This is a genomic window from Achromobacter sp. Bel, assembly GCF_012928505.1.
Taxonomy (GTDB): Bacteria; Pseudomonadota; Gammaproteobacteria; order Burkholderiales; family Burkholderiaceae_B; genus Achromobacter.
Window position 1 is genome coordinate 1 of record NZ_JABBJN010000043.1, and the last position, 49020, is coordinate 49020.

The window sequence follows — 49020 nt, forward strand, 5'->3', positions numbered from 1 at the left end:
GCCGGCCACCGCCGCGGGGGGCTGCGGCGCGCGCAGGGCGGTGTGCCAGGCGGCGCGCCCTTCCGTCCAGTTGGCATTGCCGCCATCGAACAGCTCGGCGCGGGCGGCGTCAAAGCCCTGTTGCGCCAGCAACGCCGCCGACGCTTCCTGCAGGGCGGGGGAGTGGGCTTGCGCGCTTAGGTCCAGGCGCAGCCCCGGGGCGTTGATCAGCCGCAATTGTTCGCCGCGTCGCGACGCGGCGTTCGCTGCTGCGGTGAATTGGTGCCAGGCCGGACTGTTGGGAAGGGACATGGGGGTCAGAAAGGCAGTTTGGCTTCCGGCGCGAGCTTGCCCAGCTCGCGGCGGAAGTCGGCTTGGATGCGTTGCAGCGCCTCGGTGGTCTGCGCTTCGAAGCGCAGCACGACGACCGGCGTGGTGTTGGACGGACGCGCCAGGCCGAAGCCGTCCGCGTATTCCGCGCGAACGCCGTCGATGGTGATCACGCGGCGGGCGTCGGGAAATTGGCCTTGGTCCTGCAATGCCTGGACCAGGGTGAAGGGCTGGCCTTCTTCCATCTCCAGCTTCAGTTCGGGCGTGGACACGTCTTGCGGCAGGGCTTCCAGCGGCGCGCACGCATCGGCGAAATGCGACACGATCTCGAGCAGGCGCGCACCGGTGTACAGGCCGTCGTCGAAGCCGTACCAGCGTTCCTTGAAGAATATGTGGCCGCTCATTTCACCCGCCAGCGGCGCGCCGGTTTCAGCCAGCTTGGCCTTGACCAGCGAATGGCCGGTCTTCCACATCAGCGGCACGCCGCCTGCGGCTTCGACCGACAGCCCCACGTGGCGGCTGCACTTCACGTCATAGATGATGGTGGCGCCGGGGTTGCGTTCCAGCACGTCGCGCGCGAAGAGCACCAGTTGGCGGTCCGGCCAGATGATCTGGCCCGATTTCGTAACCACGCCCAGGCGGTCGCCGTCGCCGTCGAAGGCCAGTCCCAGTTCGCAGTCGGTTTGCGCCACGCACTGGATCAGGTCTTGCAGGTTCTTGGGTTCGGCGGGGTCGGGGTGGTGATTGGGAAAGGTGCCGTCGACGTCGCAGAACAGTTCGGTGACCTCGCAGCCCAACGCGCGGAACAATTGGGGCGCGACCGCGCCGGCGACGCCGTTGCCGCAGTCGATCGCGATCTTCATGGGGCGGGCCAGCTTGACTCCGGACGCCACGCGCGCGATGTAGGTGGCCACCAGATCCAGTTGGCGGCGGACGCCGGCGCGCTCGGCCGGGGCGGCAGCGCCGCCGTTCATCGTGGCGCTCAGGGCTTGCACGTCGTCGCCGTACAGCGCGCGACCGCCCATCATCATCTTGAAACCGTTGTACTTGGGCGGGTTGTGGCTGCCCGTGATGGCCACGCCTGAGCCGCATTGCATGATATGCGTGGCGAAATAGACGAGGGGGGTGGGGACCATCCCGATGTCCACGGTGTCCACCCCGCCTTCCAGCATGCCCTCTTGCAGCGCCGTCGACAGCATCTCGCTGCTCAGACGGCCGTCGCGGCCCACCACCAGCGTCTGGACGCCTTGCGCGCGGGCACGGGCGGCCAGCGCCCCGCCCAGGGCGCGGGCGAACGCGGCGTCGATCAGGTCCGGGACGGTGCCGCGGATGTCATAGGCCTTGAAGACAGAGGCGGGAAACTGCGTGTTGTGATTGCCCACGACGATTCCTTGAGAAGGGTGTTACAGCACGGGTTCTGACGGGGTGACATGGTAAACCCGCGCATCAAAACCCGCCTGGCAAGGGGGTCAAGGTCGAATTATCCTCCATTGGAGGGTAGCCCCTCATCCGGCGGGCGGAGTAGGGCGTCTTAAGGGTTGGCGCGCGCCCTGATTTGGTGCATGCAGGGGGCGGGCCGCCTTGATCCGGTGCGGGGCTGGAGGCCACCTGAAGGGCCTTTGCCAGGGCGCTTGGCGTGGCATGGAAATTGCTCGTCATCCGAAGGTGATACGCTTGCTATGCAAGCAGAAAGACCGGGAGGGGCCATGGGTGCCAAAGTTTCTACTGTCATGTCGTCGAGGGGAGCCACCAGCAGGCGCGGCCCCCCCACGGACTATGCCGGGCCGGCCGCCGGCCGCGAGCGCCGGCTTGATATCCATGTATTCGTATCGGAAACCGGCGAACTGGCCACGGGCCGCGCCTGGGAACGCTGTGTTTGGCGCGAGGCGCGGGTGCTGATCGCCGAATGCCCGGCGCCGCACCTGCCATCTTCCGTTGAGGCCGCGTTGCGGACCATCGCCGCCGATGTCGCCCGCGACCGCGGATGGCAGGGGATGGGTACGGTGGCCTTTTCGCTGGACGACCGCAGCGGCGTGTTCCGGGTGTCGGACGCCCAAGCGCAGCCGAACGCCGCCGGCTCCCCCGTCGCCGGTCCAGACCCGGACGCCGCCCATGCGCTGGAGATGCGCATCGACGGCTGCGTCGACCGCCGCTTGCCCTGCACGCGCCTGCTGGTGTGTGGCGCGACGCGCGGCGAGGCGTTGCGCCGCGCCTACCGCGCGCTGTCGGAAATGCCGGGACCCGCGGGCGTCGACCGGGCTTTTCTCATGAACCGCATCGCATCCCGGGCCTACTGCTCCGGGCTGACCGGCACGCGGCTGGATCAGGCGGTCGGTTAGGGGCCGGGCTTTGGCCGCCCCTACGGCGGGGCGATTCCGCCCCTACAATAGTCCGCATATCCCTTGACCTGCGCCTGGGCGACACCAGGCCACTCTTGTGCGGCGCCTATGACTTTGCTGAGCGATCTACAGTCCCTGCTGGGGTTTTCCCATGTGCTGACCGGCGCGGACGCCGAACCCTATGTGCAGGATTGGCGCCGGCGCTACCGGGGCGCGGCGCTGGCGGTCATCCGGCCGGGCTCGACGCAAGAGGTCGCCGCCGCCGTGAAGCTGTGCCTGCACCATGGCGTGCCGGTGGTGCCGCAAGGCGGCAATACCGGCCTATGCGGCGGCGCCACGCCGGACGACACCGGCCGCGCCGTGGTGCTGTCCACGGCTCGCCTGACCGCCGTGCGTAATCTGGATACCGCCAACGACACGATCACGGTCGAGGCGGGCTGCATCCTGCAATCCGTCCAGGAAGCCGCCGCGGCGGCCGACCGGCTGTTCCCGCTCAGCCTGGCTGCCGAAGGCAGTTGCACGATTGGCGGCAACCTGGCCACCAACGCCGGCGGCACGCAGGTGCTGCGCTACGGCAACACGCGCGACCTGACGTTGGGCCTGGAGGTCGTGACAGCGGAAGGCGACATCTGGAATGGCCTGCGCGGTTTGCGCAAGGACAACACCGGCTATGACCTGCGCGACCTGTACATCGGCAGTGAAGGCACGCTGGGCATCATCACCGCCGCTACGCTGAAGCTGTTTCCCCGGCCCGTGGCGTCGTGCACGGCGCTATTGACGCTGGACACGGTCGACCACGCGGTGGACGTGCTGTCGCGCGCGCGTTCGGGCTTTGGCGCGGCGCTGACCGGGTTCGAGCTTATGAGCGGCGCCTGCCTGCAAGCCGTGGTGCGCCTGTTCCCGCAGCAGCGTCTGCCTTTCGAAGGCGCTTCGGCCGAATCGCCCTGGTTCGCGCTGCTGGAACTGTCCGACAGCGAAAGCGAGGCGCACGCTCGCGACCGCTTCGAGGCGGTGCTGGGCGACGCCATCGACGCCGGCCTGATCAACGATGCGGCCATCGCCGCCAATGTGGCGCAGAGCAAGGCGTTATGGCACTTGCGCGAAAGCATCCCGCTGGCAGAAGCCGAGCTGGGCAAATCGGTCAAGCACGACGTGTCCATCCCCATTTCGTCCATCGCCGGCTTCGTGCACAAGACCAATGCCTTGTTGCAAGCGCGCTTTCCGGGCGTGCGCCACGTGATCTTCGGCCACCTGGGCGATGGCAACCTGCATTACAACGTGGCCAACGCGCCCGGCCAGACCGAGAGCGAACTGCTGGCGCTGCAAAGCGAGATCTACGGCGTGGTGCATGACAGCGTGCATGCGCACAGCGGCTCGATCAGCGCCGAACACGGCGTCGGGCAGCTCAAGCGCGATGAACTGCCGCGCTACAAGAGCCCCGTCGAACTGGCGCTGATGCGGCGGATCAAGCGTGCGCTGGACCCGCAGGGGTTGATGAACCCGGGCAAGGTGCTGCAAGCCTGAGCCGCCCGGAACACGCGTTGGTCCTGACTTCCAACAAGGAACTTCAACTATGGCTGCCAGCCCCGCGGCGGGTGCGAACAACCGGATCCTGATCGTCGAAGACGACGCCATCATCGCCGGCAATCTATTCACCTTCCTGGAGGCGCGGGGTTTCCTGCCGGACGTGGCCTACACCGGCCATGCGGCGCTGGAGCGCGTGAAAGAACAGCGCTTCGATGCCGTGATCCTGGACATCGGCTTGCCCGGCATGGACGGCAACGCGGTGCTGCACGTCCTGCGCAACGACATGCGGGCGTCGGTGCCGGTGCTGATGCTGACCGCGCGCGACAGCCTTGAGGATAAGCTGGCGGGGTTTTCGCACGGCGCGGACGACTACCTGACCAAACCCTTTGCCCTGCTGGAAGTCGAGGCCCGCCTGCTGGCCCTGATCCAGCGCGCGAAAGGCGCCACGGTGGATTCGGTACGCCAGTTCGGCCCGCTGCAGTACGACACGCGCAGCCGCGGTGTATCGGTCAATGGCACGCCTGTGCACCTGACGCGCAAGGCCGGCCTGATCATGGAGGCGCTGATGCGCGATCCGGGCAGGGTGGTGGCGCGCGAAGAGTTGGAGTCCGTGCTGTGGGGCAACGAGCCCCCTTCTTCCGATGCGCTACGGAGCCAGGTTCACCTGCTGCGGCGCGCCTTGGCGGACGCCGGCTTCGACGGCATCGAGACCCTGCACGGCACCGGCTGGCGGCTGGTCGCGGCCGGAGACGCGCCATGACACGCGTACCCAGCGGCACATTGACCCAGCGGGTGGTGTGGGCGCTGACGGGCACGGTGGCGCTGTTCGTGACGGCGCTGGCCTTGCTGGCCTATCTGACCTTCGACCAGATGGAAGACGACCTGGTCAACGACATCCTCAATACGGAAATGGACCGGCTGGTGCAGCACGCGCGCGCCAGCGACGAGTTCATGCCGCGTCAGGGCGCGCGCGAGCTGGGCGGATCCATGCGGGCATGGATGAGCGTCGACGGCCAGCGCCCCGCCGGCATTCCCGACGAAGTCCTGGGGCTGGAGAGCGGGCTGCACCTGATCGAACCCGGCGCCTATACCTGGCACGTGATGGTGGCCGACACGGGGCGGGGCAAGGTCTACCTGCTGTACGACGCCACCGACAACGAAGAGCGGGTGCACGACTTCGGCCTGATCGTGCTGGGGGTCGGCGCCATCTGCGTGATCGGCGCCTATGCCCTGTCGCGCCGGGTGGCGGCGGTGGCGGTAGGGCCATTGCTGGACTTGACGGACCGGCTGGCGACCTGGGCGCCGGGATCGCCCGACCTGGCCGTCACGCGCGACGACGAGGCCGGCCGGCTGATCGAGGCCTTCAACCGGGTGCAGAACCAGGTTGACCGATCGATCGCCCGCGAACGCGAATTCGCGGGCAACCTGAGCCACGAGGTGCGCACGCCGCTGGCCGCGATCCGGTCGGACAGCGAACTGATGCTGCTGACCCAGGCGCTGACGCCGGACCAGCGCCAGCGCCTGACCCGCGTGGTGGATAACGTGGATGATGTGATCGTATGCCTGGAAAGCGCCCGGGCGATGGCGCGCGACCAGTTGCTGCCACCGGCGCCCGTGGACGTCGCAGCGTGCATGGAAGACGCCTGGCGCGGCTACGAGGCCCAGGCCGGGCAGGCCGAGTTGCGCTGGGACAACCAGATCGCGCCCGGCCATGTCCTGACGCTGGACCGCTATGCGCTGCTGACCGTGCTGCGCAACCTGGTGCGCAACGCGGTGGAGCACGCCGCCCCGGCGACGCTGACCACCCGTTTCACCGCCCAGGGCGTGCTGGAACTCAGCGACGATGGTAAAGGGATCGCCGTGGATGATTTGCCGTTTCTGTTCCGCCGTTACTACAGCGGACGGATGCGCGATTCCAACGCCGGCGACCGTGACGAGACCGCGCGGGGCCTGGGGCTGGCGATCGCCAAGCGTGTCTGCGACATGCAGGGGTGGTCGCTGACCGTCGAGTCCTCGCGCGAGGCGGGATCCCGGGGAACGCGGTTCTCCCTCCGGTTCGACGCCGGCGTCGCCGATGCGTCCGGTGCGGCTTCCGGGGGTGTCGCGCCGGCGGCACAGGGTCGAATTTGACGAAATTTCGACTCTCGGCGAACTAAGCTCTTCGCTTGTCCGATGCGTCCCAGGTCTATTGACCCATGTCGTCCCCCTTGTTGCCTGCGGCGCGCGCGCCGTCACCTGTCTGGTACCTCTGCAGTCAGCTGATCGGCGTGACGCTGGCGCTTGCCTGCCTGGCCTGGTGGGCCAACGCCTCGGGCCTGGACCTGCGCATCGCGCGGGCGCTGTTCGATCCTGTCCTGGACGACTTCCCGCTGCATGTGAACCGCTGGCTGGATCTGGTGGGGCACCGCATGGTGCTGGCCTTGCCGATCGGCGTGGCGCTGGCGGCCGTGGGCGTGGCGGCGGCCAGTTTCCGCATCCCGGCCTGGCGGCCATGGCGCGGACCTGCCCTGGCGCTGGCGGCGACCTGCCTCATGGGCCAACTGGTGGTCAATCAGCTCAAGCACTACACGACGCTGCCACGGCCGTACGACCTGGAATCCTTGGGCGGCTATACGCCGTATCCGCTGCATTGGTGGACCTGGGTGCGTGCGCGCGCCGGGGGCGCCATGCCCAGCGGCCACGCGGGCGCCGGCTATTCGATGCTGACCTTGTATTTCGCCGGGTGGGCCCTGGGGCGGCCTGCCTGGCGCTGGTGGGGGCTGGCCGTGGGCGTGGTGGCGGGCGCCGGGTTTTCCGTGGTGCGTATCCTGCAGGGCGCCCACTTCCTTAGCCAGACGCTCTGGTCGGCCGCCTTGCTGTGGTTCCTGGCCGCGTTGTTCTTCTATCCGGTGGTCGCGGGGCGGGGCAGCTTGCGCGGCCCGTCCCAAGATCATTCCGGTCAGTTGAGCAGCACCCCGGGCAGCCACAGCGAAAAGGCCGGCACGTAGGTCACCAGCGCCAGCGCCGCCAGCAAGGCGCCGTAGAACGGCCAGATCGTGCGCATCACGGTGCCCACCGATACGCCGCCGATCGCGCAGCCGACGAACTGTGTCGTCCCGACTGGCGGCGTGTTCAGGCCCAACGCGCAGTTCAGCAGCATCACGATCCCGAACTGCACCGGCCCCATGCCGTACTGCATGCAGATCGGCAGGAAGATCGGCGTGCAGATCAGGATGGTGGCGGCCATGTCCAGGAACGTGCCCAGCACGAACAGGATGATGTTGACCATCAGGAAGATGGCCCACGGGCTGGTTGATACCGATGCCATCAGTTCGCCCGTTTTCTCCGCCACGCCGTAGAAGCTGATCAGGTAGCCGAAGGTGGCTGAAATGCCGATCAAGAGCAGCACGACGCCCGTCGTCTTGACCGCCTTGCTGGCCGCCCGCACGAACTGGTCCCAACTCAGTGACCGGTACACGAAGATCGTCAACGCCAGCGCATACAGCACCGCCACCGCCGCGGATTCCGTCGCGGTGAAGACGCCGCTCAGGATGCCCGTGATGATCAGCACCACCACGAACAGGCCTGGCGCCGCCGCGACCAGCGAACGCAGCACGATCCGCCAGCCTGGGAACGTGCCCGCCGGATATCCCCGGCTGCGCGCCACGAAATATGCAGCCGCCAGATTGCACAGGGTCAGGATCACCGCCGGCACGACGCCCGCCGCGATCAGCGCCGCGATCGACACCTTGCCGCCCGCCGCCAGCGTGTAGATGATGATGTTGTGGCTGGTGGGCATCAGCGCGCCGACCAGCGCGGCGTGTGTGGTGACATTCACCGCATAGTCCGCGTGATAGCCCTCGCGCTTCATCATCGGGATCATCACGGACCCCATCGCCGACACATCCGCCACGGGCGATCCCGACACGCCGCCGAAAAGCGTGCAGGCCACCACGTTGGACATGCCGAGCCCCCCGCGTACGTGCCCCACCAGCGACTTGGCGAACGCCACGATGCGGTCGGCGATGCCGCCATACAGCATGAGCTCGCCCGTGAAGATGAAGAAGGGGATGGCCAGGAACGAGAACGCGTTCATGCCGGAGGTCATCTGCTGGAAGGCCACCGCCAGCGGAAGGTCCTCGACCATGATGGCAGTAATGGACGACAGGCCGATGGCGAAGGCGACCGGCACGCCGATCACCAGGAACCCCATGAACGTAAACGAAAGCAGTGTCAGCGCCATGCCGGTACCACCTTATGGTTGCGCAGGATGGCGATGATGTGCTCGATGGAGAAGAGCGCGATCAAGGTGCCAGACAGGGTTGCGGGGATGTACTTCCAGGCGTTCGAAATCCCCAGGTTGGGGATCTTGTAGGCCGCGACGGATTCAGCCAGCACGCCACAGTTCCAGGCCATCAGCACGCCGAACAGCAGCACCAGCAGATGGATGAAGATCCGCAGCCGGCGCTGGCCGGCTTTGGGCAGCGCATCCAGCAGCGATTCGAAACCGATGTGGCCCGCGTCGCGCACGCCGACGGCCGCGCCCAGCATGGTTACGTACAGCACCAGCAGCAGCGCCAGGCTTTCCGCCCAGGTCGGCGTGCTGTTGAGCACGTGGCGGCCGACAATCTGCAGGGTCACGGCGACGATCAGGCAGACCAGCCCGAATACGCTGGTCCACATGCAGAACCGCGCCAGTGCCGCGCAGCCTCGGGTATAGGCATCCAGCGGGGCAGCCAGGGCTTGCGCCCGGCCCCCCGCGACGACATCGGTTTCATTCGTGGGTGTGGCCAACATGGTGCCCTCACTGGACGGCCTGGATCTTCGCGACCAGGTCTTTCATTTCGGGCGTGGTCACGAAGCGTTCGTACACGGGCTTCATCGCGTTCTGGAACGAGGCTTTGTCCACGTCCACGATTTGCGAACCGGCGCGCTCGACCACGGACCGCGACTTCTGTTCCCGCTCGTCCCACAGCTTGCGCATGTAGGGCACGGATTCGCGCGCCGCTTCCCGCAGGATCTTCTGGTCGTCCGGCGGCAGCTTGTCCCATTGGCGCTTGGAGAAGATCAGGATCTCCGGCGTCATCGTGTGCTCGGTCATCGCGTAGTACTTCGCGACCTCGTAGTGGTGCGCGCTTTCGTAGCTGGGGAAATTGTTTTCGGCCGCATCCACCAGCCCTGTCTTCAGAGACGTGTAGACCTCGCCCATTGGCATCGGCGTGGCGTTCCCGCCCATCGCCTCGACCATGGCGACGGACAGATCGGATTGCTGGACGCGGATCTTCAGGCCTTTCGCATCGGCCAGCGTCTTGATCGGCTTGTTGCGCGTGTACATCGACCGCGCGCCGCTGTCATACCAGGCCAGGCCGACAAAACCCGCGCCCTCGCACGAGCGCAGGATCTGGTCGCCGATCTCGCTGTCCAGCACTTTGTGCAGATGCTCCTTGGAGCGGAACAGGAAGGGCAGCGAGGGCACGCGGGTGGTCTGGCAGATGTTGTGCATCGCGGCGCTTGAAACGCGGGCCATGGCCAGGGCGCCCAGCTTCACTTGCTCGATCGAATCGTCTTCGTTGCCCAGCGCGCCGCCGGCGTACACCTTGACCGTGATGCGGCCGTTGGTGCGTTGCTTGACCAGTTCGCCGAAGTGGCGCACGGCCAGCACGGTGGGATAGTCGTCGGGGTGGATGTCGGCCGAGCGCAGCTCGGCGGCGTGGGTGGCGGGAATCAGCGTCAGCAAGGCAGCCGCCGCCAAAATGGCGCGGGTCAGGGTGGGGCGCAGCATGTCTACCTCCGGTTGGAGTACGGCGTTTCGTCAGTGGCCAGGACGGCCTCGAAGCTCTTTGATATAGATGGGCTTGCTTACTTCGCTTTGGGGCGCGCGACGGCCGCCCCGGTCGGGTGCTAACCGGCGCTTGCGGTTTCCTCCAGGCCCTGCGCGCCGGGGCGCAGGGCGAACACGGCGCCTTCAAGGGTGCCGGGGGCAGCCGATGGCGGGCGGATCGACGTAATGAACAGCGTATCCATGCCGGCGCCGCCAAATGCGCACATCGCGATGCGCGCGGCGGGGACGTCCAGGGTCCGGTCCAGCCGGCCGTCGGGCGTGTAGCGGTAGACGCGGCCGGCCTCGTTGCCGCAGATCCAGTAGCCGCCGTCGGTGTCCACCGCCGCGCCATCCGGACGGCCGGCGGGCAAGGCGGCGATGAATGGGCGGCGGTTGTGCGGCGTGCCCGTTTCGACGTCGTAGTCGAAGGCCCAGACCATGGCGCGCGAAGGGTGGGAGTCCGACAGGTACATCGTCCTGCCGTCCGGGCTGAACGCCATGCCGTTGGGCACGATCAGGCCGTCCAGCAGGACGGCAAGGCCTCGGGCGTCGTAGCGGTACAGCCGGCCGGCAGGTTGCGCCAGCCCCATGTCCATGACCATCGTGCCCGCCAGGAAACGGCCTTGCCGGTCGCAGCGCCCGTCGTTAAAGCGCATGCCGGGCGCCGTGTGCGCGACGGGGGCCAGTGGCCGCGGCTCGCACGGCAGGCCGGCTTGCAGCGGGCCGCAGGCATACAGGCCGTCTTCCATCGCCAATAGCCAGCCGGGGCCGCGCATCGCGATGCAGCCGGCCATCTGGGGCAGCGCCCATTGCGCGATGTCGCCGCTTGCCGGCGTCCAGCGCCACAAGGTCTTGCCCGGAATGTCGGTCCAGGTGAACGCCTGGTCGGCGGCGCGCCAGACCGGGCTTTCTCCTACGCCGCACAGCATGTTCCCGATACGTTCGGCGGTTGCGGGCATGGCGCGGCTACTCGGCCGGTGAAGGCGTAGGGAAGGGGAAGGGGCCGGCCTTGACGAAAGCGCCGCCCTGGTAGCGGGCGGCGGGATCGTCGGCGGGCAGCGGGGGCTGTGCTTCGACCTGCGCGCGGAAGCGTTCGGATGAGTCCTTGGGGACGAACCCCAATACGCGCGCGGCGTCGTCGTTCCACCAACTGTCGCGGTTGGCCGATGCGCCGTACACGATCAGGTGGCCGACCTCCGGCGCGAAGAGCGCGCGCGTGACCAGGTCGGTCAGGTCGTCGTAGCTGAGCCACGTGACCATCATGCGGCGGTCCTTGGGTTCGGGGAACGACGAGCCGATGCGCAGGCATACGGTTTCGATGCCGTAGCGGTCGAAATAAAAGCGCGACAGGTGCTCGCCGTACGCCTTGCTCAAGCCGTAGTAGCCGTCCGGGCGCAGCGGCACGTCCGGGTCCAGCTGTTTGCCCTGCTCATAGAAGCCGATGACGTGGTTCGAACTGGCGAACACCACGCGCCGTACGCCATGGATGCGGGCCGCTTCGAACAGGTTGTAGACGCCCTGGATGTTGGCGGGCAGGATCTCTTCGAACGGCCGTTCCACCGAGACGCCGCCCAGGTGCACGATGGCGTCGACGCCCTGCACCAGCCGGGACACCGCGGCGGCGTCGGCCAGGTCACAGGGAATGGCCTCTTCCCCGGGGGCGGCGGGGGCGGGGGCGGCCAGGTCGGACACGCGCAGCACCTCCGCATGGGCCTTCAACCGGGGACGCAGCACTTGGCCCAGGTTGCCGGCGGCGCCGGTCAATAACAGGCGATGGCAGCGTAACGAGGCGGGTACGTCGGTGACAGTTCGGCTCATGGCGCAATGCTCGGTGGGAGGCGCTGGGGAGTGGACTTATCTGGTACGTTATCGTACAACTTGAGCAAAGTATAATGAGCGCCAAAATTCAGCGTCAAGCTTTGCGCAACCGCCTTCGGATAATCCCTGATGAACGCTCCTGTCGATACCCCCGTCTTGCCGCAGCGTCGTCCCCGTAACCTGGCCCAAGGCCTGGTCGAGAACATTTCCGAACGCATCCGGGGCGGCAACATCCGTCCGGGCGACAAGCTGCCCACCGAATCCGAGATCATGCGCCAGTTCGGCGTCAGCCGCACCGTCGTGCGCGAGGCGCTGTCACGCCTGCAGGCGTCGGGGCTGGTCGAGACGCATCATGGCGTAGGCACCTATGCGCTGGAACCCAGCGGCGGCGGCGATTTCCGAGTGGACCCTGCCGACATCGCCACGGTGCGCGACGTGCTGGTGCTGCTGGAATTGCGCATCTGCCTGGAAAGCGAGGCCGCGGGCCTGGCCGCCATCCGCCGCAGCGATGTGCAGCTGCAAGAGATGCGCCGCGCGCTGGACCTCTTTCGCAGCGCACTGGAAAGCGGGGGCGACACGATCACCCCGGATTTCCAGTTCCATCTGCTGGTGGCGCAATCCACCGACAACCGCTACTTCGCGGATCTGATGTCGCACCTGGGTTCGGCCATCATCCCGCGCACCCGCATCAATTCCGCCAAGTTCGCGCACGAAGACCGCGCGGCCTATCTGGCGCGCGTGAACCTGGAACATGAAGACATCTACAACGCGATCATGCGTCAGGATGCGGAAAGCGCTCGTGCGGCCATGCGCACGCATTTGAGCAATAGCCGCGAACGACTGCGCCGCGCACAATAGGCGGCCGGCGAGGCGCGCAGGCGCGCTCGTGCATCGATGCTAGTGTGTCTCCGTGCATTCCCGCGCTTGAAATATGATGTCGTACAACAAGTAAAGCCAGCGATGTCGCTGCCAACGCCTGCGAAACCGCGTTAACCTTGGCCCGTTTTGATTTCAGGACAACGAGGCGGCATGGCTTTGCTCGGCATATTCAGCAGGACCCTTTCATCCGAACCGGCGGATTCGCGCCACCCTTGGGGGGCCGCCGCATGCGACGCCTGACACTTCGGTTTGTCATCGCCGTCCTGGTGATGTTGACGCTGTCGCGTCTGGCCCTGTCATTCTGGATGTGGGACCGCGTTGAGGCCGCGGGCGGCCTGTGGCCCGTGCTGTTCGGCGGACTGCGCATCGACGTCTGCCTGCTGTCGATGGTGATCGCGCTGCCCGCCGTGCTGTCGCCGTGGTTCGGGCACCGGCCGCTGGCCGCGTGCATCACCGCGTGTTGGTTCCGCGTGTGGTGGATGCTGTATGTGCTGCTGGAAGTCTCCACGCCGCAATTCATCGCCGAATACGACACGCGGCCCAACCGCCTGTACTTCATCTATCTGCTGAATCCGAAAGAAGTGGGCTCGATGCTGTGGCAGGGCTACAAGGGCGTGCTGCTGGCCGCCTTCGTGGTGCTGGTGCTGGCGGCCTGGCTGGCGGTCAAGCTGTTCCCGGTGCGCTCGCGCGATCCGTTCATGGCGTGGTGGAAACGGCCGGTCGCGTCCTTCGTGATCCTGGCGCTGGTCGTGCTGGGCGCGCGCGGCACGCTGGAGCATCGCCCGATCAACCCGGCCAAGGTGGCCTTCAGTTCGGACGCCATGGTCAATGCGCTGGCGCTGAATTCGCTGTACAGCGTGTTCGACGCCGCCTACCGGATGCGCGACGAGCGCTCGTCCGCGGCGATGTACCCGAAGATGCCGGTGGACCAGATGAACGCCATCGTGCGCGAGAAGGCCGGCCTGACAGGCGCGCCGCTGGACCCGCGCTATCCCAGCCTGCATGAGCAGAAAGCCACCGTGCGCCGCGACAAGCCGTTGAACGTGGTGATCATCCTGCAGGAAAGCCTGGGCGCGCAATACGTGGGCAGCCTGGGCGGCCGCGACTTGACCCCCAACATCGACCGCCTGTCCAAGGAAGGCTGGATGTTCCACCGCGCCTACGCCACCGGCACACGCTCGGTGCGTGGCATCGAAGCGGTGACGGCGGGCTTTTTGCCCAGCGTGGCCGACGCGGTGGTCAAGCTGCCCCGCTCGCAGACCGGTTTCTTCACGTTGGCCCAGGTGTTGGGCCGCCACGGCTATCACTCGCGCTTCGTCTACGGCGGCGAATCGCACTTCGACAACATGCGCGCATTCTTCCTGGGCAACGGTTTCGACGAGGTCGTCGACCGTCCGAAGTTCGTGAACCCGGTCTTCGAAGGATCGTGGGGCGCGTCGGACGAAGATATGTTCAATCAGGTCGACCGCCTGCTGCGCGCCGACGGCGACAAGCCGGTCTTCACCCTGGCGTTTTCGGTCACGAACCACTCGCCATGGGAATATCCGGAAGGCCGCATCCAACCGGTGGGCGATCCGGCCACGGTGGACAACACGGTGCGCTATGCGGATTGGGCGTTGGGCCAGTTCTTCGAGAAGGCCAAAAAGGCGCCGTATTGGGACAACACCGTGTTCCTGGTCATCGCGGATCATGATTCACGGGTCTACGGGTCCATCCCCGTGCCGGTACGCCATTTCCAGATCCCGGCGCTGTTCCTGGGCGCAGGCGTCGCACCGCGCCAGGACGAACGGCTGGTCAGCCAGATCGATATGGCGCCGACGCTGTTGTCTTTGATCGGTCTGGACAACGTGAATCCGATGCTGGGCGCGGACCTGACGCAACGCGATCCGAACCGGGCGATCATGCAATACGCGGACAACTTCGGGTATTTGCAAGGCGACAAGTTGTTGGTGCTGGAACCGGCCAAGGCACCCAGGGAGTTCCAGTACAAGGCGGCCCCGGTGGGAAGCGATGAGGTCTATGCGCCGGTGGAGCCTGCGGATCCCGGATTGACGGAAGAAGCGCTGGCCCATGCCTTGTGGGCATCGTGGGTGTACCGTGAAGAGAAATATCGGCTGCCATGATGGCGTTTCTTCGGCGGAATTCGCGAATGCGGGGCTTGATCTTGCGCAAGCGGATTTCCGCCAACGGCCAGCAAACTGGCGGCCATGACTGTTCCAGACCTTCCCACCGGCGCAAGCCGGGCCGTCTCCGAGGCTCAAATGAGCAAGCATGAATCTGATCGGCCCGCACCGCGCCAACGCCCGTTTCCTGTGTTGCGCGGCCGCCTTGCGTGGCTGACTGGCGTATTCAGCGTCACGCTGTTGGTTGTCAGCACGGTGTTTTGGTGCCTGCTGCTGCTTCCGATTGCGCTGTTGAAGCTTGTGCTGCCCTTCGCTGCGGTCAGGCGGCGCGTCGATCCCGTTCTCAACGGCATTGCGACGGCGTGGGTTTCCGGGAACGCCGGCTGGTTCGCGCGTATCCAGGCGGAGCCATGGGACGTGCAGGGTCATACGGGGTTGCGTTATGCGGACTGGTATCTGGTCAACTGCAATCACCAGTCGTGGGTGGACATCTTCGTGCTGCAGCGCGCGTTGAACCGGCGGATTCCACTGCTGAAATTCTTCCTCAAGCAGCAGTTGATTTATGTGCCGGTGATTGGTCTGGCGTGGTGGGCGCTGGACTTTCCTTTCATGAAGCGTCACGGCAAGGCGGCGTTGCGCCGTAATCCCGCCCTGGGCCGTCAGGACCAGGAAGCCGCGCGCCGCGCCTGCGAGAAATTCTCGCTGGTGCCCACAAGCGTGATGGTCTTTGCCGAAGGCACGCGCTTCACCCAGGCCAAGCGTGCCGCGCAGGCCTCGCCGTACCGCCATCTTCTCAAGCCCAGAGCGGGCGGGCTGGCGGTTGCGCTGAACGCGATGGGGGCGCGCTTCCGATCAATGGTTGACGTCACCATCGCCTATCCGGAAGGCGCGCCCAGCTTCTGGGACATGGCTTGCGGCCGCATGGGCCCTGTGCTGGTACGGATGCGGCAGTTGCCGGTGCCGCCGGCCTTCTGCGTTGCGGATTACACCCGCGACAAAGCCTTCCGCGCCACGTTCCACCATTGGCTGGGAGAGCAGTGGCAGGCCAAGGACGACGAGATCGAAGCGTTGACCGCGCGCGGCGCGGACTGACCGCCAGCATGCCGTGCGCGCCGGGTTGCGGGACGCGCGTCCTTCTCAAGCAATCAAACGCGGGCCGGCAGCACGGTGCCCGAGCTTTCTCCAAATCCGATCCGCGGGTACCCTTCCTTCACGCACGCGGCGCGCATGATCACCTGATCCCCATCCTGCAGGAACGTCCGCTTCTCGCCCCACGGCAGGTCGATTGCCGTCTTGCCGCCATTGCTCAACTCCAGCAACGAACCGGCTTCCGACGGCTGGGGGCCCGACAGCGTGCCCGTGCCCAGCATGTCGCCCGGTTGCAGATTGCAGCCGTTGACGGTGTGGTGCGCGATCAGTTGGGCCACGTTCCAGTAGGCATCGCGGAAATTGCTGCGCGACAGCGTCACGGCGGGCTGCTTGGCTTCGCGCGATTGCTGCGTCGTCATCAACACTTCCAGCTGCACGTCGTACGCGCCTTTCGCGCGGTTCGCGTCAGAGGCCAGGTATGGCATCGGTTGCGGCTCGGACGGGCCGCGGTTCCACTGCGTGCGGAACGGCTCCAGCGCTTCCATGGTGACGATCCACGGCGAAATCGTCGACGCGAAATTCTTCGACAGGAAAGGGCCCAGCGGCTGGTATTCCCAGGCCTGGATATCGCGCGCCGACCAGTCGTTCAGAATGCACAGGCCGAACACGTGCGCGTCTGCGTCGGCCAGGCCGATGCGCTCGCCTTGCTCGTTGCCGGTGCCCACGAAAATGCCCAGCTCCAGTTCATAGTCCAGGCGCGCGCAAGGCCCGAATTGCGGCGTCTCGCCTTCATTGGCCGGGCGCGTCTGGCCGATGGGGCGCGGGAACTTCTGGTCCACGCCGATGCTGGAGGCACGGCCGTGGTAGCCGATCGGCACCCACTTGTAGTTCGGCAGCAAAGGGTTGTCGGGACGGAACTGCTTGCCCACCGCGGTCGCGTGATGCACCGAGATATAGAAGTCCGTGTAGTCGCCGATGCGGGCCGGCGTGGTGTATTCGGCGTCGGCCTGCGCCACCAGCAGCGGCTCGACCGTGCTGCGCAGTGCGGCGCCTTCGCGCAGCGCGCGCGACAGCGCCAGGCGCAGGGCGCTCCAGTGCGGCTGGCCCAGTGCCATCAGCGCGTTCAGGCTGTCGCCGGCGCACGCGGCCAGCGCTTCGGCGGCCAGGCCTTCAAATGGCTGCTTGCCGGCCAATGCGGCCAGGTCCAGGATCTGGTCGCCGATCGCCACGCCGGGGCGGAACGACGCCTGCGTGCCCTTGCGGCGGAATGCGCCATACGGCAGGTTCTGCACCGGGAAATCCGACGTGCCGGTGTTGGCGCTGGCGATCCAGCTCTTCAAGGACGGATCGTGGGTTTCGTTGATCGTGGTGGTCATGGCTCGCGTGTCTCTTTAATGTGGAATGGGTGGCCGGCAGGTCTGACGGGGCAGCGGCGCCGGAAAACTCAAAAGCCAAACGGCGATGCGTTTGCACGCATCGCCGTGGGCGTGGATCAGCGGGGGGCTGCCGTCACGCCTTCTTGGGGTCGAAGTGCTTCACGATGCCCTGCCAGCACCGGTAATAGTCGCCTTGCAATTCTACCGACGCCAGGGCCTGCGCGGTCGGGCGGATGACGCGGCGCGTTTCGAACATGAAGGCCATCGTGTCGCGGATGTAATGCGCGGCGTGCGTATCGGCGTGCGAGGCCTTTTCGAAGGTCTCGGCGTCGGGGCCGTGGCCGCTCATGCAATTGTGCAGGCTGGCGCCGCCCGGGGCGAAGCCATCGGCCTTGGCGTCGTACACGCCTTGGATCAGGCCCATGAATTCGCTGGCGATGTTGCGGTGGAACCAGGGCGGGCGGAACGTGTCTTCCATTGCCAGGATGCGGGGCGGGAAGATCGCGAAGTCCATGTTGGCCGTGCCCGGGGTGTCGGACGGCGCCGTCAGCACCGTGAAGATCGACGGGTCCGGATGGTCGAAGCTGATCGAGCCGATGGTGTTGAAGTGGCGCAGGTCGTACTTGTACGGGGCATGCGTGCCATGCCAGGCCACGACGTCCAGGGGAGAATGGTCGATCGAGGCTCGCCAGAACCCGCCCGTGAACTTGGCGATCAGTTCGAAATCGCCTTCCACGTCTTCGTACCAGGCCACCGGCGTCTGGAAGTCGCGCGCATTGGCCAGGCAGTTCGAGCCGATCGGGCCCAGTTCGGGCAAGCGCAGGGCGGCGCCGAAGTTCTCCAGCATGTAGCCGCGCGCGGCGCCATCCAGCAGTTCGACTCGGAAACGCACGCCGCGCGGGATCACGGCGATTTCCAGGGGTTCCAGGTCGATCAGGCCCAGCTCGGTGGCCAGGCGCAGCCGGCCTTGCTGCGGCACCAGCAGCAGTTCGCCGTCGGCGTTGTAGAAATAGCGGCCCTGCATCGATTGGTTGGCCGCATACATGTGGATGGCCACGCCGCCCTGTTCGTCGGGGCCGCCATTGCCGCCCCAGGTCTTCACGCCTTCCAGGAAGTCGGTGGGGGCGTCAGGAATGGGCATCGGGCTCCAGCGCAGCTGGTTGGGCGTGACCGGGCCATGGCCGAAGGTGCTTTCCCAGCCTGCCGCGCCGGCAAAGGGCTCGAACGGCTTGTGTTGTGCGCCCGGGCGGATGCGGTACAGCCAGGACCGGCGATTTTCGCTGCGCGGGGCGGTGAAGGCGGTGCCGGACAGCTGCTCGGCGTACAGGCCGTACGGGCATTGCTGCGGCGAATTGCGGCCCACCGGCAGCGCGCCGGGCAGCGCCTCGGTCGCGCAGTCGTTGCCGAAGCCGGTTTGGTATTTCAGTTCCATGGAATCCTCCTGGGTGGCGGCGCGGTGCTTGGCCGCGCGGTCGGTATGGGGGGGCGGTCTGGGAAAACCCGGGGCCGATGCGATATTGTCGGGAAAAACGCCCATTACGGCTACGGGAATGCAAAAATAGAGACTATAAATTTTGTGAATAGTAGGGGGCCGCATGGCCGAATTGCGCGACGTCGACCTGAACCTGTTGATCCTGTTCCAGCACCTGCTGGAAGACCGCAACCTGTCGGCCGTGGCGCGGCGGATGGATCTGACGCAGCCCGCGGTCAGCAATGCCCTGCGCCGTTTGCGCGAGGCCTTTGGGGATGAACTCTTCGTGCGTACCGCGCAAGGCATGCTGCCCACGCCGCGGGCGCAGCGGCTGGCCGGTCCCGTCAGCGAAGCGCTGACGATGCTGGGCCAGGCCTTGAAGGACCAAGACGTGTTCGACGCGACCACCAGCAACCGCCGCTTCCGGGTCGCCATGACGGACGTGGGCGAAATCCACTTCATGCCGCGGCTGATGGAGGTTTGCGTGCAGGTGGCGCCGCACGTGCGCATCGATTCGGTGCGCGTGCAGGGCCCGGACCTGCCGCGGGAAATGGAGTCGGGCCGGGTGGACCTGGCCATTGGCGCGTTCGACGAAATGGGGGCGGGCACGCTGCAGCGCATGCTGTTCCGGCAGGGCTACGCGACCTTGTTCCGCCAGGCGCATCCCACCGCGCATGCGGGCATGGGTATCAAGGCGTTCCGCGCCGAGCGGCATCTGATCGTGTCGCGGGCCGCGCCCTACGGGCAGGTCAACCAGTCCATGGAGCGGGCGGGCGTGGAGTTGGCCGAACATTTCAGCGTGCCGCACTTTTCGGCCGTGCCCTACATCGTCAGCGCGACGGACTTGCTGGCGACCGTGCCCGAAAAGCTGGCCGCCAGCGCCGCGCCACCGTTCGGTCTGCGCTTCATGACGCCACCGGTGAAAGTGCCCGCGCTGCAGACGAACATGTACTGGCAGCGCAGGGTGGATCGCGATGGCGGCAACCAATGGTTGCGCGCCTTGATCGTGAATACGTTCGCAGTGGGGTTGTAAATGCCCGCGCTCGCCCTTCCTACGCTTGCATGACCGACGCGCGGGCCTGTTGCAGGGCTTCGCGCAGCAGGGCCACGTCGCCCAGGTGGTTGGCCAGCAGCAGGATCAGCGCCGCGTTCAGTTCCTGGCTTTGCTCGTTCGTCAGGTCGCGGTGCGTTTCGATCAGCGCTTCGTAGAAATCGTCCGGCGAGCTCAGGTTGGTTTCGGTAATCAGCATGATGGGTTGACCTCTGGATTCAGGCGTGGCCCGTGGCGCGGCGGACGGCGCGGGCGACGGCATCGGCGTCGAATGCGCGCCAGCGCGCGGCGATGTGCTGGTCCGGCCGGATCAGGTAGGCCGTGCCGGGCTGCGCGTCGTAGCGTTTGGCCAGGCAGCCTTCGGTGTCGGCCACCACCGGCAAGCCGGCGGGCAGAACTGAACCGTCGCACCCGGCGCTGGCGACCAGGACGGCCTTGACGGGCACGGGCGCCATGCGGAGGGCCTGCAAGGCCTGGAGCGTGTCGGCGCCAGGCAGCGTGTCGCCACAGAACAGTGCCAACACAAAACCGCCGTCCAACTGCGCCAGCCACCAGTCTTGCTCGCCACGGCACGCCACGGGCGCATCCAGCGCGACCGCCCCGGGCACCATGCGTCCCGTGAAGGTGTCGGCGTCCGGCGTATTCAGCGGCGAACCGCCGTACGTGGCCGGCAGCGAGAGCCGCCCGCTGTTGACGAGCGAGCGGGCGAACGGATGCGTCTTGGCCAGGTTCAGCACCGCATTGCGGAAGCTCTTGCTGATATCGCTTTTGGGCGTGATGAAGTCGGTGGCGCGCGACGAGTTCAGGATGTTCTCGTCGGCGGCATACTCGCGCTCGGCGCTGTAGCTGTCGATCAGCGTGTCGGGCGCCAGGCCGGCCAGCACCAGCTTCAGCTTCCAGGCCAGGTTTTCGGCGTCCTGCACGCCGCTGTTGGCGCCGCGCGCGCCGAACGGCGAGACGCGGTGCGCGGAGTCTCCGGCGAACACGACGCGGCCATGGCGGAACTTGTCCATGCGTTCGCATGCGAAGGTATAGACGCTGACCCATTCCAGGTCGAACTGCGCGTCGGGGCCGAGCAGGGCGCGGATGCGCGGCAGCACGTTCTCGGGTTTGACGGCTTCGACGGGGTCGGCGTTCCAGCCCAGCTGGAAGTCGATGCGCCAGACATTGTCGGGCTGGCGGTGCAGCAGCACGGACTGGTTGGGATGGAAGGGCGGGTCGAACCAGAACCAGCGCTCGGTCGGGAAGTCGGCCTTCATCTTCACGTCGGCGATCAGGAAGCGGTCGCGGAAAATGCGGCCATGGCTTTCCTGGCCGATCAGCTTGCGCACCGGCGACCGCGCGCCGTCGCAGGCCACCAGCCAATCGGCATGCAGGGTGTACGGGCCTTCGGGGGTTTCGATCGTCAGGTCGACGCCGTCGCTGGCTTGCGCCACGCCGGCGACCTTGTTCTTCCAGCGCAGGTCGATGTTGGGTTCCTGGCGCGCCTGTTCATACAGGTAGCCTTCGGCGTAGTACTGCTGAAGGTTGATGAACGCGGGGCGGCGGTGGCCGGGTTCGGGCAGCAGGTCGAAGCGCCAGACTTCCTGTTCGCGGAAGAACACCTTGCCGACGTTCCACGACACGCCCTTGTCGATCATGCGCTGGCCCACGCCCAGGCGGTCCCAGATTTCCAGCGTGCGCTTGGAAAAGCAGATGGCGCGTGAGCCGGTGGACAGGCGGTAGTCGTCGTCCAGGACCACGACACGCACGCCCTGGCGGGCAAGGTCCAGCGCGGTGGTCAGGCCGACCGGGCCGGCGCCCACGACCACGACCTGGTGCCGCGGCGGTGCGCCGGCGCTCTGGTCGGCGTGCTTTTCATAGGCGAACTCCATCGCCTGAAAGTCGATGTCTCCCACGGTTGTCTCCTGTGTGGGTCATTTTGTTTTTATGTCGCGAAGCCGCGTGCCGTCCGGCGGCGCGCGGTTCCGGTTCTTGCAACGTTCGGTCTGGGCCGCTTCCGGTCTGCGCCGGACTCGGCCCGTCGGCCTCAGCCTTCCAGCTGCGCCCACATTTCCAGATCGCGCTTGTCGGTCCAGATGCGGGGATGGGTGTGGCCGGTGGCTTCGTCATAGGCGCGCGACACGTCGAACGGCATGCAGTGGTCGAAGATCACCCAGTCGCTGTAGCGCGGCTTCATGAAGTCGTAGACCTCGCGGTAGATCGTCTTCAGGTCGCGGCCTTCGGCCACGCCGCGGTTCACGGCGCCGTACAGGTCGGTCAGGAACGCGCGGGTGCCGGCCAGGCCTTGGCGGACCTCGGTGGCGTTCTTCAACGCCGGGCCGCGGCCCGGAACCATCTTTTCGGCTTCGAAGCCCGACAGCGCGTCCAGCGTGCTGGGCCAGTCGCGGAAGTAGGCGTCGCCGCAGTACGGGGTGGACTGGTATTCGACCAGGTCGCCGGCGAACAGGATCTTCTGTTCGGGCAGCCAGGCGATGGTGTCGCCCTTGGTGTGACCGCGGCCCACTTGCAGCAGCTTGACTTCCAGGTTGCCCAGGTTGACGGTCATTTCGCCCTTGAACGTCATCGTCGGCCAGACCAGGCCCGGCGGAATCGATTCGGCGTTGCGGAACAGGCGGGGGAAGCGGCCGATCTCGCTGGCCTTGTCCTGTTCGCCGCGTTCGGCGATCAGGTCGTAGGTGTCGCGGCTGGCCAGGATCTCTTGGGCGTTGTAGGCAGAGGCGCCGAACACACGCACGGCATGGTAGTGCGACAGCAGGATGTACTTGATCGGCTTGTCCGTGACTTCGCGGATGCGGCGGATCACGTCCTGGGCCATGGCCGGGGTGGCCTGGGTGTCGATCACCATGACGGCCTCGTCGCCGATGATCACGCCCGTGTTGGGGTCGCCTTCCGCCGTGTAGGCATAGGCGTTGTCGGACAGTTTTTCGAACGAGACGACCTTGTCGTCCAGGTCGGCGTGCGAGGCGAATTGCTTGCTCATGGAGGCTCCTTCCACTGTTCTAGGAATAGGTGTGTGAAAGGAATATAGCTTGGCGTTAGTGTTTGTGCAATACGTTCGCTATAAACAAATGGCCTTGTTTTTGCAGGGATTTCCCGGGGCTTTTCAGGGGCGCGGGGCTAGTTTCGTTGGCATTTCGGGCAGTAGTACGTGGCGCGCTGGCCCTGGACGAAACGCCGGATTGGCGTGGCGCAGACCCGGCACGGCAGGCCCTCTCGTTCATAGACCGCGGCATGGATCTCAAAGTAGGCCCCGGGTTCGCCGGTGGCGCCCACGTAATCCCGCAGGGTGCTGCCCCCGGATGTCAGGGCGTCGGCCAACGTGGCGCGGACCATGTCCGCCAGCCGGTCGCAGCGGGCGGGCGACAGCTTGTTGGCCGGCGTCTTTGGGTTGATGCGCGCCCGGAACAGGCATTCCGATGCGTAGATATTGCCCACCCCGACGACGGCCAGGCCGGCCAGCAGCACCTGTTTGACGGCGGCGCCGTGGTTTTTGAAGTGCCGGTGCAGCCAGGCGCCGTCAAAGCGCGGGTCGAAGGGCTCGATGCCCAGCTTGGCCAGCAGCGGGTGGGTCTCGATGGGGCCGTCGGCGCCGGAGTGCCACAGCACCGCGCCAAAGCGGCGGGGGTCATGCAGGCGCAGCACGGCCTCGTCGAAGATCCATTCGACGTGGTCATGCTTGCGCAGGAATTCACCCGGCGCGACGCTGCGCAGCGACCCGGACATGCCCAGATGCACGATCTGGGTGCCATGTTCAAAGCGCAGCAATAGATATTTGCCGCGGCGGGCGCATTCCAGGACCGCGCGGCCGCCGATCAGCGAGGGCAGGTCGGGCGGAATGGGCCAGCGCATGCGGGCTTCGTGGACGACCAGGCGCTTGAGCGTCCGGCCAGTGATGACGGCGTCAATTCCCCGACGCGTGGTTTCGACTTCAGGCAGTTCCGGCATGAGCCAGTGTAAGATCATCAATTGCGTGTACGAAGATTGTGCCATCAACCGGACGGGCCGCGTGAAGTCGTCTTTCAAACAAATGAATATCGGGATCGCCACGCTTGCGCTTGCGCTGGCAACAGGTTTTGCGCTGCCGGCCCAGGCGGCCGACAGCCGGACGCGTGATGCGACCGGGCCCCGCATGGCGCCCCAGAACCATCAGCCCGAAACCGAGGTGATCCGCCTGCGTCCGGGCCAATTGCCCTACGTATCGCTCACCGCCGACATCTTCTATCGCGTCCTCGCGTCGGAGATCGCCGCCCAGCGCGGCATGTATGGCACGGCGGCAACCACCATGATCGGCCTGGCCCGGGACACGGGCGACCCCCGTCTGGCCCGCCGCGCCCTGGAATTCCAGTTGGCCGGGGGTAATCTGCCCGGCGCGCTGGAGGCAGCCCGGGTCTGGGCGCGCCTGTCGCCCAACGATGTCGAAGCCAGCTCCACCGAGCTGGCGCTGGCCGCCGCCAACGGGCAGACCAAGGGCCTGGCCCAGGCGCTGCGCAACCGAATCGACGCTTCCCGCGACAAACCGGCCGCCATCGGCCAGGCGCTGGCAGTGTTAAGCCGCCTGAACGATCGCCGCCTGGCCCTGCGCATCCTTGACGAATCCCTGAGCGACAGCGTGCGCAAGCTGCCGGCCGCCCATCTGGCGCTGGCCGACGTGGCCTCGGCCTCGGGCGACTACGAGCGCGCCGCCCAGGAGTCCCGCGCCGCGCTGGCCGCCGATCCCAAGTCCGAAGCCGCCGCCCAGCGCGTGCTGGAATACGGTTCGAAGGTGGATCCGCAACGCGCCATGACCGAGGCGCGCGCCTATATCAACCGCAATCCGGGCGCCCGCAAGGTCCGCCTGATGCTGGCCGGGCAACTGGCCGACAGCGGCGACTACAACGGTGCGCTGTCTGAACTGCAAGCCATGTCGCGCCGTTCCCCGGAAGACTTCGACCTGCTGTTCATGCAAGCCCAGCTGGCCTACAAGGCGGGCCACTTGCCGCAAGCCAAGACGCTGCTTCAGCAGTACCTGGACGTGCAGCAGCAGCGCCAGCGGGCCACCGTGCCCGGTGCCACGGATGCCGGCGCCGCCGCGGCGGACGCCCACGTCCTGCTGTCGCGCATCGCCGAAGACCAGGGTCAATACGACGAAGCCATCCGCGAACTCGGCCGCATCGACGACCCCACGTTGCGCTATTCGGTCGCCATGCGCCAGGCCGCCCTGCGCGCCAAGAGCGGCCGGGTGGACGAGGCCCTGGCCATGATCGACGCCGCCGGCCCGCAAGACGACGAAGAGCGCACGCTGGGCGTGCTGACCAAGGCGCAGATCCTGCGCGACGCCGACCGCGTCCAGCAAGCCGTGACCACGCTGGAAGCCGCCGACCAGGCGCTGCCGGACACCGTCGAGATCAAGTACGAACTGGCGATGCTGTACGAACGCCAGAATCGCCTGGCCGACCTGGAGCGCATGCTGCGCCAGGTCATCGCTCTGGATCCGGACCACGCCCACGCCTACAACGCGCTGGGCTATACGCTGGCGGACCACAACCAGCGCCTGCCCGAAGCGCTGGACCTGATCACGCAAGCACTGGAACTGTCGCCGAACGACCCCTTCATCCTGGATAGCATGGGCTGGGTCAAGTACCGCATGGGCGAATCCGAGTCCGCCGCGCAATACCTGCGCCGCGCCTATAGCGTGCGCCCGGAAGCCGACATTGCCGCCCACCTGGCTGAAGTCCTGTGGTCTCAGGGCAAGCGCGATCAGGCCACCGAACTGCTGCGTGCCGCGCTGATGAAGGATCCCAAGAACAAGACCGTCCAGGACGTCGTCAAGCGTCTGGGAGTGGGGCTGTGACGGCAGCAGTGCAACGCTTGGCTGACGTGTCGGAATGGCTGCGCTGGGCGCTGATGGCCATGCTGGCGTTCATGCTGGCCGCCTGCACCACCACGCCCAAGCCGATCGAAGGCGCCAGCCCCGATGCGTTCTCGCGCATCGGCCGCTTCGCCATCACCGTGAACGAAGAAAGCGGCAAGCAGAATGCCGTGCAAGGCGGCTTCTCGTGGTCGGACGATGGCCGGCGCTACGTGCTGGACCTGACCAATCCGCTGGGATCCACCGAAGCCCGCGTGGAAGGCCAGCCCGGCGCCGCCAGCCTGACCAAGGCCGACGGCACCCGCCTGGTTGCCGACAATCCCGACGCCCTGGCCGAAGATGCCCTGGGCAGCAGCGTGCCGGTGTCGGGCTTGCGCGATTGGCTGCGCGGCAAGCTGCCGGCGCAACCCGAGGCCTCCGACGTCGTGCGCGATGAGCTGGGTCGTCCAGCCTCCTTCGAGCAAGGCGGCTGGCGTGCAAGGCTGTCGCGCTACGACACGCTGGGGCCGCAGTTGCTGGTCCTGGAACGCCAGGAGCCAGGCCGCCGCGTCATGGTGCGGCTGGTCGTCAACCAGCCTTGATTCCGACGGGGCCGTCCGCGCCCCGCCGCCTTTCCCGCGTCGCTTTCCCAAGTACCGCCTTCCCGTCGCGTGGCTAGAATATGGGCATGTCCCGCACCGGTTGTCTTCTGTGACTTTGTACGACGTTCCCGCTCCCGCCAAACTGAACCTGTTCCTGCATGTGGTGGGCCGCCGCGCCGACGGCTACCACCTGCTGCAGACGGTCTTCCGTTTCATCGATCTGTGCGACACGCTGCATTTCGAGGTGCGCGCCGACGGCGTCATCAGCCGGGCCTCGGAGCTGCCCGGCGTCTCCAAAGCCGATGACCTGACCTTGCGTGCGGCCCATGCGCTGCAGCGCGCCACGGGCACGCGCCAGGGCGCGCAGATCGCACTGGAAAAGCGCATTCCGCAGGGCGGTGGCCTGGGCGGTGGTTCCAGCGACGCCGCGACCGTGCTGATCGCATTGAACAAGTTGTGGGGCACGGGGCTGACGCGCCGCGAGCTCATGGCGCTGGCCTTGCCGCTAGGCGCGGATGTGCCCGTGTTTGTTTTCGGGCAATCGGCATTTGCCGAAGGCGTGGGCGAAGACCTGACCGCCGTGGCCCTGCCCGAGCGCGCGTATCTGGTGGCGCAACCGGACACCAGTGTGCCGACTGCTGGGATATTTTCCGCACCCGATTTGACAAGGGATTCTTCTTACATCACAATAGCGGACTTTCTTGCTTCGCCAACTTTTTCCTTCGGGAAAAATGATTTGGAGCCGGTGGTTCACCGCCTTTATCCTGAGGTTCTCAGGGCAACGCGGTGGCTTAGTGAACAGGGCATACCTGTTCGCATGTCGGGATCAGGCGCATGTTTATTCGCCGAGTTTTCCGAACTGTCCGAAGCCGTTTTGGCAAAAGCAGAAATATCCGCTATAATGCGCGGCGCTGTTGAAACAAACAACGCAACGCATCCAGGGTTTCGGTTAGTTCAGGCTTGTACTGGTTTAACTGAACATCCACTGCGGAATTGGATTGCAAGATAGTTGGGGAGTCGCCAAGCTGGTTAAGGCACCGGATTTTGATTCCGGCATGCGAAGGTTCGAATCCTTCCTCCCCAGCCAACCGAATACATAAAAAAGCTGTTGAACACGCCTGTAAGACACTGGCCCGGGTTCAGCAGCTTTTTTATTTTCCGGGTCCGCTGGTGTTTCGTATTGCGCTGTTATTGCGCCGTATTACCCCCGCATCACCTCGTTAGTGTCTTAAAACGACCATCGCATCATCCATCATGGCAAACGATAGCTTCATGATCTTCACGGGCACGGCCAACACTCGGCTGGCCGTGGACGTAGTCAACCACCTCGATATGTCCCTGGGCAAGATGACCGTCGGTCGCTTCTCGGACGGCGAGGTGATGGTCGAAATCAACGAGAACGTGCGCGGCAAGGACGTCTTCGTCCTGCAGCCCACCTGTGCCCCTACCAATGACAACCTGATGGAAATCATGGTTATGGTCGATGCCTTGCGCCGCGCTTCCGCTGGCCGCATCACCGCCGCGATTCCCTATTTCGGCTATGCCCGCCAAGACCGCCGTCCGCGTTCGGCGCGCGTCGCGATCTCGGCCAAGGTCGTGGCCAACATGCTGCAAGTGGCTGGCGTCGACCGCGTCCTGACGATGGACCTGCACGCCGACCAGATCCAGGGTTTCTTCGATATCCCCGTGGACAACATCTACGCCGGTCCGATCTTGCTGGGCGACATCTGGCGCCGCAATTTCTCGAACCTGGTCGTGGTGTCCCCGGACATCGGCGGCGTGGTTCGCGCGCGCGCCCTGGCCAAGCAACTGGAAGCCGACCTGGCCATCATCGACAAGCGCCGTCCGCGCGCCAACGTGTCGGAAGTGATGAACATCATCGGTGAAGTCGACGGCCGCACCTGCATCATCATGGACGACATGGTCGACACCGCCGGCACGCTGTGCAAGGCGGCCCAGGCCCTGAAAGACCGCGGCGCCGGCGCCGTTTACGCCTATTGCACGCACCCCGTGCTGTCGGGCGGCGCCATCGACCGCATCGAAGCGTCGGAACTGGACGAACTGGTCGTCACCGACACCATCCCGCTCTCCGAGCAAGGCCAGGCCAGCGGCAAGATCCGCCAGCTGTCGTGCGCCGCGCTGCTGGGCGAGACCATCCTGCGTATCTCGAACGCGGAATCGGTCAGCTCGCTGTTTGTCGACTGACGCCCAGGCGTCGGTCCGGCAACCGCCCACCTTCGTTTTTGCACCTTGCTGGTCGCGGCAAGGCGCAATCAACACGGCGCGCATGTTGCGCGCCGTGCCGTTAACTGGTGAAGCCTCTTCACCTTATTTTGTTTTTGGAGTTTTCCATGAAATTTATCGCCACTGCGCGTAGCGTCCAGGGTTCGAGTGCGAGCCGCCGCCTGCGCCGCGCGGGCCGCGTTCCCGCCATTGTCTATGGTGGTACGGCTGCCCCCCTGAATATCGAACTCGACCACAACGAGATCTACCACGCCCTGCGTAAGGAAGAATTCCACGCATCGATCCTGCAAATGCAGCTCGAAGGCGCCAAGGATGAGCAAGTTCTGCTGCGTTCGGTTCAATGGCACGCCTACAAGCCGCAAGTCCTGCACGTGGACTTCCAGCGCGTCGACGCCAACCAAGCCCTGCGTACCAAGGTGCCGCTGCACTTCGTGAACGCTGAAATCTCGCCGGCCGTGAAGCTGTCGGGCGCCATCATCAGCCACGTGACGACCGAACTGGAAATCACCTGCCTGCCGAAGGCTCTGCCCCAGTTCATCGAAGTCGACCTGACCAACATCCTGGCTGGCGCTTCGATCCACCTGGCCGACATCAAGCTGCCCATGGGCGTGACGTACGTCCCCCACGGCGGTGAAGACAACCCGCTGCTGGCTGCCGCCATCGTCAAGGGCGGCGCTGCCGCCGACGACGCCGAAGCCGCCGCTCCGGCCGCCTAAGTTTCGCGGGAAGGCCTTCGGGCTTTCCTTGCGGCTTATGCCCGAAACCCTGCGTGTGCATTTGCATGCGCAGGGTTTTTTGGTTTAAACACCCTCCATCATGTCTATTCCCATACGCCTCATCGTGGGATTGGGTAATCCCGGTCCCGACTACGAAACCACCCGGCACAACGCCGGCTTCTGGCTGGCCGACCACCTGGCGGACGACCTGCGCACTTCTTTTGCGCTGGAGAAATCTTTTTTCGGCATGGTGGCCAAGTCGCGCCTGGGCGCGGACAACGTCCTGCTGCTCAAACCCATCACCTATATGAACAAATCCGGCCAGGCGGTCGGCGCGCTGGCCCGCTTCTACAAGCTGGAGCCCGAGCAGGTGCTGGTGCTGCATGACGAACTGGACCTGCTGCCCGGCCAGGTGAAGCTCAAGCAGGGCGGCGGGCATGCCGGCCATAACGGCCTGAAGGACATCCAGGCCGTGCTGGGCAGCCCCAATTTCTGGCGCCTGCGCATCGGCATCGGCCATCCGCGCACGTTGAACCTGGCCCAGCAAGTGGCGGACTTCGTGCTGCACCCGCCGCGCCGCGAGGAACAGAAAGAAATCGAGGCCGTCATCGACCGCTGCCGCGCCGTCGTGCCGGCGATGCTGGCCGGCGATTTCGCGCTGGCCACCCGCCAATTGCATAGCGGCAACGTCGCCTGATGTCCGTCAGCCCGCAGTCCCCCTCCGGCAAGATGCGCTTTCGTGGCGAGGTCGCGGACTTCTGGCGCTTCATCCGCCATCCGCAACCCGTGGCCCGCCTGCGGGGACGCGCCACCGGCGGCAGCCTTGCTGCCGACTGGTGGCCGGGCATCGGCCCCGGGCGTTTGCTGGCGTGGGCCGGGTTGCTGTGGGCGTTGAACCTGTTCGCGCTGGGGCCGGTGGCCGTGATGGCGGCCGGCATGGGCGGCGCGACGCATCGTATCGACCCGACCAACCTGCCATGGCTGACCGCTGTGCTGTGGGCGCCGCTGGTCGAGGAAATGCTGTTTCGCTACGGCTTGCGCCGGCCCAGGCAGGTGTTGTGGCTGGTGCCGGCCCTGATGCCTGTCGTGCTGTATGGCCCCAAGCTGTGGACAGGCCTGCTGCTGGCCGCATTCGTGATCCTGGCATGTTGGGGTACGCGTCAGCGCGCCGAGCCGCTGAAGGGCTGGGACACGGCCTGGCGGCGCTATTACCTCAAGCACTTCGGCCTGGTGTTCCATCTGGTGGCGCTGACCTTTGCCGCCGTGCACCTCACGAACTTCGTCTACAGCAAGACGCCGTACTGGCTGATGCCGCTGCTGGTGCTGCCGCAGTGGCTGACCGGCCTGGTGCTGGGCTGGATGCGCGTGCGGCGCGGCATCGGCGCGGCCATCCTGCTGCACGCCACCTTCAATGCCGGCCCTATTTTGATGATCTGGGCCGTCATGCGCTGGGCGCCCACCGCCGCCAGTTAGCGGGGCCGCATCCTCAGGGCTGCGGCAAGTGCCCCAGCCCCTGGCCGGGGTAAACTAGAACGTTAACGATCAATACCGTACTTACACAGGATTCCCATGGCTCTGCAATGCGGCATCGTCGGCCTGCCCAACGTTGGCAAATCGACACTCTTCAATGCTCTGACCCGCGCCGGCATCGCCGCCGAGAACTACCCGTTCTGCACCATCGAACCCAACGTCGGTGTGGTCGAGGTGCCGGATCCGCGTCTGCAGAAGCTGGCTGAAATCGTCAAGCCCGAACGCATCCTGTCGGCCACCGTCGAATTCGTGGACATCGCGGGCCTGGTCGCCGGCGCGAGCAAGGGCGAAGGCCTGGGCAACCAGTTCCTGTCGCACATCCGCGAAACCGACGCCATCGTCAACGTCGTGCGCTGCTTCGAAGATCCGAACGTGATCCACGTGGCCGGCAAGATCGACCCTATTGCCGACATCGAAGTCATCGAGACCGAGCTGGCGCTGGCCGACATGCAAACCGCCGAAAAGGCTTTGCTGCGCCACCAGAAGACCGCGCGCTCCGGCGACAAGGAATCGCAACGCATCGTGGCCGTGCTGGAAAAGTGCATTGCCCAGCTGAACGAAGCCAAGCCGATCCGCGCGCTGGACCTGACGACGGAAGAAAAGGCCGACATCGCTCAACTGTGCTTCATTACCGCCAAGCCCGCGATGTACGTGGGCAACGTGGCCGATGACGGCTTCACGAACAACCCGCTGCTGGACCGCCTGACCGAATTCGCCGCCGCGCGCAGCGCGCCGGTCGTGGCCATCTGCGCCGCCATCGAATCCGAAATCGTGGACCTGGACGACGCCGACCGCCAAGCCTTCCTGTCCGACATGGGCATGGAAGAGCCGGGCCTGAACCGCCTGATCCGCGCGGCCTTCAAGCTGCTGGGCCTGCAGACCTACTTCACCGCCGGTGTGAAGGAAGTGCGCGCCTGGACGGTCGCCATCGGCGCCACCGCGCCGCAAGCCGCCGGCGTCATCCACACCGACTTCGAACGCGGCTTTATTCGCGCCCAGACGATCGCGTACGAAGACTTCATCACCTACAAGGGCGAGCAGGGCGCCAAGGAAGCGGGCAAGATGCGCGCCGAAGGCAAGGAATACATCGTGCAGGATGGCGACGTGATGAACTTCTTGTTCAACGTCTGATCGATGAACACACGACACGCCGGTGTCAGGGGTGTGAACAAAAGCCGTTGAACGGCTCGGTTCGCCAGCGCTGATACTGTCGCCAAGAGGCCGCCCATGGGCGGCCTCTTTTATGGGATCCGTTCGCCTGCGCATATCTCGTCACGCGGATCATCTCCTTGTACTTCGCGATCTACGCGGCATAGGCCCCCGCCTCCTCCAGACTCATCCGAGACGATTGCCTGCGGCGTTTGTGTCGCATCGATGAACCAGGCCCCGGCCTGGGCATCACGCTCAGCCGCGAGTTCTTTATTAATAGTATGTTATAACATTCGATTAATAAAAAGGCGGTCGGCCTCCTGTGGGGAGCGAATCGGCCGCTCGATGTGTCGGGATAGGCATCCAGGGGGATTGCCGCGCATATCGGCACATCCATTGGAGAGGTTCATGCGCCCCTATCTTCCTGGCTTGGCGGTCGCGAGCGAACGCCGGCCACTGTCCTGCCTTGCCGCCCTGCCACTGATCTTTGCACCTTTTGCCGGTTCGGCCGCCGAAGCCACGGACGAAGCGGCTCAGAACCTCGAGACAATCACGGTGATCGGCACGCGTGAGCGACCCTATCGTGCGTTTGTCGCGCCCACCGCCAACAAGAGCGACACCCTGGTGAAGGAGACGCCGTTCTCCATCCAGACCGTGACGAGCGAGTTGATCGAAGACCGTGGCGTCACCACGCTGGGCGGCGCGATCAGCACGGTGCCGGGCGTGACCAGCCAAGTCGGCTGGGGCGGAAGCAACGATCGCTTTCGCCTGCGCGGCTTCGCCACGACAAGCAACCTGAAGAATGGCTTTCGCCGCAGCGTTTTCGCACCGGTCGACGAGTTGGTGAATATTCAGCAGATCGAGGTATTGAAGGGGCCGGCGTCGGCGCTCTACGGTCGTTTCGAACCGGGTGGCGTGGTCAATATCGTCACCAAGAAGCCGCTGGACAAGGCGCAGACCGACATCGAGGTGACAGCGGGCCGCTATGACTTCTACCGCATCACGGCCGATAGCACGGGTCCGCTGGGTGACCAACTAGGTTATCGCCTGACCGGTTCGGTGCAGAGCAACCACGGCTTCCGAGATTTCGCGGACAACGACACGCAGTTCATTTCGCCCGTATTTCAGTGGACTCCCTCCAGCCGCACCCGCGTCACCGCTGAATTCGAATTCGGTAAAAAGAAAGCCGCGTTCGACCGCGGCTTCGGCAACAGTCCACGGTTCCTGCAAGTGCCTATCCACAACAACTACGGCGAACGGAACGCCCGTTTGGAAAACAACAGCGCGCTGGCCAGCCTGGTGCTGGACCATAAGCTGGAAAACGGTTGGGACCTGCACGCCGGCCTGCAGGGCTCGCGGGCGCGGTCCGATGCGCTCTGGTACGCCTACGGCTTTCCGCCAGTGAGCGGCGAGGATTCTGCCGACCCGATCGTCAATCGGCGTAAACAGCGCAGCATCGACGAACAGAAGGACATGTCCGCACTGGCGGAAGCGTCGCGGCGCTTCACCACGGGAGGCATCAGGCACCGCGTCTTGGTGGGCACGGACTACAACTATGAAGACTGGGACTTCACGGCGGACGCCTATCTGAACGATTTCGGGTTTCCCGTCAATCTTCCCATCAGCCTGCGTCATCCGGTGCATGCTGTGCAAACCGGCCCGATGCAGCACTACGATTCGTCGCGCTATACGAGCCACAATTTCGGTATTTACGCGCAGGATGAATTGGAGCTGGGCACGCAGTGGCGGCTCCTGATGGGGTTGCGCTATGACCGCGCGCGCACCAAGGGTCGCGCAGAGTATCTCGTGGCGGACGGTCCTTTGACGCGCACGGACGACGCCTATTCGCCGCGCATCGGATTGACATGGACGCCCGTCGAGCAAGTGTCAATCTATGGCAGCTGGTCGAAGTCCTTCCTGACCGAGCCGGGCGGCGGCATGCTACGAAGCGGAGGCCTGCCTGAACCTTCGCGCGGCGAACAATTCGAGGTAGGCGCCAAGTTCAGCCTGTTGGATGGCCGCCTGGAACCCACGATCGCGCTATTCGACATCCGCCGCACCAATGGGGTGGTGAGCGACCCGGATGATTTCAATTACGTGATTCAGGTCGGGGAACAACGTAGCCGCGGCTGGGAGCTCGACATCCCGTACACGATCACGCCCCAGTGGCGCCTGCTTGCCTCCTATACCCATCTGACCGCTGAAATCACCGAAGACAGCGACGCGTCTCTAGTGGGTAACCGGGTCGCCAACGCGCCACGGCGCTCGGCGAGTCTGTGGACCACCTACGATCTTAGCGGCTGGGCGCAGGGGCTGCGCCTCGGCCTGGGCGCGACGTACGTCGGTGCGCGCCAGGCGAACACGGGTAATACATTCGACCTGCCGGCCTACACCCGATGGGACGCCAATGCGATCTATCGCTTTGGGCCGGGCGAGCGCTACAAGCTCCAGCTGACCTTGCAGAACCTGACCAATAAACGCTATTACGAATCGGGGGGGGCTTACGTTCCGACCTTTGCCGGTGCGCCACGCACGGTCATGGTTTCGTTCGGGATCCGGATCTGATGGCTTTGGTTGCCTGGGACTTGGTGGCCGGCTACGCAGGCCGGCCGTTGCTGGGGCCTTACCAGCTACGTGTGCCATCGGGAGTCTTCCTGTGCCTGATCGGCGCCAACGGTGCCGGCAAGTCCACGCTGATCCGCACACTTTGCGGCATGCAGCCCGCGCTAGCGGGCGATATCCTCCTGGACGGGCAGTCATTGGCAGGGCTATCCAGTCTTGAGCGGGCGCGCAAGTTGGCGGTCGTGCTCACAGACCGCGTGGATACGATGCTGATGACGGGCTTCGAATTGGCATGCCTGGGACGGTATCCCCACATCGGCTGGGGCGGCCGGCTGCGCGACGCGGACCACAAGATTGTGCAGGCCGCTCTGCACCAGACTGGCGCGGCGCCCCTGTCGGGCAAGCTGGTGTCGCGCATGTCGGACGGCGAACGGCAAAGGGTCATGATCGCGCGCGCGTTGGCGCAGCAGCCCAGCCTGCTGGTCTTGGACGAAGCCACGGCTTTTCTGGATCTTCCGCGACGCATCGAACTCATGCAATTGCTGCAAGACCTGGCCCGCAAACAGCGCTTGACGATCGTTCTCTCTACCCACGATCTGGAGCTGGCGCTGCGCTACGCCGACGCGCTCTGGCTGATCGACCACCAACGGCAACTGCACGCGGGCGCCCCGGAAGACCTGGCCTTGAATGGTGCGCTAACGGCTGCCTTTACCGGCGACGGCCTGGCTTTCGACCTGGAGCGCGGGGAACTGCGCGTGGGTCGCGGCGGCGCCGTTCCGATTCGCGTTGTCGGCAGTGGCTCGCGGCGGGTATGGGCGGAACGGGCCTTGCAACGTCTGGGCTACTACGTCGGGGAAGACGCCCGGCAAACATTGAATGTGCTGCCCGAGGGCTACGCGCTGTCGTCTCCGCAAGACGGCACGACGCGTTACGACACGCTGGCGGAGCTGGCGGTAGCGCTGCGTGAGGCGCACAGCGCGCAGTCCCCGGCCAGCCCGCCATGAAAACCCGACTCCTGGGCGTTTCGCTCACCGTATTGCTTTCGGCTTGCATGCAGGTGTCCGCGCCGCCGCGAAGCGCGCTGCCCGCGCAGGTCGTGGGTCCGGATGGCCCTGCGCAGAACCTGCAGGCTGCATGCGTTGCCGATTACCGGCCCGGCGTTGACTATTTTCCCGAGAAGACCGCGTTTCGCCATTCGACGCAACTGCAGGTGGAGTACGGTCTGCACTACAAGCGCGTACGCTTCACGCCAAGCGTTGCCACGGCAGAGGTGCTCGAGTACCTGTTGGTCCAATGCGGAACGCCGACGCCGGCGCACGACCGGCAGGTGCCCGTGATCCAGATCCCCATACAGCGACTCGTGACCGGGACCGCCGCCATCCTGGGCGCCCTGGATGAGCTGGGCATGGTGGATGTCCTGGTCGGGGCGGAAAATACTCGCAACGCCACCGTGCCGGCCGTCCGTCAGCGTATCCAGGCCGGCCAGGTGCACGACATGTGGGGCTACGGCCACGGCAGTATCGAGCAGATCATGGCGGTCAAGCCCGACGTCTACCTGAGCTTCTACTCTGCGTACCCTGCCAGCAACATGCACCCGCGCCTATGGGAACTTGGTGTACGCGCCATTGCACAAGCCGATCACCACGAGACGCATCCGCTCGGCCGCGCGGAGTGGATGAAGTTGCTGGCAATGCTCGGCAATCGCGAAGCTCGCGCCGACGCTCACTACGGGCGCGTCGAAGCGGAGTACGAGCGATTAGCGCAATCGGTGGCGGGCGTGTCCACACGCCCGGCGGTCATGTCCGGCTTTGGCGCTGGCCGCGACATGTTCGAGACGTTCGGTTCGGCCAATCAGCGCGCACAACTGATCCGTGATGCGGGCGGTGAGTATGTGCTGCATGACTCCCGGCCAAGCAGCCTGATCTATGTGCCCTTTGAGAAAATCTACGCGGAGGGCGCCCGTGCCGATGTCTGGCTTGGCACGCTGGGCGGCCAGTCCCAGATCAGCGCCTGGATCCGTGCCAACCCGTTGCATGGCCGGTTTCGTCCCGCCTCCACGGGTGAGGTCTACGCGTGGGACCGCGGCTATATCGGTGCATGGGCCAACCCCTATCAGGACCAGAGCATGACCAAACCCCATGTGCAGCTCGCCGAAGCCATCAGTGTCCTGCATCCCGAAAGGAGACGCATGGCGAACGGCCAGTATGAATTCTTGCGGAGGCTTCCATGACCCTGGCCGTCCGCGCACCACACGCGACGCCCCTGGCTGGCCCTGGCGTGCGCGCTTGCTCGTGGCCGGTGTTCCTGGCACTTGCTACCGCAATCGCGCTGTTGTTCATTGCGGAGCTGGCGCTGGGTAGCGTGGCGATTCCGCTTAAGGCAGTCTTGCAATCCTTGTTTTCAGGCGCGACGCCGGAGAACCCGGCTTGGCGCGACATCGTGCTTGGGTTTCGAATGCCACGCGCCTTGAACGCGCTTGTCTCCGGTGCCGCGCTCGGTGTTGCGGGGCTCATGCTGCAAACCTTGTTCCGCAACCCGTTGGCGGATCCGTTTGTCCTGGGCATTGTGCATGGCGCCAGATTGGGTAGCGCCGTCCTGGTGACGATCGCAGGGGTGGCCGGTAATGCGCTCTTGTTGAAATTCGGTCTTGTCGGAGATGTCGGCATGGCGGCAGCCTCCATCGCGGGCTCGACGCTTGTCCTCATGCTGCTGGCCAAGTTGTCACGGCATACCGGGCTTGTGACGTTGCTGATTGTCGGCCTGATGCTTGGCTATCTTGCGGTGGGACTGATCAGTGTATTGATGCACTTTATCGACGAAACCCAGGCTCGCGCTTTCAAGGTGTGGGATGACGCCAGCTTTGCCGGGGCGACGCGTCAGCAGCTGGAGATTCTGATTCCTGGGCTGTTGGTGGGCATGGCAGGCTGTGCCTTGCTGATAAAGCCGATGAATGGCCTGTTGCTTGGGGAACGGTACGCGCAATCCATGGGCGTTCGGGTTGCGGTGGTAAAGCGCAGCGCGCTTCTGGGCGCCGCCTGGCTCTGCGGCCTGGTATCGGCATTCTGCGGGCCTGTGGCGTTTCTAGGCTTGGTTGCTGCCCAGGTTGCTCGCGCGCTGACCCATACGGCGGACCATCGCGTTTTGCTTCCTGCGGCCGGCCTGACCGGCGCGGCGCTGGGCTTGGCCGCCGACCTGGTCGTCCATTTGCCGTGGAGCCGACATGTCCTTCATCTGAACGCCGTCATCGGCCTGGTCGGCGCTCCCGTGGCGCTGTATATGCTGTACCGCACACGAGCATTGCAGTCTGAGTAGGGCGTCGCCAAGAGGCCGCCCCAGGGGCGGCCTCTTTTGTTGGGAATCACCCCGCCTGCACATACCCCGTCACGCGGATCATTTCCTTGTACTTCGCGATCTCCGTCGCATAGGCCGCCGCCGCTTCCTCCAGGCTCATCCGAGGCGAGACATTGCGGCCATCGGCTTCCAGCTTGGCGATCACCGTCTTGTCTTCCAACGCGTGGCCGATGGCCTTGTTCAGCGCTTGCTTGACCTCGGCGGACGTGCCTTTCTTCACGTAGTAGCCGGCGTAACTGGCATATTCGAAATTGGCCAGCGCGGGCGTTTCCGTGATGCTGGGCACTTGCGCCAGCACGGCGGGCGGGTTCCGGGACAACACGGCGATCGCTTTGAAGCGGCCGCCTTTGATCATTTCCAGCATGGACGCCTGGAAGGGCATGATGCTGAAGTCGATCTGGCCGCCGGCCAAGTCCTGGATAACCGGCGCAGTACCGGTGTAGGGCACGTGCGTGAAGGGCACCTTGGCGGTCTTGCCCAGGTATTCCGTGATCAGGTGGTAGAGCGACCCCACGCCCACCGTGCCGTAGGTCAGCGACGTGGACGCATCGCGTTGGGCGGCCAGCTTCAGGAACGTGTCCACCGAGTCCACGGGCAGGCCGGTGCGCACCAGCAGCACCAGGTGGGTGACGGTGATGGGCTGCAGGCTCTCGAACGCGTCGGGCTGATAGCGCACCGCGCGGTTGGTCAGCGGCGGCAGGATCAACTCGTTCTGCGTGCCCTGGAAGAAGATGCCCCCGTCGGCTTTGGCATTCAACACCTTGGTAGCCGCGATCGTCCCGGTGGCGCCGCCCAGGTTCTCCACCACGACGCGTGCGCCCAGACTGTCACCGATAGGGCCGCTCAGGATGCGCGCGCTGAGGTCGCTGGGACCGCCTGCCGGGTACGGCACCATCATGCTGACCGGCCCGCTCGGGTAGGCCTGCGCGTGGGCGGCTGTCATCCAGGCGGTGGCGGGCGCGAACGCCAGTGCCACACTGGCTTTGAGGATCGAACGGCGTGTCTGCAATGCGTGGGATGTCATGAGGATCACCAGGTGAGAAAGCCGGGAGGGTCAGGCGGCGAATGCGCCGCCTACCACTCGGTGTGGGAAAGTCGCGAGATCGTGTTCAGGACGGCCAGTCCACGGGGGACGATGGTGTCCACTTCGCAATACTCGTCCAGCGTGTGGAATTTGCCGCCGACGGGGCCGGTGCCGCACAGCGTGATGGCGCCCAGGCTGGAGGTCACGCCCGAATCCGCGCAGCCGCCGCTGAACTCCGCTTCCGCTTTGTGGCCGATCGCGCCCAGTTCGGCCTGGTAAAGCTCGAACAAACGGCGCGAATGCGCGGTGGGCACGAAGGGCTTGAATTCGCCGGTAATGTCCAGCTTGGACAGGGTGCCGGTGATGAAGGACTTGTTGCAGATGCAGCGGATGCTGCTGACCAGCGATTCGCGCTGCTCAAGATTGAAGATGCGCAGGTCGATCGCCGCGGTCGCGGACGGCGCGGAGGTGTTGACGGACAGGCCGCCGTTGACCAGGCCCACGTTGACGGTGACGCCGGCGTCGATGTCGGTCAGCGCGTCCAGCGCGACGACCTTGTGCGCCAGCTCCGAAATCGCGCTGATGCCTTCGGCGAAGTTCGCGCCGGAGTGCGCCGCGCGGCCCTCGATTTCCATGTTGAAGAACACGCCGCCCTTGCGGCCGGTCACGACGTTGCCCGACGGGCGGCCGGGTTCGGCGTTGAACACGAATCCGGCCTGCTTGCCGAATGCGGCGATCACGTCTTTGCTGAGCGGCGAACCGATCTCTTCGTCACAGGTGAACAGGCCGGTGACTTCGGGGGCGTCGCCGCCTGCGCGGGCGATGGCGGCCAGCAGGAAGGCGTTCATGACGATGCCGGATTTCATGTCGGCCACGCCGGGGCCGTAGGCTCGGCCGGCCTTGATGCGGAAGGGCCGCCGGGCGGCTTCGCCGGCCGGGAAGACGGTGTCACAATGCCCCATTAGCAAGACCGGCTTGCCGACGGCGCTGCCGCGGTTCACGGTGACCGTGATCGCGGCTTCGACATCGCCGGCGAAGTGGGAGTCCACGGTCAGGCCGTGGGAAGCGAAGAATGATTCCAGGCGGCGGAACACCCGCGCCACGCCGGGCTTGTCGTAGCTGTTGGAGTCGATATTGACGATGTCGGCCAGCATGGCCAGCATGGCCGGCTGCTGGCTTTCCAGCCATTGCGCCGGGGTGGGTTCAGCGTCAAGATGCATGCTCTACTCCTCAGGTATTGTTATTTAATACTTAGTATTATTATGTGCTACTCGGGCATGGCCCGACTATTAGGTAAAACGATGACGACAAATGCGTTGTACGTGGGCTCGGTGGGCAAGGCGTTCCAGGTGCTGGACTGCTTCAAGAGCGCGTCGGGCGACCTGAGCCTGATGGAGATCATGGCGCGCAGCGGCCTGGACAAGAGTGCCGCGCAGCGTTACGCGTATACGTTGTGCGCCGAGGGCTACCTGGAGCAGAACCCGCAGACGCGCCGCTACCGGCTGGGCAAGGGCATGCTCAACCTGACCTTTCACTTTCTGCGCACGCATGCGCTGGTGGAAGCGTTGAATCCGATCATGCTGGACCTGTCGAAAGCCACCGGCGAGAAGATCAGCCTGTCGTTGCGGGACGGCAATGAGCTGGTGCACGTGATGCGCCACCAGACGCAGACCGAGCACTACCACGCGTCGCTGGTGGGGCGGCGGGTGCCCCTGTATTGCACGGCAGGCGGGCGCGCGGTGCTGTCCCGGCTAAGCGACGCCGAGCTCGCGGCGCAACTGGACGGCATGGCGCTTGCCGCCCATACGCCCAAGACGCTGACGAGCGCTCGCGCCGTGAAGGCCGAGGTCAAGAAGGCGCGTGAGCAGGGCTATGCGCTGCTGGTCGACGAATTCATTGTGGGGGAGGTCAGCCTGGGGGCGGCAGTGACCAATGCGCAAGGGGATGCCTATGGCGCGTTGCATGTGGCGGGGTCGTCCACGGCCTGGAGCGGCGAGGCCTATGCCGAGAAGTTCGCGCCTTTCCTGCTGGCCGCCATCGCGCAGTTCCAGGGCAGGAACCCGCAGGAATAGCAACCCGCAGGACCCGCCCGGCGCCGGCCGTTATGGCGCGGCAGCGGGCTTGCCGCCCGCCGCGCGCAGGAAGTTCTCTTCCAGCACGCTCAGCACGCGGTTCAGGGTGTCGACATCGGCGGCCGACAACCCCTTGAGCGATTCGTCGAAGAAGGCCGCGCGCTTGGGCAGGGCGTCGTTCACCACGGCCTGCCCGGCCGGCGTGAGGGTCGCATTGGTCAGGCGGTTGTCTTGCGGATCGACCGCGCGCGAAATCCATCCCAGTTTCTGCATGGCCTGCAATTGGCGCGTCAATGAGGCGGGATCCAGGCGGCAGCGTTCGGCCAGGTGTTTTTGCGAGCACTTTCCGCATTCATGCAGGGCCAGCAGGATGCGCCAGCGGGGCAGGGCGTGGCCGACTTTGCTGCTGAACGCGCTTTGCATCACACGGTACGTCTGCCCCATGTGCTGGATGACTTGCAGGCCTTGTTGTTGTTTGGGCAAAAGCTACTCTCCGACGCGTGCGGGTTCCGCCTTCTGGGGGCGGGCCAATTGCACCAGGGGCACGCGCCGCACGCACCACAGCGCGAAGATGGCGACGGCCAGCGCGATGAGCTGCCCTTCGTGGATGGCGCCCACCAGCGCAACGCGTGCGATCTCGATCAACGACGTCCCGTCCTGGCCTTGATGCGCCAATTGTGCCAGGAACTGCGTCTGCGCCGCTGGATTCACCAGCATCTGCGGGTCGTTCAGTTCCGGCAGCCATTGCGCCGAGGCGCCGCGCAGCGTGGATTCGACGCCGCTGAAATAGCTGTGGCTCACCATCGTGCCGACGACCGCCGTGCCCAGCATGCCCCCGATCATGCGCAAGGATTGCAGCAGCGCCGTGGCGATGCCCAAATGCGTGCGCCCGGCGGTCTGCTGCGCGAAGACGGTAAGGTTGGGCATGATGAAGCCCATGCCCAGGCCGGCCATCAGCATGTAGGCGGCGATCAGCCCATGTGACGTATAGCTATGGGTGGTAACAATACCCAAACAGGACAGGGCCATCAGCAGGAAGCCGGCGTAGAGCATCCGGTTGGGGTTGCGGATCCGCGTGATGACGCGTCCGTTGATGATGCTGCCGACCGTGATGAAGACGACCATGGGCGTGATCAGCAGGCCGGCGTCCTGCGGCGACAGCCCGAAGCCGCCCTGCAGCAGCAGCGGGGCGTAGAACAGCAGCGAATACATCGTTACGCCCACCAGCAGGGCCAGCGTGAAGAGCGTGGCCAGGCCGCGGTTGCGGAACATGTCCAGCGGCAAAAGCGGGTGCGGGCAGCGCTTTTCCCACCAGTACAGCAGCGCAAAAGCGGCGATGCTGCCTACGCCCAGCAGCACGATCGGGGCGCTGACGCCTTCCTTGGGCAAGAGTTCAACGAGCAGTTGCAGGCTGCCTAGCGCCAGCGCGACCAACAGCGCGCCTTGCCAGTCCAGCCGTACCTTGCCCGATGTGTGGTTGCGCAGGTGCGGCAGGTAGCGCGCCACGAACCACAGGCCCAGGATGCCAATCGGCAGGTTCACGTAGAACACCGAGCGCCAACCGTAGTGTTCGGTCAGTGCACCGCCCAGCGTGGGGCCGACGGCATTGGCGATGCCGAAGGCCGAACTGAGCATGACCTGCCAGCGCAGCCGCACATGCGGGTCGGGAAACAGGTCGGGAATCGACGCGAAGGCCGTGCCCACCAGCATGCCGCCGCCGATGCCTTGCAGCGCGCGCGCCAGCACCAGCGTGAACATGCTGTCGGCCGCGCCGCACAGGACCGAGGCCAGCGTGAACAGGATGATCGCCGCCACCACGAAAGGCTTGCGGCCGTAGTAGTCGCCCAGGCGTCCGAAGATCGGCACCGTGATGACGGACGTCAGCAGGTAAGACGTCGCAACCCATGCATACAGTTCGAAGCCCTTGAGTTCGGCCACAATGGTCGGCAGCGCAGTGCCCACCACCGTCTGGTCGATGGCGACCATCATCATGACGAAGCACATGCCCAGCATGGCCATCAAGGTCTGGCGGAAAGGAAGCACCTGGCCGGGCGAATGCGGGGTGCTGGGGGTGGGGGCGGGCATTGTTGGATATATCAATAATTGATAGATCAATCATTCTAGCCCTACAATCCGCCAGACAGAAAACCGTCAGCTTCACGGCCCCGGCAAGGGTGTGCGGCACAGGCGAATCGCCCGGGTTTTTGGCGTCGCGGCCAGGCAGGCATCGCGAAGCCGGTCCGATTTGTTACGATAGCGGAATCTGCACGCTGGTCATACTGGCGTCTTCAGCAGGCCTTCCTTGGTTGACCCTCTCTTTTGGCGCCGCAGCCACAGGCTTTCGGCAGGAGCGAGGACTCGTCCTAAAAGGCACACAGCTCCAATTGGCGCGTGGTTTTCCACCGCTATAAGCACCTTCCCCGCGCCTTGGCGCGATGGACGGCATTCAAGGATTTCCAGTCGAGGTACCGACGGGGCGGCAATGAAAACGTGGTTCAAGCGCATTTTGATAGGCCTGGTGGTGTTGGTTGTCGTGGCCGTCGTTGGCCTGGCCATCTTCTTGCTGACATTCGATCCCAACGCGTACAAGTACAAGCTGGAAGAGCTTGTGCAGGAACGCTATCACCGCACCCTCACGATCGACGGCGAGATCGAGCTGTCGCTCTTCCCGCGCATCGGCCTGTCCGTGCAGGGCGTGTCGCTGTCCGAGCCCAATAGCCCCGACACCTTCGCCTCTATCGAAAGCACCCGCCTGGCGGTCGCGGTGTGGCCGTTGTTGTCCAACAGCTTCGTGGTGGACCACGTGGCCATCAGCGGCTTCAAGGCGCGCGTGGTGCGCGGCAAGGACGGCCAGTTCAACTTCAGCAACCTCGTGGGCGGCACGCCCGCGATCATGACCGAGCCGGCCAATCCGGCCGAAGCGCTGGTGGGAGCGGCCCAGACTGCGGCCCAGGCCATTACCAACGGCACGCTGCCGCCGACCCGCAACAACATGCAGATCGACATCGCCGGGCTGGACCTGAAAGATGGCGAAGTGCAGTTGCAGGATGAGATCTCGGGCATGGCCGTGGCCGTCACGAAGATCAACGCCAACACCGGCCGCGTCACCTTCAACCAGCCGTTCGATGTGCGCCTGACGGCGCGCGTCGAAGGCGGCAACCCCCGTGTCGACGCCAACCTGACCGGCCAGGCCTTGCTCACGCTTGACCCGTCGGCCAAACGCTACGCGGCCCAGAAGCTGGACTTGCGCATGGACGGCAAGCTGCCCGGCGCCGAGGCCAAGAGCCTGGCCATGCGCGGCAACCTGGCCTTCAATGGGCAGAAGTCGGCGCTGGACGTGGCGGGCCTGGAAGTGGTTTTCCAAGGCGACGTCACCGACCCGGCCGCGCGTGCCACCAATGTGGAAGCCAGCGTGGCCATGCCCAAGCTGGCGATCGATCCGCACAAGAGCCAACTGCAGATCGAAAAACTGGCGGTGCGCGCCAAGGGCAATTCCCCAGACGGCCCGTTTGAATTGGCGGTCGACGCGCCCGCATTGAACATCTCGCCCGCGTCGGCCACCGGCGAAGCGTTGACCGGCCGCGTGCGCATCAGCGGGCTGGATGCAAGCTTCGGCCTGAACGGCATCAGCGGCAACGCCGCCGAGCTTGACATCAAGGAAGCCAAGGTGGACAGCACGTCCAAGAATGGCGAACGCGTGGTCAAGCTGAACTTTGCTTCGCCGCTGACCTTGAACCTGCTGCAGCGCAGTGGCGGCCTGTCCGGATTGCGCGGCGACGTCAACATCACCGACCCGGGCCTGCCCAAGGGCAGCCTGCAGATTCCCGTGATCGGCAGCCTGACCGTGGACCTGCTGAAGGACCAGGCCAGCAGCAAGATCAACGCCGTGCTGGAAGGCGGCAAGTTCGACCTGAGCGCCGACATCACCAAGCTCTCCGATACGCCGATGGTGAAGTTCGCCTTGGCCGTCGACACGCTGGACCTGGACAAGCTGGTGCCGCCCGTCGCGGCGGCACCCGCCAAGCCGCCGGCCGAGGGCAAGAAAGACGAGTCCAAGCCCGCGGCGCCGGCCGCGCCCGTGGACGATTCGATCGATCTGTCCGCGCTGGTGGGCCCCAGCGTCACCGGCACCTTGAAGGTGGGCAAGCTGGTCGTGCGCGGCCTGAAGGCCGATGAAGTCGCGGCCGTGGTCAAGCTGGACAAGGGCAAGCTGGACATTTCCAGCCTGACCGCGGGCCTGTATGGCGGCAAGCTGGCGGGCGCCTTGTCCGTCGACGCCGCGCAGGGCAACCAGCTGGCCACCAAGATGTCGCTGGCGGGTATCGCCATCGAGCCGCTGCTGATGGATCTGGCGAACCGGAACGTGCTGAGCGGCACCGGCAGCCTGGCGCTGGACCTGAAGACCGGGGGCGCCAATGTCTACGCCATGAAGAGCGGCCTGGGCGGCACCTTGCAGGTGCGCCTGCGCGATGGCGCGGTCAAGGGGATCAACCTGACACAGACGCTGCGCGAATTGAAGGCGGCGTTCAAGCCCGAATCGCAGGACGAGACCGTGGCTGCCGACACCAGCAAGCAGACGGAATTCTCGGAGATGGACGCCGACCTGGCCTTCACCAAGGGCGTGGCCGCCGTGAAGCGCCTGAATATCGTGTCGCCGCTGCTGCGCGTCACGCAGGGCGAACCGGCCACCATCGACTTCGTGAAGAGCGAGCTGGACCTGGTTGCGCGCGCGCGCGTGGTCAATCCGGCGGCGGACCCCGAAGGCAAGGAACTGATCGACCTGAAAGATGTGACGATCCCGGTGCATGTGAAGGGGCCGTTCGACAAGCCGACCTACACGCTGCTGTGGAAGGACGCCATCGGCAACATCCTCAAGCGCAGCCTGGAAAACAAGCTGCGCGAAGCCGTCACGGGCAAGGGCAAGAACGGCGCGCCCCTGGACAAAGCCTTGAAGGGATTGCTGGGCAAATGAACACTCCGGACTTCCAGCCGATCGCGGAATGCGGCGTTACGCCGCAGCCCGGCGCGGCCGCCTACCACCGGCAATGGCTGATCGCCAATGATTCGGGGCAGTGGCTGAACCGCGAATTGTGCCCCCGGCTTGCCGACGTTTCGGTTGAGCTGCGCCTGGGCTATCTGGTGCTGAAGGCGCCGGGCATGTTGCGCATGGACATTCCGCTGGACGTCATCGAAGACGACGACAGCGTGCGCTACAGCATGAAAGTGGGCGAGCAGACGATCGACGTGATCGACGAAGGGGAACTGGCCGCGGCCTGGATCTCGAACTTCGTGCAGGTGCCATGCCGCATCATGAAGGTGCACCCGGATACGCCCGTGGCCGCCTGGCCCGCCTGAACCTGTCCAGGAAATCCGCCGGAGGGATCCGGCGGGGCAAGGCGCTTCAGGCGCCCGTCTTGGCGCGCTTGTATTCGAAGGCGGTGTGGGCCAGCAGGCCTGCCGCCAGGCCCCAGAAGGCCGATCCGATTCCCCAGAAACTGAACCCCGACGCCGTGGCCAGCAAGGTGATGAGCGCGGCTTCGCGCCGTTGCGGGTTCGCCATGGCCGCCGCCATGCCGCCCATGATGGTGCCCAGCAGCGCCAGGCCGGCCAGCGCGGCCAGCAGCGCTGCGGGCAACGCCTGGAAGAACACCGCCACGGCGCCCGCCACGACGCTTAATCCGACATAGCCCAGCCCGTAGGTCGCCGCCGCGATATAGCGCTTGGCGGGGTCGGGGTGGGCTTCGGGGCCGGTACAGATGGCGGCGCTGATGGCGCCCATCGTCACGCTGTGCGCGCCGAAGGGGGCGGCCAGCAGACCCAGCAGGCCCGTGGCGGCCACGATGCGGGAGGCAGGGGGGCGATAGCCGGCGGCTTGCAGGATCGCCAGGCCGGGCAGGTTCTGGGACGCCATGGCCACGACGAACAGCGGGATGCCCAAGCTGACGACGGCTTGGGCGCTGAAGGCGGGCGTGGTCCAGACGAACTCCGTCAGATGCCAATCCAGCAAGTCCAGCCGCATCAGGTCCAGCCCGAAGGCCAGGGCGATGGCGACCACCATCACCACCAGCACGGCGTAGCGGGGCGCCCAGCGCCGGCAGGCCAGGTAGGTGGCGCACATCGCCAGGACCAGCGCGGGTTGCTTGCCGACACTGCTGAAGATGCCCATGCCGAAGTTGAGCAGCACGCCAGCCAGCATGGCGGCGGCGATTTCGCCGGGGATCCGGCGCAGGATGGGATCGATCCAGCCGAACAGTCCGCAGATCAACGTCAGGCCGGCCGCCAGCACATAGGCGCCGATTGCTTCATTGAAGGGGATGCCGACCAGCGCCGTGACGAGCAGGGCGGCGCCGGGCGTGGACCAGGCCATGACGATGGGCAGGCCGGTGCGCAGGCTGTAGAACGCGCCGCCGAATCCGAAGGCCAGGCTCAGCGAGCCAATCCAGGAGCCGATCTGCGCCGAGTTCAGGCCGGCTGCGTGGCCGGCTTGCACCATCAGGACGGCGGTGCCGCCGAAGCTGACCAGCACGGCGACCACACCGGCGGCGACCGCAGAGGCCGATACGTCGCGGCGGGCGTGGTGGGGGGCGGGCGACGGAGAAGGGAGGTTGATGCCGGTCTGCGTCGTGTCGCTCATGCGGCACCAGTCAGGCGGCGGTACTTGGCCATGAGCTGTTCCTGGCCTTCGTTCCATTGCGGGTGCAGTTCAATGCACTCCACGGGGCACACCACCTTGCACTGGGGTTCGTCGTGATGGCCGACGCACTCCGTGCATTTGTCGGGATCGATGACGTAATAGTCCTCGCCCATGGAAATCGCGTCGTTCGGGCACTGGGGCTCGCAAACGTCGCAATTGATGCATTCTTCGGTGATCAGCAGGGCCATGATGGGCAGCGGAGGAAAGCCGGGGGCGGCTCACATTGTACTGCCGGGCGGCCAAGCGCAAGAAGGGCGCGAAATCGCGCCCTTCGGGGATGGTGCGGCAGCGTAGAGAATCAGCCTGGCCAGGACTGTTCGCGGCGCTCTTTGGCTTTTTCCTGCAGCCAGCGCTCCACGGACGGGAACACGAACTTGCTGACGTCGCCGCCCAGCTGGGCGATTTCGCGCACGATCGTGCCCGAAATGAACTGGTATTGGTCAGAAGGCGTCATGAACAGCGTTTCGACGTCGGGCAGCAGATGGCGGTTCATGCCAGCCATCTGGAATTCGTATTCGAAGTCGGACACCGCGCGCAGGCCGCGGACGATGACGCGGCCGCCCTGGTCGCGCACGAAGTCCTTGAGCAAACCGCCGAAGCTCTGCACTTCCACATTGGGATAGTGGCCCAGGACTTCACGGGCGATCTCCACGCGTTCGTCGATACTGAAGAAAGGCTTCTTGTTGCGGCTGAGGGCGATGCCCACCACCACTTTGTCGAAAAGCGTGGCCGCGCGGCGGACCAGGTCTTCGTGGCCCCGGGTCAGCGGGTCGAAAGTGCCGGGATATACAGCGATGATCATGCGAGCTCCGTACCGTTATTAGTGGTGTACACCATCCTCCGAAGCTCGGATTATTGATCTATTTCCGCAATGCAGCAAATTCGAGCAGATGGTAGTGGACCGCGCCTGCCTTGTCCTGCCGCAAGATATGGAATCCTTCGGGGGCTTCGATGGGGGTTTCCGCCTCGACATAGACTAGCCCATGCTCGGTCAAAATGCCCGGCAGGATTGGCCACAGGCGCGGCAGCCAGCCCTGTCCGAAGGGAGGGTCCAACAGGATGAGGTCAAATCGGGACGCATCCATCCGTTCGGCGACCTGCATCGCGTCGCCCACATGGATGCGTATCATGTCGGCTTTGAGCTTGTCGCGCAGTGTCCGCAGCGCGGACGCGGCGGTCTTGTCCCGCTCGACCATCTGCACATGTGCCACGCCGCGCGAAGCCGCTTCGAACCCCAGGGCGCCGCTGCCGGCGAACAGATCCAGCACCTGCTTGTCGGCGAACTCGCCGGCCCACAGGTGATTCAGCCAGTTGAACAGTGTCTCGCGCACCCGGTCGGGCGTGGGGCGCAGCGTCTCCACGTCGGGCACGGCGATGGGGGTGCGCCTGTATTGGCCACCGACGATACGAATATACTTGTTACCCATGTTTAGCCGCTTCTTCAAGAAAAAATCCCCACCGCCC

The 49020-nt window shown here is 65.5% G+C and carries 44 protein-coding genes, 1 tRNA gene and 1 pseudogene; 25 read left to right on the forward strand and 21 right to left on the reverse strand.

Annotated elements, in window-relative coordinates; genetic code table 11:
• Positions 1-291 (reverse strand): annotated as a pseudogene (locus HG262_RS22575) (glucose-6-phosphate isomerase); the annotation flags it as partial.
• A 5-nt stretch (positions 292-296) separates the two neighbouring features.
• Positions 297-1691, reverse strand: coding sequence for a phosphomannomutase/phosphoglucomutase (locus HG262_RS22580; RefSeq protein ID WP_169273150.1), 1395 nt, complete (start codon positions 1689-1691; stop codon positions 297-299).
• Positions 1692-2039: 348 nt separating this feature from the next.
• On the opposite strand from HG262_RS22580, the gene HG262_RS22585 reads away from it, so the two are divergent.
• The 5 genes from HG262_RS22585 (at position 2040) to HG262_RS22605 (ending at position 7162) form a co-directional block, all read left to right on the forward strand.
• Positions 2040-2648 carry a hypothetical protein gene (locus HG262_RS22585; protein WP_248293464.1) on the forward strand — a complete coding sequence of 203 codons (609 nt, stop codon included), beginning with the start codon at positions 2040-2042 and terminating at the stop codon, positions 2646-2648.
• Between the two features lie 108 nt (positions 2649-2756).
• Positions 2757-4172: an FAD-binding oxidoreductase gene (locus HG262_RS22590; protein WP_169273152.1), complete on the forward strand. Its 1416-nt coding sequence runs from the start codon at positions 2757-2759 to the stop codon at positions 4170-4172.
• A 49-nt stretch (positions 4173-4221) separates the two neighbouring features.
• Entirely contained in the window at positions 4222-4935 is a 714-nt protein-coding gene (locus HG262_RS22595) for a response regulator transcription factor (RefSeq protein WP_169273153.1), read from the forward strand.
• Positions 4932-6305 (forward strand): HAMP domain-containing sensor histidine kinase, encoded by a 1374-nt coding sequence (locus HG262_RS22600; protein WP_169273154.1) that lies wholly within the window; start codon positions 4932-4934, stop codon positions 6303-6305. The genes HG262_RS22595 and HG262_RS22600 overlap by 4 nt, the downstream gene beginning before the upstream one ends.
• A gap of 65 nt (positions 6306-6370) precedes the next feature.
• The gene (locus tag HG262_RS22605) at positions 6371-7162 is read left to right on the forward strand and encodes a phosphatase PAP2 family protein (protein WP_169273155.1); all 792 of its coding nucleotides are present in this window, start codon (positions 6371-6373) and stop codon (positions 7160-7162) included.
• Here the strand turns inward: HG262_RS22605 and HG262_RS22610 are convergent.
• The 5 genes from HG262_RS22610 to HG262_RS22630 all read right to left on the reverse strand — a co-directional run bounded on the left by HG262_RS22610 (position 7114) and on the right by HG262_RS22630 (position 11793).
• Complete coding sequence (locus tag HG262_RS22610) at positions 7114-8397, reverse strand: TRAP transporter large permease (RefSeq protein ID WP_169273156.1); 1284 nt, start codon at positions 8395-8397, stop codon at positions 7114-7116. The genes HG262_RS22605 and HG262_RS22610 overlap by 49 nt on opposite strands.
• The gene (locus HG262_RS22615) at positions 8388-8951 is read right to left on the reverse strand and encodes a TRAP transporter small permease (RefSeq protein WP_169273157.1); all 564 of its coding nucleotides are present in this window, start codon (positions 8949-8951) and stop codon (positions 8388-8390) included. Before HG262_RS22615 ends, HG262_RS22610 begins: the two co-directional genes overlap by 10 nt.
• A 7-nt stretch (positions 8952-8958) precedes the next feature.
• Positions 8959-9936 (reverse strand): TRAP transporter substrate-binding protein, encoded by a 978-nt coding sequence (locus tag HG262_RS22620; RefSeq protein ID WP_169273158.1) that lies wholly within the window; start codon positions 9934-9936, stop codon positions 8959-8961.
• Between the two features lie 119 nt (positions 9937-10055).
• Positions 10056-10934: an SMP-30/gluconolactonase/LRE family protein gene (locus tag HG262_RS22625; protein ID WP_169273159.1), complete on the reverse strand. Its 879-nt coding sequence runs from the start codon at positions 10932-10934 to the stop codon at positions 10056-10058.
• Between the two features lie 7 nt (positions 10935-10941).
• Positions 10942-11793 carry an NAD(P)-dependent oxidoreductase gene (locus tag HG262_RS22630; protein ID WP_169273160.1) on the reverse strand — a complete coding sequence of 284 codons (852 nt, stop codon included), beginning with the start codon at positions 11791-11793 and terminating at the stop codon, positions 10942-10944.
• 129 nt (positions 11794-11922) lie between these two features.
• On the opposite strand from HG262_RS22630, the gene HG262_RS22635 reads away from it, so the two are divergent.
• From HG262_RS22635 to HG262_RS22645, 3 genes are all read left to right on the forward strand, one after another.
• Complete coding sequence (locus tag HG262_RS22635) at positions 11923-12651, forward strand: FadR/GntR family transcriptional regulator (RefSeq protein WP_169273161.1); 729 nt, start codon at positions 11923-11925, stop codon at positions 12649-12651.
• Positions 12652-12899: 248 nt separating this feature from the next.
• Positions 12900-14795 (forward strand): LTA synthase family protein, encoded by a 1896-nt coding sequence (locus HG262_RS22640; RefSeq protein ID WP_169273162.1) that lies wholly within the window; start codon positions 12900-12902, stop codon positions 14793-14795.
• Between the two features lie 189 nt (positions 14796-14984).
• On the forward strand, positions 14985-15887 hold the full coding sequence (locus HG262_RS22645; RefSeq protein WP_169273188.1) for an acyltransferase: 903 nt from the start codon (positions 14985-14987) through the stop codon (positions 15885-15887).
• Positions 15888-15940: 53 nt separating this feature from the next.
• On the opposite strand, the gene fahA is transcribed toward HG262_RS22645, so the two are convergent.
• On the reverse strand, positions 15941-17260 hold the full coding sequence (gene fahA, locus HG262_RS22650; RefSeq protein ID WP_169273163.1) for a fumarylacetoacetase: 1320 nt from the start codon (positions 17258-17260) through the stop codon (positions 15941-15943).
• A gap of 133 nt (positions 17261-17393) precedes the next feature.
• A complete protein-coding gene (gene hmgA, locus HG262_RS22655) occupies positions 17394-18692 on the reverse strand; it encodes a homogentisate 1,2-dioxygenase (RefSeq protein WP_169273164.1) in 1299 nt (432 codons plus the stop codon).
• A 163-nt stretch (positions 18693-18855) separates the two neighbouring features.
• Between hmgA and HG262_RS22660 the strand changes: the two genes are divergently transcribed.
• The gene (locus tag HG262_RS22660) at positions 18856-19764 is read left to right on the forward strand and encodes a LysR family transcriptional regulator (protein WP_169273165.1); all 909 of its coding nucleotides are present in this window, start codon (positions 18856-18858) and stop codon (positions 19762-19764) included.
• 19 nt (positions 19765-19783) lie between these two features.
• Here the strand turns inward: HG262_RS22660 and HG262_RS22665 are convergent, their stop codons facing one another.
• The 4 genes from HG262_RS22665 to mutM form a co-directional block, all read right to left on the reverse strand.
• Complete coding sequence (locus HG262_RS22665) at positions 19784-19981, reverse strand: DUF2783 domain-containing protein (protein ID WP_169273166.1); 198 nt, start codon at positions 19979-19981, stop codon at positions 19784-19786.
• 19 nt (positions 19982-20000) lie between these two features.
• Positions 20001-21680 carry an FAD-dependent oxidoreductase gene (locus tag HG262_RS22670; protein ID WP_169273167.1) on the reverse strand — a complete coding sequence of 560 codons (1680 nt, stop codon included), beginning with the start codon at positions 21678-21680 and terminating at the stop codon, positions 20001-20003.
• Positions 21681-21811: 131 nt separating this feature from the next.
• Complete coding sequence (locus HG262_RS22675; RefSeq protein WP_169273168.1) at positions 21812-22765, reverse strand: MBL fold metallo-hydrolase; 954 nt, start codon at positions 22763-22765, stop codon at positions 21812-21814.
• 137 nt (positions 22766-22902) lie between these two features.
• Positions 22903-23730, reverse strand: coding sequence for a bifunctional DNA-formamidopyrimidine glycosylase/DNA-(apurinic or apyrimidinic site) lyase (mutM, locus tag HG262_RS22680; RefSeq protein ID WP_169273169.1), 828 nt, complete (start codon positions 23728-23730; stop codon positions 22903-22905).
• Here mutM and HG262_RS22685 point away from each other — a divergent pair.
• The 13 genes from HG262_RS22685 (at position 23729) to HG262_RS22745 (ending at position 37727) form a co-directional block, all read left to right on the forward strand.
• Positions 23729-25615, forward strand: coding sequence for a tetratricopeptide repeat protein (locus HG262_RS22685; protein WP_169273170.1), 1887 nt, complete (start codon positions 23729-23731; stop codon positions 25613-25615). The genes mutM and HG262_RS22685 overlap by 2 nt on opposite strands.
• Positions 25616-25668: 53 nt before the next feature.
• A complete protein-coding gene (lolB, locus tag HG262_RS22690) occupies positions 25669-26214 on the forward strand; it encodes a lipoprotein insertase outer membrane protein LolB (protein ID WP_169273189.1) in 546 nt (181 codons plus the stop codon).
• A gap of 109 nt (positions 26215-26323) precedes the next feature.
• Positions 26324-27223, forward strand: coding sequence for a 4-(cytidine 5'-diphospho)-2-C-methyl-D-erythritol kinase (gene ispE / locus HG262_RS22695; protein WP_169273171.1), 900 nt, complete (start codon positions 26324-26326; stop codon positions 27221-27223).
• 1 nt (position 27224) lies between these two features.
• A tRNA-Gln gene (locus HG262_RS22700) sits at positions 27225-27301 on the forward strand.
• 167 nt (positions 27302-27468) lie between these two features.
• Positions 27469-28419, forward strand: coding sequence for a ribose-phosphate pyrophosphokinase (locus HG262_RS22705; RefSeq protein ID WP_006227587.1), 951 nt, complete (start codon positions 27469-27471; stop codon positions 28417-28419).
• Between the two features lie 146 nt (positions 28420-28565).
• Complete coding sequence (locus tag HG262_RS22710) at positions 28566-29174, forward strand: 50S ribosomal protein L25/general stress protein Ctc (RefSeq protein ID WP_169273172.1); 609 nt, start codon at positions 28566-28568, stop codon at positions 29172-29174.
• 100 nt (positions 29175-29274) lie between these two features.
• Entirely contained in the window at positions 29275-29871 is a 597-nt protein-coding gene (pth, locus tag HG262_RS22715; protein ID WP_006227589.1) for an aminoacyl-tRNA hydrolase, read from the forward strand.
• The gene (locus HG262_RS22720; RefSeq protein ID WP_169273173.1) at positions 29871-30647 is read left to right on the forward strand and encodes a CPBP family glutamic-type intramembrane protease; all 777 of its coding nucleotides are present in this window, start codon (positions 29871-29873) and stop codon (positions 30645-30647) included. Before pth ends, HG262_RS22720 begins: the two co-directional genes overlap by 1 nt.
• Before the next feature lie 96 nt (positions 30648-30743).
• Entirely contained in the window at positions 30744-31835 is a 1092-nt protein-coding gene (ychF, locus tag HG262_RS22725) for a redox-regulated ATPase YchF (protein ID WP_169273174.1), read from the forward strand.
• Positions 31836-32261: 426 nt separating this feature from the next.
• On the forward strand, positions 32262-34418 hold the full coding sequence (locus HG262_RS22730; protein WP_169273175.1) for a TonB-dependent siderophore receptor: 2157 nt from the start codon (positions 32262-32264) through the stop codon (positions 34416-34418).
• Positions 34418-35419, forward strand: coding sequence for an ABC transporter ATP-binding protein (locus HG262_RS22735; RefSeq protein ID WP_169273176.1), 1002 nt, complete (start codon positions 34418-34420; stop codon positions 35417-35419). The genes HG262_RS22730 and HG262_RS22735 overlap by 1 nt, the downstream gene beginning before the upstream one ends.
• Complete coding sequence (locus HG262_RS22740) at positions 35416-36645, forward strand: ABC transporter substrate-binding protein (RefSeq protein WP_169273177.1); 1230 nt, start codon at positions 35416-35418, stop codon at positions 36643-36645. Before HG262_RS22735 ends, HG262_RS22740 begins: the two co-directional genes overlap by 4 nt.
• Positions 36642-37727: an iron ABC transporter permease gene (locus tag HG262_RS22745; RefSeq protein ID WP_169273178.1), complete on the forward strand. Its 1086-nt coding sequence runs from the start codon at positions 36642-36644 to the stop codon at positions 37725-37727. The genes HG262_RS22740 and HG262_RS22745 overlap by 4 nt, the downstream gene beginning before the upstream one ends.
• A gap of 46 nt (positions 37728-37773) precedes the next feature.
• On the opposite strand, the gene HG262_RS22750 is transcribed toward HG262_RS22745, so the two are convergent.
• Entirely contained in the window at positions 37774-38790 is a 1017-nt protein-coding gene (locus tag HG262_RS22750) for a tripartite tricarboxylate transporter substrate binding protein (protein ID WP_169273179.1), read from the reverse strand.
• Positions 38791-38840: 50 nt separating this feature from the next.
• Positions 38841-40010 carry a M20 family metallopeptidase gene (locus HG262_RS22755; RefSeq protein WP_169273180.1) on the reverse strand — a complete coding sequence of 390 codons (1170 nt, stop codon included), beginning with the start codon at positions 40008-40010 and terminating at the stop codon, positions 38841-38843.
• Positions 40011-40091: 81 nt separating this feature from the next.
• On the opposite strand from HG262_RS22755, the gene HG262_RS22760 reads away from it, so the two are divergent.
• Positions 40092-40862, forward strand: a complete 771-nt coding sequence (locus tag HG262_RS22760; RefSeq protein ID WP_169273181.1) for an IclR family transcriptional regulator — start codon at positions 40092-40094, stop codon at positions 40860-40862.
• Between the two features lie 30 nt (positions 40863-40892).
• On the opposite strand, the gene HG262_RS22765 is transcribed toward HG262_RS22760, so the two are convergent.
• Positions 40893-41345 (reverse strand): MarR family winged helix-turn-helix transcriptional regulator, encoded by a 453-nt coding sequence (locus tag HG262_RS22765; RefSeq protein WP_169273182.1) that lies wholly within the window; start codon positions 41343-41345, stop codon positions 40893-40895.
• Positions 41346-41348: 3 nt separating this feature from the next.
• Entirely contained in the window at positions 41349-42947 is a 1599-nt protein-coding gene (locus HG262_RS22770) for an MDR family MFS transporter (protein WP_169273183.1), read from the reverse strand.
• A gap of 397 nt (positions 42948-43344) precedes the next feature.
• Between HG262_RS22770 and HG262_RS22775 the strand changes: the two genes are divergently transcribed.
• Together HG262_RS22775 and HG262_RS22780 are read left to right on the forward strand one after the other, a co-directional pair.
• The gene (locus tag HG262_RS22775) at positions 43345-45834 is read left to right on the forward strand and encodes an AsmA family protein (RefSeq protein WP_169273184.1); all 2490 of its coding nucleotides are present in this window, start codon (positions 43345-43347) and stop codon (positions 45832-45834) included.
• Positions 45831-46217: an MOSC N-terminal beta barrel domain-containing protein gene (locus tag HG262_RS22780; protein ID WP_169273185.1), complete on the forward strand. Its 387-nt coding sequence runs from the start codon at positions 45831-45833 to the stop codon at positions 46215-46217. The genes HG262_RS22775 and HG262_RS22780 overlap by 4 nt, the downstream gene beginning before the upstream one ends.
• Positions 46218-46263: 46 nt before the next feature.
• On the opposite strand, the gene HG262_RS22785 is transcribed toward HG262_RS22780, so the two are convergent.
• The 4 genes from HG262_RS22785 to rsmD form a co-directional block, all read right to left on the reverse strand.
• Positions 46264-47496: a benzoate/H(+) symporter BenE family transporter gene (locus tag HG262_RS22785; protein ID WP_169273186.1), complete on the reverse strand. Its 1233-nt coding sequence runs from the start codon at positions 47494-47496 to the stop codon at positions 46264-46266.
• Positions 47493-47744: a YfhL family 4Fe-4S dicluster ferredoxin gene (locus HG262_RS22790; protein ID WP_006227600.1), complete on the reverse strand. Its 252-nt coding sequence runs from the start codon at positions 47742-47744 to the stop codon at positions 47493-47495. The genes HG262_RS22785 and HG262_RS22790 overlap by 4 nt, the downstream gene beginning before the upstream one ends.
• 110 nt (positions 47745-47854) lie before the next feature.
• Positions 47855-48358 carry a pantetheine-phosphate adenylyltransferase gene (coaD, locus tag HG262_RS22795; protein ID WP_006227601.1) on the reverse strand — a complete coding sequence of 168 codons (504 nt, stop codon included), beginning with the start codon at positions 48356-48358 and terminating at the stop codon, positions 47855-47857.
• A 58-nt stretch (positions 48359-48416) separates the two neighbouring features.
• Positions 48417-48983, reverse strand: coding sequence for a 16S rRNA (guanine(966)-N(2))-methyltransferase RsmD (gene rsmD, locus HG262_RS22800; RefSeq protein WP_169273187.1), 567 nt, complete (start codon positions 48981-48983; stop codon positions 48417-48419).
• Positions 48984-49020: the final 37 nt, after the last annotated feature.

What these genes read in the sequence shown, in the direction of transcription:
- HG262_RS22590 (WP_169273152.1), top strand. Translation starts at nt 2,757, where the DNA reads ATGACTTTGCTGAGCGATCTACAGTCCCTGCTGGGGTTTTCCCATGTG.
- HG262_RS22675 (WP_169273168.1), bottom strand. Translation starts at nt 22,765, where the DNA reads ATGAGCAAGCAATTCGCCTCGCACGCCGACCTGGACGACAAGGTCGTC.
- HG262_RS22730 (WP_169273175.1), top strand. Translation starts at nt 32,262, where the DNA reads ATGCGCCCCTATCTTCCTGGCTTGGCGGTCGCGAGCGAACGCCGGCCA.
- pth (WP_006227589.1), top strand. Translation starts at nt 29,275, where the DNA reads ATGTCTATTCCCATACGCCTCATCGTGGGATTGGGTAATCCCGGTCCC.
- HG262_RS22585 (WP_248293464.1), top strand. Translation starts at nt 2,040, where the DNA reads ATGTCGTCGAGGGGAGCCACCAGCAGGCGCGGCCCCCCCACGGACTAT.
- HG262_RS22640 (WP_169273162.1), top strand. Translation starts at nt 12,900, where the DNA reads ATGCGACGCCTGACACTTCGGTTTGTCATCGCCGTCCTGGTGATGTTG.
- HG262_RS22745 (WP_169273178.1), top strand. Translation starts at nt 36,642, where the DNA reads ATGACCCTGGCCGTCCGCGCACCACACGCGACGCCCCTGGCTGGCCCT.
- HG262_RS22780 (WP_169273185.1), top strand. Translation starts at nt 45,831, where the DNA reads ATGAACACTCCGGACTTCCAGCCGATCGCGGAATGCGGCGTTACGCCG.
- HG262_RS22740 (WP_169273177.1), top strand. Translation starts at nt 35,416, where the DNA reads ATGAAAACCCGACTCCTGGGCGTTTCGCTCACCGTATTGCTTTCGGCT.
- mutM (WP_169273169.1), bottom strand. Translation starts at nt 23,730, where the DNA reads ATGCCGGAACTGCCTGAAGTCGAAACCACGCGTCGGGGAATTGACGCC.
- HG262_RS22620 (WP_169273158.1), bottom strand. Translation starts at nt 9,936, where the DNA reads ATGCTGCGCCCCACCCTGACCCGCGCCATTTTGGCGGCGGCTGCCTTG.
- HG262_RS22625 (WP_169273159.1), bottom strand. Translation starts at nt 10,934, where the DNA reads ATGCCCGCAACCGCCGAACGTATCGGGAACATGCTGTGCGGCGTAGGA.
- HG262_RS22785 (WP_169273186.1), bottom strand. Translation starts at nt 47,496, where the DNA reads ATGAGCGACACGACGCAGACCGGCATCAACCTCCCTTCTCCGTCGCCC.
- HG262_RS22790 (WP_006227600.1), bottom strand. Translation starts at nt 47,744, where the DNA reads ATGGCCCTGCTGATCACCGAAGAATGCATCAATTGCGACGTTTGCGAG.
- HG262_RS22755 (WP_169273180.1), bottom strand. Translation starts at nt 40,010, where the DNA reads ATGCATCTTGACGCTGAACCCACCCCGGCGCAATGGCTGGAAAGCCAG.
- HG262_RS22605 (WP_169273155.1), top strand. Translation starts at nt 6,371, where the DNA reads ATGTCGTCCCCCTTGTTGCCTGCGGCGCGCGCGCCGTCACCTGTCTGG.
- HG262_RS22760 (WP_169273181.1), top strand. Translation starts at nt 40,092, where the DNA reads ATGACGACAAATGCGTTGTACGTGGGCTCGGTGGGCAAGGCGTTCCAG.
- hmgA (WP_169273164.1), bottom strand. Translation starts at nt 18,692, where the DNA reads ATGGAACTGAAATACCAAACCGGCTTCGGCAACGACTGCGCGACCGAG.
- HG262_RS22665 (WP_169273166.1), bottom strand. Translation starts at nt 19,981, where the DNA reads ATGCTGATTACCGAAACCAACCTGAGCTCGCCGGACGATTTCTACGAA.
- HG262_RS22660 (WP_169273165.1), top strand. Translation starts at nt 18,856, where the DNA reads ATGGCCGAATTGCGCGACGTCGACCTGAACCTGTTGATCCTGTTCCAG.
- lolB (WP_169273189.1), top strand. Translation starts at nt 25,669, where the DNA reads ATGGCCATGCTGGCGTTCATGCTGGCCGCCTGCACCACCACGCCCAAG.
- HG262_RS22775 (WP_169273184.1), top strand. Translation starts at nt 43,345, where the DNA reads ATGAAAACGTGGTTCAAGCGCATTTTGATAGGCCTGGTGGTGTTGGTT.
- HG262_RS22610 (WP_169273156.1), bottom strand. Translation starts at nt 8,397, where the DNA reads ATGGCGCTGACACTGCTTTCGTTTACGTTCATGGGGTTCCTGGTGATC.
- coaD (WP_006227601.1), bottom strand. Translation starts at nt 48,358, where the DNA reads ATGATCATCGCTGTATATCCCGGCACTTTCGACCCGCTGACCCGGGGC.
- HG262_RS22710 (WP_169273172.1), top strand. Translation starts at nt 28,566, where the DNA reads ATGAAATTTATCGCCACTGCGCGTAGCGTCCAGGGTTCGAGTGCGAGC.
- HG262_RS22600 (WP_169273154.1), top strand. Translation starts at nt 4,932, where the DNA reads ATGACACGCGTACCCAGCGGCACATTGACCCAGCGGGTGGTGTGGGCG.
- rsmD (WP_169273187.1), bottom strand. Translation starts at nt 48,983, where the DNA reads ATGGGTAACAAGTATATTCGTATCGTCGGTGGCCAATACAGGCGCACC.
- HG262_RS22750 (WP_169273179.1), bottom strand. Translation starts at nt 38,790, where the DNA reads ATGACATCCCACGCATTGCAGACACGCCGTTCGATCCTCAAAGCCAGT.
- HG262_RS22735 (WP_169273176.1), top strand. Translation starts at nt 34,418, where the DNA reads ATGGCTTTGGTTGCCTGGGACTTGGTGGCCGGCTACGCAGGCCGGCCG.
- HG262_RS22595 (WP_169273153.1), top strand. Translation starts at nt 4,222, where the DNA reads ATGGCTGCCAGCCCCGCGGCGGGTGCGAACAACCGGATCCTGATCGTC.
- HG262_RS22720 (WP_169273173.1), top strand. Translation starts at nt 29,871, where the DNA reads ATGTCCGTCAGCCCGCAGTCCCCCTCCGGCAAGATGCGCTTTCGTGGC.
- HG262_RS22770 (WP_169273183.1), bottom strand. Translation starts at nt 42,947, where the DNA reads ATGCCCGCCCCCACCCCCAGCACCCCGCATTCGCCCGGCCAGGTGCTT.
- HG262_RS22615 (WP_169273157.1), bottom strand. Translation starts at nt 8,951, where the DNA reads ATGTTGGCCACACCCACGAATGAAACCGATGTCGTCGCGGGGGGCCGG.
- HG262_RS22685 (WP_169273170.1), top strand. Translation starts at nt 23,729, where the DNA reads ATGAGCCAGTGTAAGATCATCAATTGCGTGTACGAAGATTGTGCCATC.
- fahA (WP_169273163.1), bottom strand. Translation starts at nt 17,260, where the DNA reads ATGACCACCACGATCAACGAAACCCACGATCCGTCCTTGAAGAGCTGG.
- ychF (WP_169273174.1), top strand. Translation starts at nt 30,744, where the DNA reads ATGGCTCTGCAATGCGGCATCGTCGGCCTGCCCAACGTTGGCAAATCG.
- HG262_RS22635 (WP_169273161.1), top strand. Translation starts at nt 11,923, where the DNA reads ATGAACGCTCCTGTCGATACCCCCGTCTTGCCGCAGCGTCGTCCCCGT.
- HG262_RS22630 (WP_169273160.1), bottom strand. Translation starts at nt 11,793, where the DNA reads ATGAGCCGAACTGTCACCGACGTACCCGCCTCGTTACGCTGCCATCGC.
- HG262_RS22705 (WP_006227587.1), top strand. Translation starts at nt 27,469, where the DNA reads ATGGCAAACGATAGCTTCATGATCTTCACGGGCACGGCCAACACTCGG.